We start from the raw sequence: 43,873 nt of genomic DNA, 5'->3' as shown, positions 1-43,873 counted from the left end.
TAGCAAGAAGTGGACGATGCCAATACGGGACTGGAAAGCGGCACTGAACCGCTTCGCCATCCAGTTTGAAGACCGGGTACCGCAGACTTAAACGAAAAACCGTTTACACAGAATTCAGTACACCCCCCGTATCGGCCGTCAACATCATTGAATTGTCGGCACGGCGCCTGCTTGTGTCGGGCATGGTGGACTTATGCGGCAAGCGGCTGCCATTTCATATCGATATGCCGCGCACATAGTGGCGGGGCCGCTCCCAAAGGGAGCGTCCGTTGCCGACTTACTCCAATCCCAACGCCTTCGCCACATCCCCCCACGCCACATATTTGAAGTTCTGCGGCCCGTCTGGCAGGCGCTTGTAGCCGTCCTGGATCACCAGCATGCCTTGCGCATACGCGCCGCCCAGGTTGGCGGAGGTGACGTCGAGGCCATCCGTTTCCGAGGTGCCGTCTATGCCGGCGGGCAAGTTGAAGCCCACCTTGAAGCGGCCGCGCACTTTATACGGCGCTTGCGCGTCGAGCACCACGTAGCTGCTGTCGCCCTGGCTGGAGACGATCAGGTAGCCAGAGTCAGCCTTGCCGCCTGGCTTGCGGTAGATGGCCATGCCTTCCACGTCGGCCGTCAGGTTCGCGCCCACGGGCAACACCATGGTGAGTGTATCCTGCTTGGCGGCGTCGGCCGAGGTGGTCCACACGCCGCGCGTTTCTTCGCCCAGGAAGAGGCGGGCGTTGGCGTCGTCCGCCACGCAGCCTTCCGGTTGGGTGGCGACCTTGAAGCTGCGCAACAGCGTCGCACTGAACTGCTTGCCGCTCAAACCGATGCTATATTGATGGAAAGTGCCATCCTTGTCATTGATGAACGCTTGCACGCCGCCGCTGGCCGGCTGGTACAAGCACATGCCGTAGATGCTTTTCAGTCCGGTCGGAAAACGGCCCGCTTCCGCCACCTCGCCGCTGGCATTGATCGTGAACAACATCATGCTGTTATCGTCGCGCTGGGTGGCCACGGCCAGGTCGACTTTGCTGCCGCCCAACTGGATGTGCTGGCGCACGTCGACGTTGTTCAAACGGCCCACTTCCAGCAACTGCGTCTGCTTGCCTTGCAAGTCGTAGACCAATAAACCCTGCTTCTTGTTGGTACCCAGGATGCGCGCATTGGCCGGATCGCTGGCCAGCCAGATGGCCGGATCGTCGGCCGCGTCGCCCTGGCGCGCCATCGGCGCCGTCTGCGCTTGCGGGGCGATGATGGCCACCTCAGGCACCGTTTCCGCTTTGCCGCTCCATTTCAAGGGGCGCGCTTGCCAGCCGTTTTTGCCGCGCAGCAGCACGGAACCCGCATCCATGGCAAGTTGGCTAGCGCCCTTGCGCACGTTCAAGGCGACAGCTTGGGCTGGCTGCGCCGTCCACTGCCCGCCCTGATGGGTGACCAGGTGCAGCTTTTCCGCCTTGCCGTCGAGCACGGCCACGCCACCGGGCAGCACGGCCAGCGCACCGGCGCCGCCATCGAGCTGGCCGTACGGCTTGCGCAGCGCCACCACTTCGCGCTTGCCCATGCCCTCCGAATCGGCGTCATACGCCCACACGCCCATGTTCGCTTCGCTCACCAGCAGGCGCCGAGCGCCATCGTCGACCCGGCAATGCTTGGCGTGCGGCGGCAAAACCAGTTTGCGCACCAGCTGACGTTGCTCGCCCTGCATCACCCACTGTTCCGCTTGCCCATCCTTGCCGATCAAGAAAAGATGAGCTAGCTGCTGCGCGTCGCGGTACAAACACGATGCTTCCACGGAAAACGTCGGCACTGGAAACGGCGTCAGCATGACCAGCTTGCCGACTTGCACATCGACGGTCACGGGCAGAGGGCGCTGCGTGTCCGCTTCCAGGAACACGGCCAGCACGCGATTGCCATCGATGCGCGTGTCGAGCTGCTTGGCGCGCACGGCGATGCGGTCCTGTTCCTGGCCCTGCGCGTCGAACAGGCGCAAGCCATGCTTGTCCAGGGTCAGCCAGCCGCCGCCGGGCAGGCGCGCCAGTTCCTCGGCTTCCTGCGTGAAGGAAGGTAAAGCGTTGGCGGGGGCGGCCTGCACGATGCCACTGAGGCAAGCCAGCAAAGCGCTGCAGAGTACGGTTTTTTTCATGTTAGTAGAAATCATCATCAGAAGGCGCTGGCTTTCAGGCTCAGTTTGAAAGTGCGGCCGTATTGTTCGTTCTGCACGTTGTATTGCTTCGTGCCCTGGTAGACATAGTATTTCTCATTGTTCAGGTTCGCCGCTTCAAAGACCACCTGGAACTGCTTGTTGATCTGGTACGACAGCGAGAAATCGAGCTGCTTCTGGCTGTCGACGATGTGGTCCTGGCTTTGAGCGAGGATATCGCCGCCCATTTTCAGCAGGTAGGGCGACTTGTAGTTGAGGGCCAGGCGGGCGCTGACCGGCCCTGTTTCATAGCCCAGCATCAAGTTCATCACCTGGTTCGACTGGCCCGGCAGGCGGATGTCGCGCTGGAGCTGCTTGTTGCTGGTCTTGTCGTAGCGGCCGATCTGCGCGCGCGAGGTGCTGAGGGTGCCATTTACGCCCACAAGAAACTTGTTGAACGGCGCCGGAAGCATGCGCAGCGGCTGCATGTAAGCCAGTTCGATGCCTTTCACTTTCGCCGCGTCGCCGTTCGCATACGAGGTGGCCGTCGTGTAGCCCGCCCACTGACCCGTGCCAGCCAGGTTCGTCGTGTAAGTAACATTCTTGATGTCCTTGTAGAAACCGTAGGCCGACATCACGCCGTCATTGCCCAGCACGCGCTCGATGCCCAGGTCCAGGTTGTTCGCCTTCAGCGGTTTCAAGTCCGGGTTGCCGATCACGGCTTCCGTGTTGCTGGCCAGGCTGATGCCCGGTGCCAGCTGGCTGAAGTTGGCGCGCACCACGGCTTGCGTCCAGGCGGCCCGCACGCTGGTCTTTTGATCCAGGTCATAACGGGCTTGCAGGTTAGGCAGCCAGTTGGTGTACGAGCGTTCGCGCGACAATGGCGTGGCAAACCCGGCGCTGTCCACCTGCGAGCCGGCCGCTTCAAAGCTGGTACGCTCGGCGCGCACGCCGCCCAGGATGTGCCAGGCGTCGAAGTCGACGCTGTTCTGCACATACATGGCGCTGATGTCTTCATGCATGCGGTAATCATTGATGAGGGACTCGGGGGCCAGGCGCGCTTTGTCGCGGTCCAGGCCGGCGACTCTGGCGCGGATGAGAAACGGATCCAGCGCCATGCCAATGTTGCCCAGGTCGTAATCGAGCTTGTGGCCTTGCAAGAAGTTGCTCATCGAGGAGGAGCCGGCGCCCCAGTAATTGCCGCTCGACGCCTTGCTGCTGTTATAGGCCCATTGGTCCGTGTCATTGCTTTTTTCGCGGCGGCTGACTTTGGCGCCGAATTTCAGGGTGGCGACGTCGAACTTGCGCGCCAGGTCGATGCGCGCGTGGTGTTCATTGTCCTTGGAATAGCGCTTTTGCAGGGTGATGGCGTTCAGCGCGTAATTGGCCGGATCGTACAGTGCGGCGGGACCGTTCAATTTTGGCTCCTGCGTATCCGTGAAACTGATGCCGGCGAAATTGCTGGTGCCGCGGAAGCGGCCGTCGCTCAAGGAATCCGGCGTGTCTTCCGTGGCGCGGCTCATGCCGCCTTTTACGTCCAGCGTCCAGTCGCCCGATTTCTGCTGCGTGCCCAGCACCAGCGAGCGCACTTGCTGCGTATACTTGCGCTGGCGGATGCGGCGCTCGGCGCGCGCGCTGGCCGTGGCTCCTTCGGCCAGGTTGCCGCCCGCGATATTGCTGATGGTCAGGCGCTCGCGCACTTCATTGTCGGAAAATTCGCTGAGGAAAGAGCGCAAAAACCAGCTGTTGTCCGCTTCCGGGCGGTAATCGAGGTTGATGGCCAGCGCGCCGCGCTTGCGCACGGGCAGGTAGTCGCGCAATTCCAGGCCAGATAATTTGCCCTTGCTCCAGGCGCCGCCCGTTTCCACGTCATCGGAGCCGAACGAGCGCTTTTCCGCGCTCAGGCCGGCAGCCATGCCCAGCTTGCCATCGAGGAAGCGCTGGGCCCACAGGGCGCCGCCGCTGGGGCTGGTCTTGCCCGTTTTTCATCATGGCTGGCGCCCACGTTGGCCGACAGCAGCTTGCCCGGCAAGTCGAAGGCGGACAGCGATTTGACTTCGATGGTGGCGCCCAGCGAGTTGGCGTCCATTTCCGGGAGTAAAGTCTTCGACACTTCCAGCGTGCGGATCAGGCCGGCAGGCAGGATATCGAGCGCCACGGCGCGGCGGCCCGCTTCCGGCGACGGCACCAGGGCGCCGTTGATGGTGACGGCGTTCAGGTCCGGGCCCAGGCCGCGCACCGTGATGTAGCGGCCTTCGCCCTGGTCGCGTTGCACGGACACGCCCGGCAAGCGGGCCAGCGCCTCGGCCGCGTTCTTGTCCGGCAAGCCGCCGATATCGTCGCTGCTGATGACGCTGACGATGTTGTCGGCTTTCTCTTGCGCGGCGATGGCGTTGCGCAGGCTGGCGCGCTGGCCGCTGACGACCACGGTGGCGGCCGGCAAGCCATCGGCATCTTGCGCTTGCGCATGGCTTGGACCGCTGAAGACGGCCATGATGGCCAGGGCCAGGGCCGTCAGGCGCAGCGGGGAGGGGGGCGAAGTGTGCATGGTTTTCATGAAGAGCTCGGTTAGGAAGGAGGGAACCGGGCGGATTCTAGGCAGCAAATATGACGCTTGCGTGACAGGGTCGGGCGGGGCGCAGCGAAAACAAGGGCAGGCGAACGCTTTCCGGCCGGAAATGCACCGTGGTGAGCTGAAATGACCTGCCAGCGCAGGGCGCACGGGGCGCGGCATGCCGTATTTGCACGATGCTCACTAGTAATGCTGAGCCGTTTGCACCTGCCGCACGGGCGCGGGGCATGTCATCGTGCCGTCATGGGCGGGCGCTATCGTGGCGACAGCACCACTTTTAAAGGTTTCCCACATGCTGCCGTTGCACCGTAACAGCCTGATTGCCGCCGCGCTGGCCTTGCCCCTGTTCTTTTTCCTGTACGCCACACTGGGCCACCTTAAACCGTTCGCCATCTGGAAGTGGATGGATATCGTCTGCGAAGGCGGCACGGCGGTCATGGCCGGCATCTGGTTTTTGTTTACTCTCAGCAGCCGTCCGCGGGGAAGGGTGACGAGCCTGATCGCCGGCGGCCTGTGCGCCATCATGCTGGGTTCCTGGGGAGATTGCCTCGATGAATTCTTTGCCATCGACAAGAGCGCCGTGTGGGATAACTGGCTGGAAGCCTTGATTCCGTTTGGCATGCTGGTGCTGACGATCGGCATGTATTACTGGCGCCAGGAACAGTTCCGCCTGAACGAACACCTGCAAAAGCGCGAACGCCTGTTCCGCGACCACCGCGCCTTCGACCGCATCACGCAGCTGGCCGACGCCAGCTATCTGCGCACGCAGATGCGTCTGGAGCAGGAGCGCCGTCCCGGCCTCGATTGTGCGCTGGTCTTGCTCGACATCGACAGCTTTCACCTGATTAACCGCGAATACGGCCACCGCGAAGGCGACCGCGTGCTGCAAGCCGTGGGCCACATGCTGCTGTTGAACCTGCGTAATGACGATTTGCTGTGCCGCTATGCGGGCGACCGCTTCGCCGTGCTGATGCCGGGCGTGTCGCGCGAGGAGGCGGCCGTCAAGGCTCGCCACCTGTGCGCCATGGTGGGGCAGATGCGCCACCACGCCAACGACAACCGGGAAATCCGTTTGAGCCTGCGCCATGCCTGCTCGCTCACCGATGGCGTGCCGGAAGTGGTGCTGGCCGAGCTGAGCCGGGCCGTGGAAACGCCGCGCTCCGGTGCCGGGATCAGTTCCGCCGCACCTGCGTGATGCCGCTGAACCAGCAAGGCGACCCCGGCATCGCGGCCCATCACCAGCCGGCGCTGGTGCTCGATTACGCGCGCAGCCGCGAGCTGGCCACGGCGCCGCTGCTCAAGGGAACGGGCCTGGACGGTGGCGCGCTGCCATCGGCGGAAAGCCAGGTCAGCGCCGCGCAATACCTGCAATTGCTGGCCAACGTGGCACGCGGCCTCGACAGTGCCGACACCAGCTTCATGCTGGGCCAGCAAATGCTGCCCGGTCATTACGGCGCTGCCAGCCATGCCCTGCTGCAGGCGCAGAATCTGCGCCAGGCCTTGACCATCTTGTGCGATTTTCATACCTTGCTGTGTCCGCTGCTGCAGCCCCGCTTGCGCGAGGCGGGCGACATGCAGGTGCTGTACTGGACGGACGCGTTCGGCGCGCCGAGCCAACTGCCTTTTTTGGTGGAAATGCACATGACGGCGCTGGCCGCCATGTGCCGCTGGCTGGCCGGCGAGGCGCTGCCGTGGCGCTTTTGCTTCAACCGCGCGCGGCCCCGCCACGTGGAGCAGCATGAAGTGCACCTGGGCCAGGCGTTGCGCTTCGATTGCCAGGTCGACGCCATGCTCATCGATTCCGGCTGGCTCGACAAGCCCTGGCCGCGCGGCAATGCCACGGCGGCCGCGCTGGCCTTGCGGGCGGCGGCGCTGGCGCCCATGCCCGCCGCCAGCCTGCTGGGCGCGCTGTACGACTATTTGCTGGCCAATATCCGCTGCGCGACCACGCTGGAGCGCACGGCGCAAGAGTTCGGCGTCAGTCCCGCCACGTTCAAGCGCCACCTGGCGCGCCATGGCACGCATTTCCAGGCCGAGCTGGACCAGGTGCGCGCGCACAAGGCCATCTACCTGTTTCAGGCGCATGGCTATGACAACGATGCCGTGGCTGCCTACCTCGGCTTTCATGATGCCACCAACTTTCGCCGCTCGTTCAAGCGCTGGACGGGGCAAACGCCGCAGCTGTTGCGTCACGCCTTGGCACTGTTCGTGGCCGGTTGACTGGCGGCGTTGCGCGCCTGTGCCACAGACAGTCGTTCCAGAGGGAACAATTGCCCGTCCTGCTACATCCATAGTACACTCGTTCAGAGAGCGAACAGACGCGCTTTGAGGCGCACCGGCACGGCGGCAGATGACCGGTGTGCCGTGCCTTAACCCAGCCTGGAAACTGGCGTCACCATTATGGTGCGCCGGAAACCGGGCAACTTGATAATGTTCAATCGTGTATTCACAATCGCAGATCGATCCAGTCGTCAGTTTCCGTAACACCCAGGGTGAGGCGGTGCGCGGCACGATTTTCAACTTGCAGCGCAATTCGCTGGTCATGGAAATCTACAATCCCTACTCGATTGTGCAGGTCAGCGAGGTGCTCAATGACGTGACGGTGCGCATGGGGGCGAAGAACGCCTATGTGGGCAAAGCCGTCGTCATCAGCAGCGTCAACACGGGCCTGACCGCCATCGTTTCCGTGACCCTGATCGACGAGTGGCGCGAGCTCAGCGACGTGGTGGTGGTCAAGGGCGCCGTGGCAAAAGAGTCCAGCGCCTTTGTCGCCGGCTGGGGCGAACGCTTCCGCATCCGCCGCGATTACCAGATCGTCATCAACGAAATGCGCGCCTTTTTGTCGGAGGTGGCGCGCTGGGTCGAGCAGGTCGACTTGTCGGACTCGCTGCCCAAGGAAAACGGCCGCCTGCGCTCCGACATCTTCGATGAGCTGGCCTTGCCGCTGATGGAGCAAACCCAGCTGTACCTGCGCCAGCTCGAGGTGGAAGCCTCCCTCGTCGAGGAAGAGCGGGCGCCGGCCCACCGCGCGTTCGCCCAGGCGGCGCTGCACCCGCTGATCCTGCGCGCGCCATTCGTCTTCCGCACGTTTACCAAGCCGCTCGGTTATGCGGGCGATTACCAGATGGTCAACCAGTTGCTGGACGATCCGCGCCAGGGTCCCAGCACCTATTTTCAAATCGTCAATGCGGCCTTCTTGCAGGCGGCCGTGGCGACGGCGCACCGCAACCGCATCGATATGCTGACCGAATTTCTGGCGCAAAAGGCGGCTGCGGCGCGCGTTGCCGGGCGCGTCTTCAAGGTGCTCAACGTGGGTTGCGGCCCGGCCATCGAGGTGCAGCGTTTCCTCGAGACCTGCCCCGATGCGCAATGGCTGGCCTTCGAACTGGTCGACTTCAGCAGCGAGACCTTGGACTGGACGCGCGCGCGCCTGACCACCATCATGCAGCGCACGGGGCGCGTGGTCGAAATCGATTACGTGCACGATTCCGTGCATAACCTGCTCAAGCGCCGCCACGGCTCGGGCGCCGTGGGCTTGCCCGGCAGTTTTGACGCCGTGTATTGCGCCGGCCTGTTCGATTACCTGTCCGACAAGGTGTGCGCGCGCCTGCTACTGCACTTCGCTTCGCGCCTGGGGCCGGGCGGACGTTTGCTCGTCACCAATGTGCACGCCGACAATCCGGGCAAGTTCGGCATGGAGCATTTGCTGGAGTGGCATTTGATCTATCGCAATGAAGCGGGCTTGTCGGCCTTGCTGCCCGAGCATGCGATGGCGCCAAAAATCTATGTCGATGCCACGGGCGTGAATGTGTTTGCGGAAGTGAGCATTCCTTGATGGATACTCCAGGCCTGCACGCCGGCTACACGGCCATTTTGCGCGACTTCCGCCTGGAATTCAGCCGCGGCGGGGCCTACACGGGCATCGTGCTGATCCTGCTGGGCATGGGCCTCGATTCGGCCCTGTATCCGGACAAGCAGTCGGCCTTCACCGGTGCGCGCATCCTCGTGTCGGCGCTGATCTTTTGCGTCGTGCTGGCCATGCGCACGCGCTGGGCGCAAGACCGCATCCAGGGACTGACTTTTGTATGGCTGATCCTGCCGCAAATCATGATCGCCTGGATGATCGCCGTCACGGAAGGGGCCGCCTCTATCTATTACGTGGGCATGACCCTGGCCATCTACTCGTCAGGCATCGTGCTGGCCTTCGGCTTGTGGCAAAACATGGTCTTCGGCGCCATCTCCTGCCTGCTGTACGTGGCTGCCTGCGCCTGGCAAGCGGGCGGCTTCGACTTGCCGGGCACCTTTGTCGTCAACTGTCTGTTCCTCATCATGTCGGCCAGCATCAGCGCCGTGTTTACCTATTTCAACGAACGCGCCCGCTTCATGCTGTTCCAGCTGAAGGCGGAAGTGGCGCAAAAGAACACGCAACTGGAAGAAACCAACAAAAGACTGGCCGATATCAAGGGGCAGATGCTGCAGCAAGAGAAAATGGCCGCCATCGGCACGCTGGCCGCCGGCATGCTGCATGAAGTGAACAATCCCGTGAATTTCTGCATGATGGCCATCGAGGTGGCCATCGAAGACCCGGCCGCCCAGCAAAGCGCCCTCATCAGCGAATGCCTGGCCGATGCCAAGCAGGGCATGCTGCGCGTGCAGCACATCGTTTCCGACTTGAAGACCTTTGCCTACCGCAAGAGCGGCAACCAGCTGGAAACGGGGCACTTCCAGTTCCGCAGCGCACTCGACGCGGCCATCCGCCTGGTGGGGCATGAAACGAAGAATGTCAGCATCAGCCACGACTTGCCGGTCGACACCCTGGTGCGCGGCGACGAGGCGGCCATCGTGGGCGTGCTGATCAACTTGCTGGGCAATGCCGTGTTGTCCATGCGCAAGGGCAATGCGCCGCCGTTCGAGATCCGCATCACGGCCCGCTGGGATGACAAGCGCCTGCGCATCAGCGTGCGCGACAACGGCCCCGGCATCGCCCCGGAAAACCTGGCGCGCGTGTTCGAACCGTTCTTTACCACGCGTGAAGTGGGGCAGGGGCTGGGCCTGGGCCTGAGCATCAGCTATGGCGTGATCGAGCGCCACGGCGGCACCCTCAGCGCTGAAAGCGAGCTGGGCGTTTGGGCCAGCATGAATTTCGACTTGCAGCGCTCCGACTGGGAGGGCCGTTAGCATGGATAACGATAGCCGCGCCAGCGTGCTGTATGTGGATGACGAAGCGCTGGCCTGCAAGTATTTCGAGCGCGCCATCGGCCAGCGCTACCGCGTGCTGACGGCGCAGAGCGTCGATGCGGCGCTCGCTTTGCTGGCAGACAATGGCGCCCAGGTCGACGTGCTCGTTACCGACTACCGCATGCCGGACCGCCTGGGCAGCGAGCTGCTGCAGGAAGTGGCGCAGCACTATCCGCACATCGTCTGCATGCTGGTGACGGCGTATGCGGACAAGGACGTGCTGCTGGAACTGATCAACGGCGGTTCGCTGTTCCGCCTGCTGGAAAAGCCGCTCGACTTGGCCGCCATGCAAACGGCGCTGCAACTGGCCGTGCAGACGGGACGCGAGCGCGCCGCGCGCCGCCAGGGGCTGGTGGCGATGGAAGAGTCGCTGGCTTTCCTCGCGCATGAATTGAACACGCCGCTGGCGGCCATCGCCAATTTTGCGCGCGGCATCGCGCGGCGCGCGCAGGCAGATTCCGCACCGCAGGCGGAGATCGGCGAAGCGGCCACCTTGATGCACGACAATGCGCGCTATTGTTTGTCCGTGCTGGCCAGCTTTGTCGATACGGTGCGCCTGGCCAGTGCCGGGCCGGGCATGCAGGGCGGACGCCGCGCCGGCAGCGCGCGCCAGTTGCTGGCCGCCTTGCTCGACAGCTACCCCTTGAGCACGGCACAGCGCGCGGCCATCACGCTTGAGCAGGGCGAAGATTTCGCCATTGCCGAGTCGCCCAATTGCGTCGCGCTGATTCTGTCGTCCGTGCTGGCGAATGCCTTGCGCTCGGCCGGTGAGCAAGCTCATCCTGCGATCGGCATCCGTATCGATGCCGGCCGCATCACGGTGCACGACAATGGCGCCGGCATCGCCCCCGAGATTGTTGCGCAGCTGTTGCTTGACCCCGTCAGTGCCAGCGGCGACGAAGGCAAGGGCTGGGGCATGGTGTTTTGCCATCGCATGATGCAGTCGTTCGGCGGCAACCTCGATATCGCCACCGAGTTTGGCAGTTCCACCACGGTAACCCTGAATTTTCCAGTACATATAAGGAACGAGCATGATTGACGCCAATCTGCGTTTACCGGCTCAGCGTGAGCCGGCGCAAGGCTTGCCGACGATACTCTATGTCGATGACGAGGTCAACGCCCTCAAATATTTCCAGCGCGCCATCGCGCCGCTGGCCGACGTGCTGACGGCCACCTCGGTCGAGGAGGGCAAGCGCATCCTCGACGAGCAGGCCGACCGCATTGCCGTGCTGGTGTCGGACCAGCGCATGCCCGGTGCCTACGGCAATGAGCTGCTGTCATACGCCTGGGACCGCTATCCGCACATTGTGCGCATCCTGACCACCGCGTATTCCGAACTGGAGCACACGGTGGAAGCCGTCAACCAGGGGCAGATCCACCGCTACATCCAGAAGCCGTGGGATATCGCGGCCCTGCGCATGGAATTGAAGCAGGCGCTGGAGCTGGCGCGGCTGCGCAATGAACACGCCCAGTTGCTGCGCGAAAAGCTGATGGTGCGCCAGCGGCAAGCCGTCGCCAACCGCATCGGCACCCTGTACACCCTGTGCGCCAGCCTGGCCGGTCCGGAACAGCAACTGCCCGTGGAAGCGTATCTGTCGGCGGCCCTGACGGCCGGCGTCACGCCGCCCGAGCCGGACTGGCTGCTGATGGATTATGCCGACCTAGTCAGTTCGGAAGCCTTCCGCGGCACCGCCTTCGCGGCCGCCGTGCGCCAGCAGCTCGACAAGCTCGAGCGCGAGCATCCGGGGCGTGGCGTGGAGCAAGCGATCGACATGCTGCTGCCCGTGTTTGGCGCGGCACTGCAAAACCAGGGCGGCACGGCGCTGTTCCTCGATGGCCGGCTGCTGACGGAATTCCTGGAAACGCCCACCACCACGCCCGTCTCGTCCATCCACGCATTCTGGCTGGCCAGCTTGCTGTGGCTGGCGCGGCGCGGCTGGTCTTTGCAGCTGAGCAAGACGGAACTGGGCTTGCAGGGCAAGGTGGTGCAGGCTGAGCCGGCGCTCACGCCAGACCACCTGGCCGCCTGGATCGAGCAGTTCTGATCGGGCGCCAACAGAAACAGGGCCGCGCGGGCCCTGTTTCTGTTGGCGGCGGGCGTGCTTAGCGCTCTGCCGCTGCCTTCAGCTTGTTCAAGCCCTTTTCAAAATCCTTGCCTATCATCCTGTCCATGCTGACAAACACCGTCATGACCTTGGTGACGTAAGGGCTGGGGCCCGTCATGGTCCAGTTCACCTTGGTGCTGTCGCCCTCGGGTGTCATGCTGAAGGTGGTGGTGTTATGGCTTTCGAACGGTTTCAGGAAGTCCAGCTTGATGACGGTACGCTCGGGCTGGGCCGCTTCCATGATTTCCATGCTGCCGGCTCCCACCTTGTCGTTGCCTTGCCACGCATATTGCGCGCCCTGGCCGCTGGCCGGTCCCGCAAAGGTGCGGCGCATGGCCGGATCGAGCTTTTCCCATGGCGACCAGGCGGCCCAGTAATGGAAGTCCGTGATCAGGGCGGCGATTTTCTCGGGTGGGGCTTTGATGATGATGTCGCGCTCGACACTGAAGGTGTCGGGCTTGGTGGTGGCATAGCCGAGGATGGCGGCGACGACGACAACAATCAGCAGCAGGGTTTTTTTGATCATATGCTCTCCAAATCTTGAATGGTCGATGCGAACAAATCAAGGCAATCTTAGCAGATATGAATGGCTGTGCGCAGCCTGTTGGCCTTTATTTGCACCAGCTCTGCGCAGGGCCGCCTGCCGCCTGGCACAGACGCACACGCCAGGTTTGTGCCGGTTTGTGGTGAGGGCTCGCGTCCGCTAGAATGCTGGCCTGCAAAGATTTCAGAGGGAAATATGATTCAACGATCGATCGCCAGGCTGACCCTGGCGTGTGGCTTGCTTGCTTGCGCCTTTGCCGCGAACCTGGCGCATGCCGATGCCTGTCCTGCCCATTACGTCGATGGCCGCAAGCCGGAAATCACCAATGCCAAGCTGGACGTGGCGACCACGGAGCTGTGCTACCAGGTGTTTGGCGTGATGCACTCGGGTATTACGCGCACGCCGCTGTGGTCGGCTGAACACTTGACGGCGAACAAGCTGGAAGCGGCGCAGGACTTGTCGCGCCAAAATTCCTTCCATGCCGAACGCAAGTTGCCCGCCGCCCAGCGCGCGGAGCTGGCCGATTATGCGCGCAGCGGCTTCGACCGTGGTCACATGGCGCCGAACGGCGACATGCCGGACCGCCAGAGCCAACGCGACAGCTTTACCCTGGCCAATATGGTGCCGCAGGATGCGCGCAACAACCGCTATGTGTGGGCCGGCATCGAAGGCGCCGTGCGCAAGATGGCGAAGAAGGAGGGCGATTTGTACGTGATCACGGGACCGGCTTTCATTGGCGGCAACTTGCGCAAGGTGGGCAGGGTGATCGTGCCCAGCCACCTGTACAAGGCCGTGTACAGCCCGCGCCAGCGCGCCGGCGCCGCCTACTTCATAGCAAACATCGATACCAAACAATATGAAATACTGAGCATTGCGCAACTGGAAGACAGGATAGGCATCGATCTGTTACCGTCGCTGACGCGGCAGCAAAAGCTGCGCATGCTGAGTTTGCCGAAGATCAATAGCAAGTCCAAAAAAACATCTCCTTGAGAGGAAGTCCCATGTGTGCAAAGAAATTCGTCCCATATGCCAATGAAAGCGATGTGCTGGAGATCGGCGGCCTGAGCATCGAAAACCGCATCGACCGCATCAGCATCAGCGGCGATATCGACCTGACCCTGGACAAGCCGGGCCTGGCACTGGCGAAACAGCTGCAAAAACTGCTGGGCGACGTGGTGGCGCAGCTGGAAAAGCAGGCGCTGCCCGACCAGCTGCCGCCACCCGAAGTGACGTCGGTGGCCAATCCCTTCGAGTGACCCAGGCGTCAGCTCTACTGTGCAGGAGGGGCTACGCGATAGTAGCCCTTCCGGCTGATCTCTTCGGGTGCATTCGCGACTTCATACGCGGTCAGGGCGATGGCGATGGCCGAATATTGCTGCGCTGAACGAAATGGCAGCACATTTTCGTAGGTGTCGAGTACCGTGTGATGCACGCGCGCATAGTCGAAATCGCCGAGCACGGTAAATTTCGGCGTCGGCACGCCATGCAGGCTAAACACGGCGTCATCGCTGCCGGCCCGCGCGTGCATCGCCTTGCTGGCATCGCGCGGCACGTCATTGATAGTCGTGGCGAAGCCGAACACGGGATGGATGTCTTGCAGGGCCTGTTCGACCCGGCCAAACACGCTCTTCCACGCCGTGGGAACCGCGATGCCGTCGATGGCGCCAGGTCGGCCATCGCGGTTGAGCATCATGACGATATTGTTCAACTCACCCGCATGCCGCTCGGCAAAGGCGAACGCACCCTTGCGGCCGATTTCTTCCGCGCCAAAGACCACCAGCATGATGCTGCGGCGCGGCCTGGCATTGGACTTGGCCAGCAGACGCATCGCTTCGAGCATGGTGGATACGCCGCCGCCATTGTCGGCGGCGCCCGTGCCGCCATCGTAGCTGTCGAGGTGGGCGCCGATCAGCACGACTTCTTCCGGCTTTTCCGTGCCGGGAATGCGGGCGACGACGTTGTGATAGGTCACCGGGCCCGGATAGAACCAGTTGCGGATGTCAAATTCCAGGGTGACCGCTTCGGCGCGCGCCAGGCGCTGGCGGATGTCGGCGTATTGTGGCGCGGCCAGCTTGATGTCGGGCAGGGTGGGCAGGGTCGCCCAGGTGGCGGGCGCCGCGCTGGCGGCATACAGCGGTTCTTCGCCAGACTGGATGGTGCCCAGCGCCCCGGCCTCCATCAACACCCGGGTGATGGCCCTGGGCTTGTGGAGGGACGTCCCGTCGCGCCCGCCGCCGCTGTTTTCGCCGCCGATCAGCACCCATTTTCCCTTGAATTGCGCAGCGCGCTCCTGCGCCTCTTCCAGGGTGGCCGGTCCCACGGTGGCCAGCCCCTGCTGCACGCCACGCGTGCCGGCCGAATAGGCGGGCGTCGCCATGCGCAGCGGCTGTTCCCGGGGCGCCAGCATCTTGCCCGACCAGGGCCCGCGATTGAAGCCGACGGGCATGGCACCGGCTTCTTCCAACTCGGCCTGCACCCCCCATTGCTGCAGTTGCATGCGCGCCCATTGCGCCGCATGCGTGTAGGCATCGCTGCCGGCCATGCGGCCGCCGAAGCGGTTGCTCAGGATGTCGAGCCAGTCCATGGCGCGCGGGTCGCTGGTGCCCAGCGCCACAATTCGGCGCGCCGTGGCGTCGCCAGATGGCGATGGCGCGCCGGCGATGCGCGCATCCCTGCCGGACAGCGTGGCCAGGAAGGCGGGCAGCCTGTCCTGCCGGCGCGCCGCCAGCGCTGCGTCCAGCTTTGCGGAGCGGTAACGGCTATCCTGGCGCAGCAGTGTGTCGTAGGCGTGCAGCACGCCCTGCATGCCCGCCAGGTCGCAATCGCCTTGCTGCCGGGCCTGGTCCGGATGGTCGATCTGGAAGGCCATCACGCTGGCCAGGTACTGGAAGCGCAGCGCCTCGCGGGTGGCGGGCGTGGGGGCGGTGTTCAGCCAGTCATCGGTCAGGCTGGCGCCAAACGTGAGGTCGGGAATGGCCTCGATCCATGCGCTGAGCCAGGCGCCATCGCGCTCTTGCAGCGCCAGCGGATCGTGCTGCGCCGCAACGGCCATCTGCACCACGCGCGCGCGTTCGGCCGGCGTCGAGGGGCCGCGCGCGGAGGTGCTTGCAGCAGTTTCCGGCAACGCGGCCGGCAGCGCCGGCGGCACATAGCGCTCCTGGAGCCGCCTGCCGGTCACGGGCTTGGGTTCGCTCTCATCGGTTTCGACCAGGCGTACGCCGCTCAGTACCTTGCCTTTGGCCTGCAAGGTCCAGCGTATTGTCACCTCAGTGCTGATGTCCTTGCCGTTCCTCCCCGTGCTGACGCGCTTGCCGCCATGCCTGAAGACGGTGCCGGCGGGGCCGGGCGTGCCGTTGACCGTGCGCGGCGAGGTAAGCTGGCCCTGCTCATCGAGCCAGGATATCGTCGCGCGCAAGCTGCCTCGCTCTTCGGTGATGTCGAGTATGCCTGTGTCGATCAGGTCGATGTCGACGCCGTTCGTCGTCGTCGTGCCCGTTGCCGTCTGGAATTGCCAGTGTCCCGCAAGGGCCGGTGTCTGGGCGTACAGGGTGGCGGGTAGTGCGGCAGCGGCGAGGACGCAACTGGCGTAAAGGTGGGGAGGGAACAGCTGCATGGTTATCCTTGTCATGGTTTTCACTGGGGAAGAGTCGAAAAACAGTATGCAGATAACCAGATTGCCAAGATGCTACTTTCCGACCAAGACCGGGATTTGCTGCCTGAAGGCGGGTTTGGCCGCGCCGAAGAACAGACCAACCTCGTCCGGCAAGCTGCATCGGACGAGCTTGATCTGGCACAAACTTACTTCGCGAACGCCTGCGCCGCCGGCGTCACGGTGACGGCTTCCCGCTTGATGTGCAGCTGCATCGCGCCGATGACCTTGTCTTCATCGAGCAGCGCCTGCGGCTTGTTGCCGTCGTACTTGATGGGCGAAAACGCGTCGCTGACGAGCTTTTCTTTCAAGCCGGCCGCATCCTTGGCGACGATCACCACGGACAGGTTCTGCGCCGACAAATGCTGTTTGATGGCCCGGTTGACGTCCGCCAGCGTCAGTTTCGATAGGCCATCACGCATCAGCTTGGTAAATTCCGGCGTGCCATACCATTGTGAATCGAGCGCATAACCGAGTTGCTGGTCTTGCGTCGAGGTCATGACGAACACGTTTTTCATCAGGTAGTCGCGCGTGGTGGCGAAATCGTCCTGCGTCAAGCCGTTGTCGATGAGCTTGCCCAATTCCGTCAGGGCCACGCGCAGCGCGAAGTGGGCATTGTCCGGCGCTACGGGGCGTATCCAGATTTCGAACAGCTGCGCCTTGCGGCCCAGGTTCGGGTTCGGGAAGAACTGATACATGCCGCGCGGGAAGGCTTCGATGTACGCGTAATCGCCATAGTTCATGCCGCGCAGCTCGCGGATGCGCTGGTACAAGTAGGAATTCGAGGCGCGGTGTTCGCCCAGCCACGTTTTCGCCAGCCACAGGGCGGGGAAGTCCGGGTGCGTGCGCGTCACCTCCAAAGGCAGGCCGAAGGAAATGGCCGTGGCGCGCGTGTTCTTTTCGATGATTTCCACTTCCAGTCCCTGTGCCTTGCGGCCCGCAGGTTTCACGCTGGCCGGCAAGCCGGGGCCGGCCGGCAAGCTTGCCAGCGCCTGCGTCAGCGAGGCCGTCATGGCGTCGGACACGTCGCCGGAAATGCCCACCTTGACGGCGCCTTGCGCATACGCGCTCTTCCAGAACTGTTTTACGTCGTCGAGGGTGATGGCGTCGATGCCGGCGAGCGTGCCCAGCACCGGGTGGCCATACGGCGTGCCTGCATACACATTGGTTTGCAAGCGTTCCTTGGCGAATTCCTCTTCGTTATTGTCCTTCAGGTCCAGCAGCAGCGCGTTCTTTTGCGCATCCTTCAGGCGGCGAAAATCGTCTTCACGGAAGCCGGGCGACAGCAGCAGCGGCAGGGCGATGGCGTTGAACTGCGTCCAGTTATCCTTGTGGATGGAGCCCGTAAACGTCGTCATTTCCTTGTCCGTCTGCTGGCTGAAACTGCCGGCCAGCGGGAACAGGGCCTGGTTGACTTCATCGATCTTGCGTTCGGACGAGCCACCGGACGCCACCATGGCGGCTGTCAGCGCGGCCAGGCCTTCCTTGCCTTGCGGGTCTTGCGCGGAACCGGCCGTAAACAGCAGCTTGTAGCGGATTTGCGGCAGCGCCGATTTTTGCACCAGCACGTCGAACTTCGCGTTCGAGGCGGCCGGCAGCAGGCTGGCCAGTGTCGGCGTTGTGGCGATGGCGGCCGCCATCGGCTGGTGCGACAGGGTGGTCACCACCAGGCCGTCGTCCGTCAGGTATTTGCGCGCGGCCGCCTGCAGGTCGGCCGGCGTGAGCGTATCGATCAGGCGGTAGTACTGGTTGATGGTGGCATACGAGCGGTCGAAATGCACGAAGGACGCCAGGGTGCCGGCGATCTGCTCGGTGTTGTCGAGCGAGCGGATCAAACCATATTTTTCCGCCGACTTGGCGTCCGCCAGGTCTTTTTCGCTCACTGGCGTGTCGCGCAGCTGCGCCACGGTGGCCAGGATGGCGTCGCGCACGTAGACGGCGTCATCGATGTCTTTCACGCGCGCGCCCAGCACGGCCAGCGTCGGGTCGACCCGGTCCGGCGTCATGTCGAACAACTGGTCGACCTTTTGCTCATTTTGCACCAGGCGCTTGTACAGCGGCGAAGTGCGGCCGAACGACAGCGACAGCAACGTCGCCAGCGCCGCCTGGTCCTTGTCCTTCACGGAAAACGCGGGTGCGTGGAAGCCCACGGCCACCCATGGCAGGGTCGGCGTGGGCCAGGCCACGTGCTTGTAGACGGGACCATGCGGCTTTGGCTCCACGGGTACGGCGGCCTGCTGCTTGCCGCGCTGCCAGGCGCTCCAGTATTTTTCCACCAGCGCGATGGCTTGCTGCGGCTCGACGTCGCCGGCGATGATGATGGTGGTGCGCTCGGGACGGTACCAGCGGTCGAAGAAGAGCTTCGAATACGCGTACTGGTTCGGCATGTCTTCGATGTCCTGGATGAAACCCATCGTCGTGTGCTTGTAGGTATGCGTGGTGTAGGCGCTGTCGCGCATCACTTCGAACAGTTTCGAGACGGGATTGGCGCTGTTCTTGTTGTATTCGCCCAGCACGGCCCGCGATTCCGTCTTGAACGCGTCTTCCGCGTAATCGAGGTGCTGGAAGCGGTCCGCTTCCACCTTCAGCACGGTTTCCAGGTCTTGCTTGGCAAACGTGGTGTGGTAATTGGTCAAATCGTCGCTGGTATAGGCATTCTGGCGCGCGCCGGCGCGGGTGATGACTTCCTGGTATTTCTCGGGCGGATAAGCCTTGGTGCCACGGAACATCATGTGCTCGAAGAAATGCGCGAAACCGGACTTGCCCGGCTCGACTTCATTGCGCGAACCCGTCTGCACGGGAATCTGCAGCGAGACCAGGTTGGGGAAGCCGGTCGGTACGATGATGATTTTCAAGCCGTTGGGCAAGGTCTTTTCCGTGGCCTTGAATGGCAGCAAATCGGCCTTGCTGGCAGTGGCGCTGTGGGGGGCAGCCGGTTTGACGGGTGCGGCGCCCAGGTTCGACGAGGCCATGGCCGACAGGGCCAAGGCGAAAGCAGGTAATAAAGCGGGCATGATTCTTGACACGAAGCCTCCTTCTTTTTTGGATGTGATGAAAGTGCAACGCCGCAGCATAGAATATTCATGCCGCCGTGCATAGGGGCGTGACTAAAAGTCGGGCCGCAGGATGCGCGTGGTGAGATGGCTGAGGAAGTCGCGCCGGGTGGGCAGGAACATGCGGATATACACGATGTCATGTGCACGGTCATGCTGGTAGACAATGCGAATCTCTTCACACAGGCGTTGCCGCACATCCATGCCGACTTCACGGGCGGCCTCGATGGGGGTGCCGCTGTCGGGAAAAGTCTTGAGGTCAGCGAATAATTGCCGGAAAGCGCAGCTGAAGTGTGCGTACGCCGCTGCTGTGTGGCGTGTCCTGAAGTCGCTGCGCAATTCTCTGAAATCGGCCTCGGCGCTTTTCAGCACGACGATGCGCGCCATGTCAGTCCTGGTCGAGGCTGGCCAGGAAGTCTTCTTCGGACACCACGTCGCCGCGCGCGATGTCCTGGTTGCCCATGGCGATCAGCTTCATGAACGCATGCTGTTCCTGCATCTGCCGCGCTTGCCGCTTGCCTTCCTGATACGCGTGCATGGACAGCACGACCATCTTCGCTTCGCCATTTTGCGTGATGATGATGGGCTCGTCCTGGCCCGCGTCAAAGCTGTTGACGATTTCCTTGGTATTGGCCTTGAGGTAGGAAATCGGCTTGATGCGTTCCTTGAGGTCCATGGCGGCTCCGAATAAGAAAGAAAACTGTGGCAGGACTAAATATACACCAAATTTGGTCGTGTTTCCCGATGCTTACGTGAGCGTCGTTTCCGGCAGGCTGATGCGGTTGCGGCCCAGGTGCTTGGCGCGGTACAGGGCGCAGTCGGCCGTGTGGATCAATTGCCCCGGTTGCGTGCCGGGGCCGGGCAGGGCCGTGGCGGCGCCGATGCTGACGGTGACGCAGGCGCCGTCGGGGCGCTTGCGCGGCAGTTGCAGCCGTTCCACGCGCTGGCGGATGCGTTCGGCCACGATGGCCGCGCCCTTCAGCGACTGGTTCGGCAGGATGACGGCAAATTCTTCGCCGCCATAGCGGGCCACCATGTCGTTCGCGCGCATTTCGCTGGCCACGGCGCCGGCCACCTTGCGCAGGCACAGGTCGCCGCCCTGGTGTCCGTGGCAGTCGTTGTACTCCTTGAAATTGTCGACATCGACCATCAGCAGCGACAGGGGCTGGCCCTGCCGCTGGGCGCGCTGCCACTCGGCCAGGATGGTATCGTCGAAGCAGCGCCGGTTCGCCAGGCCAGTCAGGCCATCGCGCGTGGCCAGGCGTTGCAGTTCCACCTGCGCGCGCTTTTCTTCGGTCATGTCGCGCAGGGTTTCGACCACGGCGATCAGTTCGTCGCCATTGCCGTAGATGGGACTGGCATCGACGGCCAGGTAGCGCCGCCGCCCCGTGCGCGGCATGTCGCACCAGTTTTCCGCGCACAGATTGCTACCCGTGCTGCTGCGGTATCGCTGCTGTGCATGCAGCGCCCGCAGGTCGCCGCCGCGACCGGCAAGCAGCAGGTCGGCCAGGGTGGGGCGCTCGTCGTTGTAAAAGCAGCGGCCCGGCTCGTGCGTGCCCAGTACTTCGCTGGCCGGCACGCCCGTCAGGTGCGCGCAGGCGCGGTTCCAGATCATGACACGGCCATGCACATCGAGGACAAAGGTGGGCACCACCAGCAACTCCATCATCTTGACGGCAAAACCCTGGGCTTCATCGCAGGGCGATGCGCTGGCATGTGCATGGCTATCCGGCATGGATGCATCCTTCTTGGGCGTGAATGGGGACTGGCTCGTTGGCCATGATGCAGCGTGGAGTAGAGATGGTGTTGATATTGAGCAATATTTTCAGCGTTGGAGCATCGCTTCGGCGTAGCAGCGTGGCAGGGGCAGAGAAAGGTGCAAGGTAGTGCCGGCGCCGCTGAGACCATCGATGTGCAGCTTGCCGCCGGCGGCCGCCACGCGCTCGTGCATGCCGGACAGGCCGCAACCGAGGCGCGGCGGCGAGCCCGCCAGCCCGACGCCGTCGTCGCTGATGCGGCATGCCAGGGTGTCGCCCGCTTGCTGCAGGCACAGCGGGACATGCGAGGCGCGCGCATGGCGGGCGATATTGGCCAGCGCTTCCTGCAGCGCGTGGTACAGCAGGGGGCCGTGCGCGCGGCCGGCGGCGGCGTCGAGCCGGTAATCGCTGCTGCAGTCGATGCCCGTGCTGCGCTGGAAGTCCGCCAGCAAGGCGTCGCACGCCGCTTGCAGGCCTGCATCGAGGGCGGGCGGGCGCAGGTCGTGGATGACGCGGCGCAGGGCCGCGATGCCGAGATCGACATTGCGCATCATCACGGCCAGTTGCCGCGTCAGCTGCGGCGTGGCGCCAGACGTGCTGGCCTGCAGCATGGACAGGTCGATTTTCAGGGTCAGCAAATGCTGGCCCAGGTCGTCGTGGATGTCGCGCCCGATGCGCCGGCGTTCCTGCTCGCGCGCCTTGCGCTGCCCGCTGGCCAGGCGCGTTTGCTCGGCGTCCGCGCGCAGTTGTTCCAGCGCCTGCCGGCGCAGCGCAAGCCGGTGCTGGCGCCACAGCAACAGGGTCAGCGCGGCCAGCAGGATGTCACATGCCGCCATCAAGGTGCCGGGTGTGTCTGCCGGCAGCATCGGCACGGTGTGCAGGATAGTGATTGCGCCGGCCGCCAGGCAGGCCAGGATGCTCAGGCGGTAGGGTGGGCGTAGCCAGCGTTGCAGCATATCCTTGCTCCCTAAATGTTTTCCAGCAGGCAATGTTCTTACAGAAAATATATTAACTTTGGCTTGTTTATATTGTCTAAACGCAAAAGCTACGCAGTTATGCCTGCCGCTGTGGCTTTCTTGTCCGTTGATGCTGCGGCGCCAGTTGGCGGCCACGGCATTTGCACGGGAAGTGTCGCACCGGCATATAATAGAGGGTTGTCAATCGGCTTTTGCGGTGATGGCGCTGTGCGCCGGCATCGCTGCGGACGTCCTGCGCGAGGACGCCAGCCAGCTCTTAGGAAATACAGTGACTTATAGCATCAAAGAGATTTTTTACACCCTGCAGGGCGAAGGTGCGCACGCGGGCCGTCCGGCCGTGTTTTGCCGCTTTTCCGGCTGCAACCTGTGGACGGGCCGCGAAAGCGACCGCGCCACCGCCGTGTGCCAGTTCTGCGACACGGACTTCGTCGGCACGGACGGCGAACTGGGCGGCAAGTTCAAGACGCCGCAGGAACTGGCCGCCTTGATCGACAGCCTGTGGCCGGCCAGCTACGCGCCCAGTAAATACGTGGTGTTTACGGGCGGCGAGCCGTTGCTGCAACTGGACACGGCCCTGATCGACGCCATGCACGCGGTGGGCTTTACCATCGCCATTGAAACCAACGGTACCTTGCCCGTGCCGGCCGGCGTGGACTGGATCTGCGTCAGCCCGAAGATGGGTGCCACGCTGGTCGTGCACAAAGGCAATGAAATCAAGGTCGTCATCCCCCAGTTCCAGCAAGACCTGGCCGACTACGAAGGACTCGACTTCGAGAACTTCTTCGTGCAGGCGATGGATGGCCCCCTGGCCGCGCACAACATGAAACTGGCTATCGAAACGTGCAAAAGCAACCCGAAGTGGAAGCTGAGCCTGCAAACCCATAAACTCCTGCAAATTCCTTAATTAGGTAGTATTCACAACAATATGCTGACGATCACACGCAAGCTCGAATTCGACGCGGGCCACCGCATTCCCGACCATAAAAGCCAGTGCCGCAACTTGCACGGCCACCGCTACACGGTGGAAATCACCCTGGTCGGCAAGGTCATCGAAGCGGAAGGCAATTCCGACAATGGCATGATCATGGACTTTTCCGACGTGAAAACCCTGGCCAAGCAGCATTTGGTCGATGTGTGGGACCACGCCTTCCTCGTTTATGAAAAGGATGTGGCCGTGCGCGACTTCCTGGCCAGCCTGCCCGACCATAAAACCGTCGTCATCGACCGCATCCCGACGGTGGAAAACCTGGCGCGCATCGCCTTCGAGATCCTGAAAGCGGCGTTTACCGACCATTTCGGCACGGGTTTGCACCTGCATAAGCTGGTATTGCATGAAACGCCGAATTGCTGGGCAGAAGTGACCGATGACTGAAATGCACGCTGGCGCGCAGGACGCACGCTACATGCAACTGGCCCTGGAGCAGGCCCAGCACGCGTGGGACCTGGGCGAAGTGCCCGTCGGCGCCGTCGTCGTCAAGGATGGGGAAGTCATCGCCGTGGGCTACAACCAGCCCATCGGCCGCCACGACCCTACGGCGCACGCGGAAGTGATGGCCTTGCGCGCGGCCGCCGAAAAGCTGGGCAACTACCGGCTGCCCGGCTGCGAACTGTACGTGACCCTGGAACCGTGCGTGATGTGCTCGGGCGCCATGCTGCATGCGCGCCTGGCGCGCGTGGTGTACGGCGCGGGCGACCCGAAGACGGGCGCCTGCGGTTCCGTGCTGAACCTGTTTGAGCAACCGGCCTTGAACCACCAGACGGCCTTCAAAGGGGGCGTGCTGGCCGACGAGTGCGGCGCCTTCCTCAAGCGTTTCTTTGCCGAGCGCCGCCGCGCGCAGGCGGAAGCGCGCAAGCTGGCCAATCCGCAAGGTTGAGGCCAGTCCTGCCAGCCCAACCCGGCTGGCACTTTTACAACTGTTGCGAAATAACATCTGTCTAGACCAATTGTCATTCTCAAATGAGAATGATTCGTGTTACAGTATTGTTTTCGCCAGCAAACTTCCCTCACGCCTTGGCGTTGATTCGGGTGCAAGAGCCAGCCTTTACTCTTCCACCGGATCATCATGACTACAGTGCTTCTGCAGCGCTCCGCTGCACCCGTTGTATCCCCCGCGCCACTTCCCGCTCGCCGCCACAATCTGGTGCTGCGCGCCGCCTTGCTGGGCCTGTTTGCCGCGCCGCTGTTGCCGCTGCATGCGCAAACCACCGCCATCAACGCGGGCACGGCCGCCCAGGAACCGGCCAAGTTGCCCGTGTTTCCGGAAATCGTCGTCAATGCCAAGCAGGACTATGAACGCCGCGCCGGCACCAGGACGGTGATCCGCAGCGATGCGCTGGAGCGCCGCAACGTGACGGACATGGGCGGCATCGTGCGCTACCAGAGCCTGATCAGCGCGCCGATGGCGGCCTCGGGCGGCGGCGGCATCTGGGATGGCGCGGGTAACACCGGTTACAACATCCGTGGCCTGGAAGGCAACCGGGTCAGCCTGGATGTCGACGGCATTTCCCTGCCGGATGCGGCGCCCAAGCCGGATGGCACGACCCTCAATGCCTTCGGCACGGGCCGCGATTATTTCGATCCTGAAACTTTCCGCGAAGTGCGTATCGATTCGGGCACGACGGCCGCCAGCGGCGCCAATCCCGGCCTGGGTGGCGGCGTGGCCTTCATCACCAAGTCGCCGGAAGACTATCTGGGCGAAGGGCAAGACCATTACGTGGCCTATAAATACGGCCGCGCCACGGCCGACCGCAGCAATGCGCACACCGTGACGGGCGCGGCCAAGATAGGCGCCACCTTGCAAGGTCTGGCCGTGTACGTGCGCCGCGATGGCGAGCAGATGGATAGTCGCGGCACCACGCCGCCCAATCCCGATGACTGGCACTCGAACGCCTTGCTGTCCAAGCTGGTATGGGCCTTGCCGGGCGAACAAACGCTGGATTTGACGCTCGACATGTTCGAGCGCAAGAACAAGCGCGATCTGCGCAACAAGGTCAGCGCCATGTATCCGGAGGGCGTGCAGCAGGACTCCAGCACCAAGCGCACGCGCGTCAGCCTGGGCCACGATGTGGTGCTGAAGGATTTCGCCCTGTTCGACCGCCTGACCTCGAAAGTCTATCTGCAGAATGCGAAAACCGGGGACCAGACGCGGGGGCGCTATGTGTATCGAGGCACCTTCTTGCGCGCCATCGACACCAGCTTCAAGAACGACAGCATCGGGCTGACGTCGCAAGCGTTCAAGCAAGTCAATGCCGATAACGCGCTGCTGTATGGCGTGCAGCTGGAGCAGGGAAAATCGCGCCGTCCCTGGGTGGAGGACCGCACGGTGGTCGCCACGGGCGCGCACCAGATCACGCGCAAGAACCGCATGGCCGACATGGACAGTACCAAGCTGGCGCTGTATGTGCGCGACGACTACAGTTTCAATGTGGGCGGCAAGAAGGCGGTCCTGACGCCGGGCTTGCGTGCCGACTACCGCAAGAATGCGCCGAAAAACCTGCAAAACTACGTGCTCGCCGTGCCGAACGCGGCCAAGGAAGTGCGCAAGGAAAGCGATAGCTATGTCACGCCCAGCCTGAGCCTGTCCGTGGAAGTGCTGCCGCAAATCAATGCTTACGCCACCTTTACCCGCGGCACGCGCCTGCCGACGCCCGCCGAGCGCACAGGCACCTACGATTCCTTCAGCTATACGGGCACGGGTACCGGCTATGCCATCCTGGGCAATGCCAATTTGCGCAAGGAAACCAGCAAGGCCTACGAGCTGGGCTTGAAGGGTGATGTCGCCAAGGGCTTGAGCATGCAGGCGTCCGTCTACCAGACGCAATACAAGGACATGATCGAGTATGTGATGCAAGAGGACGATCCCGTGAACTATCCCACTATCGTGCAAGGCTTGTTCCGTCCGGAAAATATCGGCAATGCCCGCACCTGGGGCGCCGAGCTGACCCTGCGCGCGGAACTGGGCGCCTGGGTGCCGGTCATGCAGGGCTATCACGTGGACCTGGCCACGGGCGTGGCCAAAGGGCGCTCCTTCAATACCCTGACGGGTGACAGCGGCGGCCTGAACTCGGTGGCGCCGGCCAAGACGGCGCTGACCTTGGGCTACGATCACGCTAATCAACTGTTCGGCCTGGCGCTGACGGCCGTGCACGCCGGTGAAAAACAGGCGCCGAACGACTTGCTCATGGGCACGACCGCGCCGCGCTTCACCGTGCCGTCCTACACCATCTTCGACTTGTCGAGCTACTGGAACGTGCACAAGAACGCCAAGATCATCGTCGGCGTGTACAACCTGACGGATCGCAAGTACTGGGATTACGCCGCCTCGCGCAGCCTGGCGGCCGGCACCACGGTGGCCAGCCGCGCCGAGATCGAACGCTACGCCAAGCCTGGCCGCAACGTCGCTGCCAGCCTCAGCATCAACTATTGATGTTTACCGGGGAGGGGTGCTTGCCCCTCTTTTTTTCCATGTTTGATTGAATGGTCTCTCTATGAAGTTATCCAAACTCGTTCTATCCCTGCTAGGCAGCCTGCTGATTGCAAACGCAACGGCGGCCCCAGCCACCCTGGCGGAACGCTGGTCCACCTTGCGCACGGAACAGCCGAAACTGCAGATCCGCGACGCGGCGCGCGCGCTGGGTGTATCCGAAGCGCAATTGCTGGCAAGCAATATCGGCAAGGGCGTCACGCGCCTGCAGGCGGACGGCAACGTGCCGCGCGAAATCATGCGCGCCGCGCTGGACCTGGGCCTGGTGCAAGCGATCACGCGCAATGAAAACGGTGTCATCGAAACGACGGGCGTTGCCAGCAAGTTCAAGCAGGCGGGCGACAAGTCCGAGCAAGCCGATGCCAAGCAAGACCCGGAAGCGCAAGCGCGCCAGCGCAATATTGCGGGCGGCTATCTGGGTGGAGCGATCGACCTGCGTTTCCACTTTGAACACTGGAAATACGCCTTTGCCGTGGAGCAAGCAGGCCGCGATGGCAAGCCGACGCGCAGCCTGCAGTTTTTTGACGCCAACGGCACGGCCGTGCACAAGATTTATCTTCGCAACGAAGCGGGCGTGGCCGTCTACGACAAGCTGCTGGCAAACTTCCGCATGCCTCAGCAAAGCGGGGAATTGAACGTGCTGGCCGTGGCGCAGAAAGCGGCCGAGAAGCCGGATGCCGAGATCGACGTCAAGGAATTCCAGTTGGCCTGGAAAGACATGACGGACGTGCACCAGTTTGCGCAAATCATGCGCGAATTCCATTTGACGCGCGAACAGGCGCTGCGCCTGGCGCCGGCCGGCGTGGTCGAGCGCGTGACGCCCGCAGCGCTGCGTACCCTGCTGGAAAACGCGGCAAAGGACAAGGTCGCCATCATGGTGTTCCTGGGCAATGAAGGCTTGACGCAGATCTACAGCGGCAAGATCGAGAAAACCATGGCCGCCGGCGGCTTCTTCAACGTGCTGGACCCGGACTTCAACCTGCACATCCGCGACACGGCGCTGCGCAGCGGCTGGGTCGTCAGGCGGGGCGGTGTCACTTCGGTCGAATTTTTCGATAACGACGGCACGCAAGTGGTCTCCTTCTTCGGCGTGCGCGAGCGGGGCAAACCGCAGCCGCAAAGCTGGGTGGAGCTGGCCGACTCCTTGCCAAAAGCCAAGTAAGCAGCAGCGTTGGGACTGCAGCGTTGCCGCCCGGCGTACCGGCGCGGCAACACTTGAGTTCGACTTCCACATGAGTTGAGATGGCACTATCGCAATAGTGGTATGCTGATTCCAAGGCCGCAGCGATCGTGCCTGCGTGCTGGTTCCTGGAAGAGAGGCTATCATGGCAACCATCATGGCGAACGGCCTCAACATAGCTTATGAAAGCCACGGCAACCCGGATAACCCGTGTGTGCTGCTGATCATGGGCCTGGGCATGCAACTGATCGCCTGGCCGGCGGACTTCGTCGAAGGCATCGTCGAGCAAGGTTTTCGCGTTGTGCGTTTCGACAACCGCGACAGCGGCCTGTCGAGCAAGATGGCGCAGGCGGGCAAGCCGTATTTGCCGCTGGCCTTCGTGAAAAACCTCATCGGCTGGCCCCTGAAAACCTCCTACACCCTGAATGACATGGCGGACGATGCGCTGGGCTTGCTGGCGGCCCTGCGCATTGCCCAGGCGCACGTGATCGGCGTGTCGATGGGCGGCATGATCGCGCAAGTGATGGCGGCGCGCGCGCAGCAGCAGGTGCTCAGTCTGACTTCCATCATGTCGAGCAGCGGTCGGCGCGGCTTGCCCGGCCCCACGCGGGCGGCGCGCAGTGCTTTATTGCAACGTCCGAAACGCAATGCCAGCCGCGCCGAACTGATGGCGCACATGGCTGCCACCGTGCGCGTCATCGGTAGCCCCGCCTATCCCGTCTCGGAAAAACTGCTGTACCAGCGCATCGAGGCGGCGTTGCAGCGGGGCAGCTGCCCCGAAGGCGTGGCGCGGCAAATGGTGGCGATTGCCGCCTCGGGCGAGCGCACGGCCTTGCTGCCGAGCATCAGCTGCCCGGCATTGGTGATCCATGGCGCCGCCGATCCCCTGATTCCCGTCGCCTGCGGCATCGATACGGCGGCGCTGATCCCGGGCGCCCGACTGGAGGTGATCGAAGGCATGGGGCACGATATGCCGCCCCAGCTGATCGAGCGTCTGCTCGCCTTGATCGATGTGCATCTGCAAGGTAAGATGGCACCCCAGATGCGCTCCCAGCCAGCTTGAAAGTAACTAGGCGCGCCCACCATTTGACTAGCCAGGCATATTTTGAAGACACCTGAGATTGGCATCGCCATCGTGGCACCGGGCGGTTGCGCGCCCGATGAAGCGGCCGTGGCGCGCGGCATCGCTCGCTTGCAGGCGCAAGGCGCCACCGTCCACAATTACTACGCTCCCGAGCACACATTTCAGCGCTTCGGCGGCACGGATGCGGGCCGCCTGGCGCAGCTTGACGCGGCGGCAAGCGACCCGGATGTGCAGGTAGTGATCGCCCTGCGCGGCAGTTACGGCATCAGCCGCATCCTGCCCGACATCGATTTCGACCTCATGGCCGCCAGCCGCAAGCTGTTTGTCGGCTACAGCGACTTCACGGCCTTCCACATGGGCATGATGGCGAAAACGGGCCGCGCCAGCTTTGCCGGCCCCATGCTCTGCGACGATTTCACGCGCGACGAAGCCGAGCAATTTACGCTAGCGCAACTGTGGTCGTGCCTGGCCGGCCCCACGCATACGGTGACGGGCACGTCCGTTGGCAATCCGCAGGTCGACGTGACGGGGAAATTATGGGGCGGCAACCTGGCCATGCTCGTGCATCTGCTGGGTACGCCGTATTTCCCCGAGATTCAGAATGGCATCCTGTTCCTGGAAGACGTCAACGAACACCCTTACCGGGTCGAGCGCATGTTGCTGCAATTGCTGCACGCGGGCGTCATTGGCCGCCAGCAAGCGGTGCTGCTTGGTGACTTTTCCGGCTACAAACTGAGTCCCATGGACAAGGGCTACGATGCTGACGCCATGCTGACCTACGTGCGCCAGCGCTTGCCGGTGCCCGTGCTGACGGGGCTGGAGTTCGGCCACATCCGCCGCCGCGTCACCTTGCCGTTTGGCGGCCAGGCGCGGCTGCAATCGGATGCGTCCGGCTTCAGCCTGCAGGTGAGCGACTACCCGACCTTGTCGCGCCCCTGAACGCCCGTCCTGAACGCCATGTCCGCCAAACCCGGCCGTTTGCTGCAGCTCGATGTGCTGCGCGGCATCGCCGTGTTGGGCATCTTGCTGGTGAATATCTGGGGCTTTGCCTGGGGCACGATTTCCTTGTGTTACGGCACCTTGCCCGCGCCGCCGCCCGTGCTGGACCAGCTCGTCATTTTCGGCGTGGCGGCGCTGGCGCAGTTCAAGTTTTATCCCATCTTCGCCTTTCTGTTTGGCGCCGGCTTTGCCTTGCAGACACGTTCCCTGCAGCGTCAACTGGGCAGCTGGGAGGCCGCGCAAGCCGCCTACCGGCGCCGCCTGCGCTGGCTGCTGGTATTTGGCTTGCTGCACGGTTTCCTCATCTGGAGCGGCGACGTACTGACCTCGTATGCCGTCGCCGGCATGCTGATTCTGCCGCTGGCAGCCGCTAGGCTCAGCCGCGTGCGCAACCGCGCCTGGCTGGTGGCGGGCGGCTTTTTGTTGTTCATGTGTTTGCTCATTCCCGTGGGTCAGCAGGGCGGCGCGCCGGACATCGCGCGCGATCTGCACAGTTTTGCGGAGCGTTACGCCATCTACACGCAAGGCGGCGCGTGGGCAGTCGCCAGGCTGCGCGCCAACGATTTCCTCGTGTCCTTGCTGTATGCCATCGTCATGTTGCCGCATATCATAGTGCTGTTCCTGCTGGGCATCTTGTCCGTGCGCTGTGGCTGGCTGACGCAGCCGCAGCGCCACCAGCGTCTGTGGCGCCGCGTGCGTGCCGTGGGACTGGGCGTGGGCTTGCCATTCAGCCTGCTGGCGGCGGGCGCCATCGCGTGGCAGGTGGCTGATCCCTATCAAACCGTGTTCGATACGGCCCTGTTCGAAGTGGGCCTGTTCGCCGGCGGCCCCGTGCTGGCGGCCGGCTATGTAGCCGCCCTGATGCTGGCCAGTCCCTTCATGCTGGGCTGGCTGGGCGCTTGGCTGGCGCCCGTGGGACGCATGGCGCTGAGCAATTATCTGCTGCAATCGCTGATCGGCACCTGGCTGCTGCAGGGGCCGGGCCTGGGCTGGGGCGCCAGGCTGCGACCGGCCGAGATGCTGGGGCTTGCCGTAGCGATCATGGCGGGGCAGGTGATACTCAGCCGCTACTGGCTGCGCCATTTCCGCCAGGGCCCGCTGGAAGCGCTGTGGCGCCGGCTGGCGCGGCTGGCTTAATCGGCACCCCAGTCAAACGCGCCTTGCGGCGATGCCGGCGGCGGCGCCTTGGGCCTGGCCGTGGGCACGAGGGGATTGTCTACGGCATGCCATTCGAACAGTGCCACGTCGAGCATGCAGGCACGCGCCCCGCGCGCAGCAGCGGCTTCCAGTAGGCACCGGCGAGTTTTTCCAGCCGCGCATTGATGGCGATGGGGGTTTTTTTCTTGCCGGGCGCGGGCACGGCCTGCGCGGCCCAGGCGGGCCGGTAGCCCCAGAAGACGTCGTCGACGCGGTGCATGCCGTCCTCGATATGCAGCACGGGCCGGTAGGTGCCGGGCGAGACGTTCCGGTGCGGCTCGGCCTCGCTGTCGAACACCGCGTCTGTCCAGCCGAAGGATGACGCCAGAGCGCGCGCCGTGTCATGTTGATCGAATCGTCCATACATGGCGAAATCATACCCGATCGCCCGGCGCCGCGAGGACAGGCGCGTGTGTACTTTCTGTGTGTGGTCAAACGTACAGACTGCGAGCGGCATATGGCGCACAGTGGAGGCCAGTCAGTTGGCTGACGTTTCTTGCACCGGAGGAAATATGTCTTTTGAAAATCCCACCATCCACAAAGGTTTTACCATCAGCGCCACGGCCAGCCAGCGCCGCGATGGCCGTTGGGTCGGTTCGTATGTCAGCCAGAACCAGGCGCACGGCGCCTATGCCGATACCTGCGATTACGATGATTGCAGCAATGAAAAAGAGGCGCAGCAACTGGCGCTGTCCGTCGGCTGGAGCCTGGCCGATGGCATGCAGGCACGTTAAGCTGGGCGCTGTATCAGCTGTTGCGCCGCAAGGCCACCAGCAAACCTGCCACAGGGAAGAGCAGGGCGGCGGCCAGGCGTACGGCGGTCAGCGAAGCCGTCTCCACTCCCAGCACGTGCGGCAGGGCCAGCAGTAAGAGTGGAGCGGGCACGGCGATGGCAAAGAAAAACAGGTACCACGAGTAGCCATTCTTTTTGGCCAGCAAGGCAATCAGGGCGCAGCCAATCAGGAAGACCAGCGGTAAATTCACATATTCCATGGTGACGCACTCTAGGCAAGGGGTACGTGATTATACGCGCCGTCCGCCCACCCGGGTGGCGCTGCTCCTGGCTTTGCTAGTCTTAATTGCCGACCAGGTCAGGCTGTTGTGGCGCCTGCTTGCCGCCGGCTGGCGCATCGGCGGCCAGCAGCGCCGTGATGGCGTTGCTATAGATGAGTTCCTGGGCGTAGGCCGATGCCTCGATCAAGGCCGCATGCACGGACTTGAAGCTGCTGAGTGTTTCAATCAGCACGGGCTTGGCGTACACCTGCTGCGTATCGCCGCGCTTGCTGATCAAAATCATCCCCCTGTAGCGCCCATCCTTCTCCAGCGCCCCCGCCACATGAAATGCATAGCCTCTGATCTGGTGTCTTTGTTGCTGATCCATGTCTCCGGCCTCCAGACCTGATTGTCGTGGCCCAGACCTTTTTACGCGTATCGAACGGTCGAGTCGTTGATCTGTATCAATACTGTCAGCCATGGTTCAACTAGCGTCATCACCCAGCGCGAATGGCGCGGATCTGCTGGGCTGTTTCCTCGATCTCACGATACGCTTCCTGGACATAACCATTGATCGGGTGGCCATCCATCCACTCGAAATAGGCGCGCTCATCGTGCTTGATGGCAAAAGGCACATGGTGGTCGCGTATCGATACGGCCGTATCGCGCACCAGCGAGGCAAAAAGCAGCTCCAGAGTTTCCATGATGGTCACCTTGCGAGACATGAATGCAGAGTCATGACTGTAGCACAAAGCGCGCGTTTGCCCACGCCGATGGCCGTGGCGTGCGCGCCTGCCAGGTCTGCGTTGCGGCTATCATGACCCCCGACGGCACGCTGTGTGTCCGTACATCAACCTGGATTGTAAAGTCATGCATGGAAATTATTCTTGCTCCTTCCAAGCTGGGCTTGCGGCCCTTGCATCCCGACCATGAACCGGGCACCTGGCGCGCCCCGGCCGTGCTGATGGCGAATGGGCTGGCGGCTGCCGTGGGCGCCAGCGCCAGCGTGTCGCTGCCGCGTCCGGCCTAGACGCCCCTGGCCCAGCCCGGCACGCGCCTGTACAACGGCGTGACGATGCGCGCGTTCAACCTGGAATTGGCCGCGCGCGTGGCCGACAGCCATGCGCGCGACGTGTTTCCGCTGCTTATAGGTGGCGACTGTTCCGTGCTGCTGGGAGCGTTGGCGGGGGGCCGGCGCGCTGGCGGCATTGCGCTGCTACATGGGGATGGACATAGCGATTTCCGGCATCCGGGCAACGATGCTGCTGCGCAAAGCCTGGGCGCCGTGGCCGGCATGGACCTGGCCCTGGCCACGGGCCGGGGCGAAGCGCTGATGACGCAATGGCCGGACGTGAATGACACGGCCATCATGCGCATCGATGTGTTTGACGCCAACGCGGCCGGGCCCGCCGCCGTGGCCCGCCGCATCAATGCCGTGCCGGACAGGGCCGAGCCGAGGCGCTTCTGGCTGCACCTCGATGTCGATGTGCTCGATCAAGCGTCGATGCCAGCCGTCGATTCCCCAGGCAGTCCCGGCATTGCGCCCGAGGCCTTGCTGTCTATCCTGCGTGCCGTGCGCAACGGTGGCCGCTGCTGCGGCATGACCGTGACAGTGTTCGATCCCGACAAGGACCCGGATGGCCGTTGCGCCGCCTTGCTGGTGACATTGCTGGGCCAGCTTTTCGCACCGGCCCAGGCCTCAGGCAGGATGGCCGATATGCTCGTATAAAATCACGCAGCCGATGACGATCAGCACCAGGCCGCCCACCAGCTCGGCGCGCCGGCCCGCCACCGTGCCCAGCACGCGGCCCAGCATCACGCCCAGGGTCACCATGACGAAGGTGGAAAAGCCGATGGCGGCGGCCGTCACGACGATGTTGGCGCCCAGTAAGGCCAGGCCAGCGCCCACCACCATGGCATCGATGCTGGTGGCCAGGCCGGTAACGGCCAGCACCCAGAACGAGTGCGACTGCGCGGGCGCTTCGTCCTCGTCGGCGTCGGCAAGGGCGTTGCGTATCATCAATAGGCCGATGCTGCCCAGCAGGCTGAAGGCGATCCAGTGGTCCCACGCTTCCACGTAGGGCGCGGCCACGCTGCCCAGGGCCCAGCCGATGATGGGCGTGATGGCTTCGATGACGCCAAAAATCAGGCCCGTGCGCAGCGCCTCGCGCCATTGCGGCTTGTGCAGGGCGGCGCCCTTGCCCACGGCGGCCGCGAAGGCATCGGTGGACATGGCAAGGGAGAGGGCGGCGGTGGCGGCGAAATTCATCGTTGGCTTTCTGTAAAACCTGGCTGGGATGTGTGTATAAACCAGAAACCCGGCGATTTTACCCTACGTACAGCACTACCAAGGAGGCCAGCAGGCAATACGCGCCAAAGAAATGCCAGCGGCCCTGTTCCAGCCAGCGCGACAGCCAGCGCAGGGCCAGCAAGCCGGCCAGGAAGGATAGCAGCATGCCCAGCAGACTGGGTCCCAGCAGGTGCAGCAGGCTGTTGCCGTGTTGCAGATGGTCCAGGCTGCCCTTTGCCACGGCCTGGTAGAAACGCCAGCCTTCCTTGACCAGCACGGCGGGCGTCAGCACCACGGCCAGGGCAAAGCTGAATTCCTCGGCCCGGCGCTGCGGCACGCCCATGGCGATGCCGGCGGAAATGGTGGCGCCGGAGCGGGAAAAGCCCCGGAAGGGCAGGCACAGGCCTTGCACTGCGCCGATCACCATGGCCTTGCCGATGGACAGGCTGCCGCCGTCGCGCGCCTTTAGCCGCGAGGAAACGATGATCAGCACGCCGGCGGCGGCCAGCGCGGCGGCCATCAGTCTGGCGTTGCCGAACAGGTGCTCGATTTCAAAGTCGGGCGCATCCTTGCTCATGACGTGGGTAATGCCCTTCAGCAAGCCGAAGCCGACGATGCCCGTCAGGGCCGTGGCGGCCACGAGCAGCAGCACATTGCTGCGAAAGGCGGTGGCCGAGCTGAAATAGGTGGCGCGCCAGGATTTCCAGAAATACACGATGACGGCAAACATGGTGCCCGTGTGCAGCATCACCAGCAGCATGGTCAGTTCCGGTGACGTGGGGTCCAGGCCCATCCATTTTTCCGCCATGATGACGTGGGCGGAGCTGGACACGGGCAACAGTTCGGCAAAGCCCTGGACGATGGAAAGTATAAATAATTGCAAAAAGCTCATTGGTATCTGGACTCAGGCGGGGGAAGATGGGCCGCCGATTTTACCCGCCAGTGACGGCGGGCACGTCCCGTACCAGATTACAGTTTGTCCATGTTTTACGGCTTGGCCGCTTCTTGCGCCTTGAACAGGGCGCGGAATGCCTTCAAGGCGGCCGGGTGATAGATCGTGCCATGGCTTTCTTCCGGCATCTTTTCCTGGTGCCATTGCAATCCGGGCGGCGCCTGTTTTTCCAGCACCTGGGACAAGCGCTGCACTTCGACGGCGATGCCCGCTTCGCTGCTGGACGCCAGGTACAGGCTGTGTTTGCCTGGCTTGCCCTTGGCCAGCAGGGCCGCCGCCTGGCGCGGCAGGGCGCCATGGTTCCACCACAGGCTGGGGTCGAATGCCAGGTAATGGTCGAACAGCTGCGGTTCCAGCAAATACGTTTCCACCACGAACAGGCCCGCCAGCGATTCGCCGATAATGGCCGTTTCGCCTGTCGTGCGGTAGCGCCGTTTGACTTCCGGCATCAGTTCATCGCGGATGAAAGCCCGGTAAGCGGATGCGCCGCCCACCACGGGGGCGATCTTGCGGTCTTCGCTACTGTCCGTCGGCCCCGTCAGATCGCGCCGGCGCTGCGTGTTTTGCATGCCGACCAGCATGAAGGGACGCATCGTGCCATTCGCTACCGACACTTGCAGCAAGCCGGCCACGTGCAGGAAATCCTCCGCCACGCCGCCGTCCGGCATGTACAGCACGGGCAAGGGCGCATCGGGCGGCGTATCCCAGGCGCGCGCCATGTACACATTCATGTGGCGCTTTTCCTTCAGCGCCTGCGAATCGATGACAAAGCTTTCGCCGATGACCAGCGGGGTGGCAGCGCTGGCGGCCGCGGCCGGTACGGCATGGGCAAGGTGGAAGGGGCTGGACAGCAGCAGGGCGGCGGTGAGGTGCAGTGCAAGGCAAGGGCGGCGCATGTTTTCCTGTGATAAGTAATGGATCGATGGCAATGACTGGTATCGACATGCCATTGGGCAATTTTATCTTATCTTTGACGCAGTATTACTTGATCGTCAAGAGTTCCCGTTCGAGCACGACGCCCGCCTTGTCCACCAGATAGGCGACCAGCAGTGCGCCATCGTCGGCGCAAGCATGGCAGCGCTTCAGGGGCGTGGAAAACAGCAGGCGCTGGCCGCCACCGTCGGTGGCCGTGCTGCCGACGAAATCGGCGGGTCCAAACGGCACGGCGTCCGGGTGGGCGGCGGCAAACGCGCGCCAGCCGGGTGTGGCGCGGTCTTCCTCGCGCACGGAATCCTCGTCGACGTCGATGGCTGCGCCATCGCTGCCGATCAGCAAGCTGCCTTCATTCGTGTTGGCGCGGAAAGGATAGGTGACGGTGGCCAGGGCCACCGTGCCCAGCGGGCGCCAGGCCGAGATGAAGCCCGCCTTGTTTGCCTTGACCAGCATCCTGGCGGCGGCGATGGCTTGCGGGCGGGCGCCGGCGCGCTGCATGGTGCGCAGCAGGCAGACGTCGGGCGCGGAGTGCGATTGCCCGCTACGGCAGGCCGACAGCGAGCGTTCCGTCCACACGGCGCGCGCGTCGATGGGGCCAGTGTCCTGGGCGTGAGCCGCCTGCGTGGCGGCCAGAGCGGAGCAAGCAAGGAGGGCACAGCCGGCTACATGAACGGCAAAACGTGTGGGCATGGGGAATCCTTTCAGTGCGGGAAACAATGTCTCGTCACCGATTATAGAAGGAGGGCCGTGCCCGCCCGCGCACCGCAGACCCGTTCAGCGCTTCTTTGCCGCCGCCTGGCGCAGGGCCTTCGCTTCCTGCTTGTTGAGTATGTGCGGGCGCGTGGCCAGCTCCGCCTTGACGGCGGCGATGGCGGCGCCGAACTGCTGCTCGGCCTGCGCCGGACTGGCGCCTGCATAATCGTGCTGGTTGGATTGGGCGGCGCGCAGCCGGCGCAGCAGCGCCAGCAATTGCTTGCCGTGCAGGCTGGCGAGGTCCTGCGCCAATACCTGCTTACTCAGCGCGCCTTCCACGTGGTCGGGGTCGAGCAGGCGCAGCAAGGTCAGGCCTGCGGGCTGTGCTGCCGGAGTGAATTTGTTCATCGGGCCATTCTAAGCGACGCCAGGATTACAGGTAATCCCAGATTTCATCGAAAGTTTCGCGCGCGAAATCGTTGCGCCAGGCTTCCGTATTCTTTTCGCGGCTGACGGCAAACACGGCGCGCCAGGTCTGCTTCGGTGCGCTGGTGTAGGTCGCGGCGATCTTTTGCAGGCCGGCCGTGCATTGCTCGACCTTGCAGCCGCTCTTCGCCAGTTGCTGGGCGGCAGCGGCCCATGCCACTGGTACCTTGACGACCTGGCATTCGAAGCTGACGGCGGCCGTTTGCATGCCGTTTTCCACCGTCACCGGGTCCGCCTTGGTGGCCTGGCACGCGGCGCCGTTCTTGGCGGCGATGACATTCGCGGCCAGCAGTTCGGCCGCCGGTGTCACGGCTGCGTGCATGGCGGCCGGGAACAGGTCGGCGATCAGCTTGCCAGTTTCCGTCGGGAACTTGGCATCCGCTTCTTTCAAGGCGCTGTACGACGCGTATTGCACGCTCTGCTTGCCCGCCAGGCGGGTGGGACGCAGGTAGGCGTTGAGCTTGGCGACGCTGGCTTCATCCTGGTTGATGATGGTCTTGATGTACAGATTGGCCACGGCTAGTGGCGCCAGTTCGACGGCTGTTTCGGCGGCAATGGCGGGCTGGGCCAGCGCCACGGCAGCGGCAAAGGTGGCTGCCAGCAGGGCAGCGCACGATGTTTTTTGTGTTTGATGCATGCATTTTCTCCACGATTCGATGTCAGGCGCCAAAAAATGCCTTGCGGCAATTCTGGCGCGCGCATTATATAGGGTGAAAGTCATAACGTTGCGCACATTAAGCGTCCGCCTGGCTCGCCGCTGCCAGCAAGGCCAGCAGCAGCTCCTTGCGCCGGCCCTGCGCCTTGCGCGCCAGGGCCGCCAGTTTTTCCAGCTTGCCCCAGACCGGATACAGCATGTGCTCGATCAGATAGCCTTCCAGTCCCAGCAGTTGCTGGCAGAACAGCTCCAGTTTCTCCACCTCCTCCAGTTCCGCCTGTATCCTGACTTTTGCGTTATCCGTGCACGCGCGCAGACACGCAGCCAGCACGGCAATGGAGTCCGTCGTGACGCCATGTTTTTCGGCAAAGGCGGCCGTGAACTGATCCTGCACGCACTGGTGTTCCGCGTCGATGTTGGCCATATAGTGCTGCACCAGGGGGAAATAGCGCGCATCGAGCAAGCCCAGGCCGAACGTGGCGTAAGTGCCGGGCATGCAATTCTTTTCCCCTTCCGTGTCGGCATAGAATTCGAATTGCTCGATGGCCGCGCGCGCATACGCTTCCAGCTGCGGCTGCAGGGCAGCATGGGCGAGGGCATTGGCAAAGAAGCGGTGCGTATCGGATCTGGCCAGGCCTTTCAAGGGAAGATATTGCTTCACCTTCGATTTGAACTTGATCTGGTAGCTTTTCGGAAAACCATTTTGCAGCAAATGCGTGATGAATACCAGCGCCTGCGCATACGCGTCCTGCTCTTCCCGGGCGATGCTGATGCTGATGGTGGCAAACACATCGTTGGCGCGGCATTCCAGCAGCGCATTTTTCAGGTGGATGTCGGCATCGGGGAAGCTGCCGCTGCCTTCCTTGAGCATGCGCACGGCACGTTCGCTGCCCAGTTCGCGCGCGCTTTCCAGGAATTTGAGGCCTTTCGGCTTGGCGTAGCTCGGTTCGTGGCGCAAGATCATGACGGCGCCATACAGCAGCAGGTCGATCGGCTGCAGCGCTTGCGCATCGGGCGCGGCATCCTGCTTCAGGGTGTATTCCGTGCCGCCGTAGGCTGATTGCTGCACATCATAGAACTGCGGCAGAAACTGCTTTTCCGCCCAGGCCGACACGGCCTGGATGATATCACTGCGATGTTCTGCCAACGCTTGCGGGCGTGACTTGTTCAACTGCTCGATGCGCTCGAATTGCGCAATCGTCCAGGCGATATCAGGCTGCGGAAACAGGTGGGGATCGAGCAGGTGGCGTGTCAGGAAGAAGGTTTCCAGTTTTTTCGTCGGCCGGTTGCCGCGCTCGAGTTTTTGCGTGACGTAGTTGTGTATGCGCTCGAGCAAGGTTAGGCGCTTGCCTTCGTTAACATGGTCGAGCAGGTTCAGGTGCAGCGTGCCCTGTGCCGTCCGGAATTTGCCGCGAAAGCGGAAGTGGTAGTCGATCAGGGGCGTGTCGGCCAGTGTTTCCAGCTTCGCTTGCACCATGGCAATCAGCTGGGGCGCGATGCTGTTACGCACCACGGCTTCATCGAGGCGCGATGGCGTTCTCGGTGCGAACTCATCGGTATCAGTCAGATGGAAATCGTCGGCCGTCGTGCGCCCGGGTTTGTAGTCGAGCAATAAATCACTGAATATACCCATCTGCAAGGTAGTCCGATTTACGGCGTCTTCCAGGTCTGTGCGCTGCAGGCGCTCATCGAACCAGGCGTGGATGGCAGCCGTCATTTCTTGTGTTGCTTGTTCTAACAGTGAGCTCATGGACTTCCTTGCATTGCGCGTGACAGTGCCTCCGGCTGGCGTCACAGTCATGTTTAATATAAAGCACTATGTTAGGTGTTCTGGCCTGGCCGCAACAAGGGCGCACGGCTGTCAGGACGGAGCGGTGAGGAAGCGCGCGTCGATGTCATCGGACAGCGGTCCCACGGTGATCGTGGTGTGCCAGCCGGAAGGCTTGTCTTTGCCATCAAACAAGGCGATGCGCGTATGGACAAACAGCACCGAATACACGCCGGATTTCATGTCGCGGTTCAAGTCCCAGTGCATCAGTTCGATGGCTTCGCCTATGCGCGGCAAATGGGCGCCCGGCGGTAGCAGAATGTTCTGGTTGATGAATTCCCTGCTCGGGCCCGGTTCCTTATGGCGCGGATCGATGTAGCGGAACGAGACGCTGGTAACGATGTTTTGCATGCGTGGCACCTGCTTGGTTATGTAGTTGATGACAATAGCACACGGAGATGGCCGGCGCGTGCCAACTATGTTCGGTAGCAGACGGTACTTGGCAGATCACCAGGCTAGGCTAGCTTATTCTTAATCCTTGAGATTGCTGGAAACGCCATGATGCATAAATTCCTAGCCGAAAATCGCGCCGAGCTGGAGCGCCGTTGCCGAGATAAAGTGGCCAAGCGGCCCCTGCGTTTTTCAACCGAAATACAGTTAAAGGAAGGCATACCCATCTTCCTGGATCAGTTGATCCGCACCCTGAAGGCGGAAGAGGCGGGCAAGCTGGCGCAAAGCCTGGCCATTTCCGGCCCCGCCGATGGCAGTGCGCTGGCGACATCGGAACTGGCCGACAGCGCCATCACGCACGGCGGGCAATTGCTGGCGCTCGGCTATTCCGTCAGCCAGGTGGTGCACGATTATGGCGACCTGTGCCAGGCCGTCAGCGATCTTGCCGTCGCGCTGGACGAGCAGTTCGCCGTCGAGGAATTCAGGACGCTGAACCGTTGCCTCGACAACGGCATTGCCGAAGCCGTTTCCGCATTTACCCAGCGGCGCGACGTGCTGATTGCAAATGAGCAGGCACTGGCCTTGAGCCAGCGCATCGGCTTTTTCGCCCATGAATTGCGCAATCATCTGGGCACGGCCGGCCTGGCCGTCGCCGCGCTCAAGCAGGGCGGCATGGGCGTGGCGGGCGCGACTGGTGCCGTGCTCGACCGCAGCCTCGTGGGTCTGCGTGCCCTGATCGACCGTTCGCTGGCGGAAGTGCGGGTGGAGGCGGGTCTGACCGCGCAGCGTTCGGTGTTCTTCCTGAGCAACTTCATCAGTGAATTGGGCTATTCGGCCAAAATGGAAGCGGACTTGCTGCGCTGCACCTTGGTTGTGGAGGAGGTCGCTCCCTTGCTGCAACTCGATGCGGATCAGGATTTGCTGCTCTCCGCCGTAGGCAGCCTCCTGCAAAACGCCTTCAAGTTTGGCGCGCCGAATGGCACGGTGGTGCTGCGCGCGCATGCGCACGGCGAGCGTATCAAGATCGAAGTGGAAGACAACGGCGCTGGCCTGTCGCCGCAGCTCGCATATGACTTGTTTTTGCCCTTTACACAAGGCGGCGCCAACAAGACGGGCCTGGGCATGGGCCTGTCGATTGTCCGGCGCAGCGTGGAAGCAAATGGCGGCACCTTGAGCGTGGAAAGCGTGCCTGGCCATGGCTGCGTCTTCATCATCGACCTGCCCCGGCATGCCGCTGCTGTCGCCCCGTGTGCCTCATGAACGGGCGGCTAGACCATGCCCTATAGGATCCTGCGCAACAGCATCGCGCTCGAACCTGCGGGCGACGCCATCCGCTTCCATCTGAGCGTTTTCGGCGTGGAAAAGTCTTGCCGCATCACCGTGATGGCATTGCGCAGCCTGGACCAGAATCAGGGCGGCGACTTGCTGACGATCTTCGACGCCCACCGGCTGCGCATTGGCCAGCGCGCCTTCGCTTATCTGAGCCGCGATCTGCTGGTCAGCAGCGTGGTCTTGCGGGCACTTGATTTTTAGTTACTATTTCCTGTACCGGCGCCCGTGCCAAGGCCAGATATGGTATTTCCGCACAGATCGTCAAGTAAATGCAGGTATGGCTGGACGGAAATGTTACATCTGGGTATTCTGCGGATCTGATACTTATTTCTATACAGAAAAAAGTAAGAGGGCGGTTCGTGCCAGCGGCAACGCGGCTCGCACGGCCAGGCAAGGTCAGGCATGCAAAGGTGAAGTCGTCCGCTTGCTGAGCGAAACTGTCGTGTTTCGGCGCGCGGCGGGCAGGGAACAGTGCTGTCATCTTTAAAAATAGTAGGAGAGGTTGCTCATGGATGCAGAAAAGGATGTTGTGTACGGTACAGAAGATTTGTTGATGAGTTTGTGCAACTCGGTGGTTCGGGTGCTCAACGTTGCAACGCAAAGCAGAGTCAATTATTCAGGCATGGTGCAGCGCATCACCAAGACCGGCCTGAAGCCGGACATCGGTTGTTTCGTGATGTTCGATGGCGGTTTCACGGGCCTGGTGGTGCTCAATTTTGCCGCCGATACGGCGATGGAAATCTACGAGCGCTACATGTTGCACATGGGTATGCCGAAGTCGGAGCTGGCCAATTTCTACACGTCGGACGAAGTGTCGAACATCATGGGCGAGCTGATGAACCAGATCGTGGGCGACTTCACGGGCAAGGTGCGGCGCGAACTGCAAACGAATATCACCCAGAGCCAGCCGAAGATGCTGGTGCTGAACAAGCAGGTGATGCTCAGCGTCGACACGCCGCTGGACCGCCCGGAAATGCGCCGCGTCACCTTCTACACGGAAAAGAACAACATTTTCTATCTGGAACTGGCGATCGACCGTACCGAGTTCATCAAGTTACACGATTTCGATTCGCGTGAAGTCGATGCCGACTCGCTGATGGATACGGAATACGCGAACCGCGAACGCGGTGCCGCCCCTGCGCCGGCAGTGGAAGCGGAAGACGATGACAACGCCGACTTGCTCAAATCGCTGGGCATGTAAGCGGGCTTTGCCACGAGCGGCGGCATGCTTGCCGCCGCTCGTCGGTGATGTTTGCCTTGCGCAAGCTGTCTGGCAAAAATAGACCTGCCAGAATACCAAACACAACACATAGCGGGCCAGCGATCCAAGCAAGGGCCGTGCCTGACGTCATGTCACAGAACATGCGGCACAGGGACGCGACCAAAAAAGCATACACGCCCGCCGTCGCCGGCAGGCTGCAAGTGATGTCGACGGCATTCCTTGCTGTCCGGATGATCTGGCTGAAATTCATTGCTTATCTCATTGCCGGCCATGCCGGCACATCGTGCGCGCCGCCGCCAGGCTGGGCCGGGGGCAACGACGATACTTTTTCCAGCCGTCGTACGCCCGCGATGCCGGGCTGCTTGCCATCATCGAGCGACCAGTATTCGAACGCATACACATAGCTGCCGTCGACGATGGTCAGCGATTCCTTCTGGCGTCCGTTGGGCGCCTTGTAATACAGGCGCCGCGCGGGCCTGCCATCCAGCGTCTGCTTGAACGCTTGTGGCGAAATCGTGACGCGCTTGCCCGTCTTGCCTGCCATCGACATCGCCGTGATCGTCACATAGGCCCTGTCCGGACACCGGGCCAGCAGGTGCGCGCCGCTGAGGACGGTGGCTTGCGCTTGTTCCAGCGGAAAACCGAACGGTTGCACGCCGACAATATCGTCGCACTCCATCTGCTGCGCCAGGGCCGTCAGTGTGGCCGGGTCGAGCGCGCTGCTGAAGTGTTTTTCTTCGGCCTGCGCCAGGCCCAGCGCCCAGCGGCGCTCCAGCTCGGCCAGCGAAATGTCACTCGCCACGGGCAGCGGCGCAGGGGTATCCGGATCGGCGGCGCTGGAGGTTTCCGCCTGCATGCGCGCGGCGACAGAGTGGCTGCGTTCGGCTTGATTCAGCGGGCCGGCAGCAAGGGCCGTGTTGGTGAGGCAGGCGGCGATGGCCAGCGTAAAAACATGTTTTGTCAGCATAAGGGAGGGTGTAAATAATTTTGTGTAAACGGTCATTTGGCAGGACACTGCCGCCACCAAGGAGAAACAATGACCGTTGTAAAGCGTAACAAGCGGGCCAAGCCCGACCCGGAACTGCTCAAACTGGCCGACAGCTTGCTGGCCAACTACCAGAAGCCCGAGGAT

46 protein-coding genes are annotated in these 43,873 nt (G+C 62.8%); 22 read left to right on the top strand and 24 right to left on the bottom strand.

The window, feature by feature from the left end; genetic code table 11:
• Nucleotides 1–277 precede the first annotated feature (277 nt).
• From CSZ94_RS18980 to CSZ94_RS28805, 3 genes are read right to left on the bottom strand one after another with little or no spacing between them, the layout of a single operon-like run.
• Nucleotides 278–2,131, bottom strand: a complete 1,854-nt coding sequence (locus CSZ94_RS18980) for a phytase (RefSeq protein WP_102122944.1) — start codon at nucleotides 2,129–2,131, stop codon at nucleotides 278–280.
• Between the two features lie 17 nt (nucleotides 2,132–2,148).
• On the bottom strand, nucleotides 2,149–4,044 hold the full coding sequence (locus tag CSZ94_RS18975) for a TonB-dependent receptor (RefSeq protein ID WP_258001085.1): 1,896 nt from the start codon (nucleotides 4,042–4,044) through the stop codon (nucleotides 2,149–2,151).
• Entirely contained in the window at nucleotides 4,029–4,676 is a 648-nt protein-coding gene (locus tag CSZ94_RS28805; protein WP_258001084.1) for a TonB-dependent receptor plug domain-containing protein, read from the bottom strand. Before CSZ94_RS28805 ends, CSZ94_RS18975 begins: the two co-directional genes overlap by 16 nt.
• A 316-nt stretch (nucleotides 4,677–4,992) precedes the next feature.
• Here CSZ94_RS28805 and CSZ94_RS18970 point away from each other — a divergent pair, with 316 nt between their 5' ends.
• The 6 genes from CSZ94_RS18970 (at nucleotide 4,993) to CSZ94_RS18945 (ending at nucleotide 11,983) form a co-directional block, all read left to right on the top strand.
• On the top strand, nucleotides 4,993–5,895 hold the full coding sequence (locus CSZ94_RS18970; protein ID WP_102122943.1) for a GGDEF domain-containing protein: 903 nt from the start codon (nucleotides 4,993–4,995) through the stop codon (nucleotides 5,893–5,895).
• Nucleotides 5,895–6,920, top strand: coding sequence for an AraC family transcriptional regulator (locus tag CSZ94_RS18965; protein WP_102122942.1), 1,026 nt, complete (start codon nucleotides 5,895–5,897; stop codon nucleotides 6,918–6,920). Before CSZ94_RS18970 ends, CSZ94_RS18965 begins: the two co-directional genes overlap by 1 nt.
• Nucleotides 6,921–7,140: 220 nt before the next feature.
• Complete coding sequence (locus CSZ94_RS18960) at nucleotides 7,141–8,535, top strand: class I SAM-dependent methyltransferase (protein ID WP_102122941.1); 1,395 nt, start codon at nucleotides 7,141–7,143, stop codon at nucleotides 8,533–8,535.
• Nucleotides 8,535–9,878 carry a sensor histidine kinase gene (locus CSZ94_RS18955; protein WP_102122940.1) on the top strand — a complete coding sequence of 448 codons (1,344 nt, stop codon included), beginning with the start codon at nucleotides 8,535–8,537 and terminating at the stop codon, nucleotides 9,876–9,878. Before CSZ94_RS18960 ends, CSZ94_RS18955 begins: the two co-directional genes overlap by 1 nt.
• 1 nt (nucleotide 9,879) lies before the next feature.
• Nucleotides 9,880–10,977 (top strand): hybrid sensor histidine kinase/response regulator, encoded by a 1,098-nt coding sequence (locus tag CSZ94_RS18950; RefSeq protein ID WP_102122939.1) that lies wholly within the window; start codon nucleotides 9,880–9,882, stop codon nucleotides 10,975–10,977.
• On the top strand, nucleotides 10,970–11,983 hold the full coding sequence (locus CSZ94_RS18945) for a response regulator (protein ID WP_102122938.1): 1,014 nt from the start codon (nucleotides 10,970–10,972) through the stop codon (nucleotides 11,981–11,983). Before CSZ94_RS18950 ends, CSZ94_RS18945 begins: the two co-directional genes overlap by 8 nt.
• Before the next feature lie 58 nt (nucleotides 11,984–12,041).
• On the opposite strand, the gene CSZ94_RS18940 is transcribed toward CSZ94_RS18945, so the two are convergent.
• A complete protein-coding gene (locus tag CSZ94_RS18940; RefSeq protein WP_102122937.1) occupies nucleotides 12,042–12,569 on the bottom strand; it encodes an SRPBCC family protein in 528 nt (175 codons plus the stop codon).
• A gap of 213 nt (nucleotides 12,570–12,782) precedes the next feature.
• Between CSZ94_RS18940 and CSZ94_RS18935 the strand changes: the two genes are divergently transcribed.
• Nucleotides 12,783–13,577 carry a DNA/RNA non-specific endonuclease gene (locus CSZ94_RS18935; protein WP_102122936.1) on the top strand — a complete coding sequence of 265 codons (795 nt, stop codon included), beginning with the start codon at nucleotides 12,783–12,785 and terminating at the stop codon, nucleotides 13,575–13,577.
• Between the two features lie 11 nt (nucleotides 13,578–13,588).
• The gene (locus tag CSZ94_RS18930) at nucleotides 13,589–13,843 is read left to right on the top strand and encodes a hypothetical protein (RefSeq protein ID WP_102122935.1); all 255 of its coding nucleotides are present in this window, start codon (nucleotides 13,589–13,591) and stop codon (nucleotides 13,841–13,843) included.
• A gap of 14 nt (nucleotides 13,844–13,857) precedes the next feature.
• Here CSZ94_RS18930 and CSZ94_RS18925 read toward each other — a convergent pair whose 3' ends face one another.
• The 6 genes from CSZ94_RS18925 to CSZ94_RS18900 all read right to left on the bottom strand — a co-directional run bounded on the left by CSZ94_RS18925 (nucleotide 13,858) and on the right by CSZ94_RS18900 (nucleotide 22,002).
• Complete coding sequence (locus tag CSZ94_RS18925) at nucleotides 13,858–16,200, bottom strand: M20/M25/M40 family metallo-hydrolase (protein ID WP_102122934.1); 2,343 nt, start codon at nucleotides 16,198–16,200, stop codon at nucleotides 13,858–13,860.
• Nucleotides 16,201–16,385: 185 nt separating this feature from the next.
• Entirely contained in the window at nucleotides 16,386–19,262 is a 2,877-nt protein-coding gene (locus CSZ94_RS18920) for a M16 family metallopeptidase (RefSeq protein ID WP_102122948.1), read from the bottom strand.
• A gap of 81 nt (nucleotides 19,263–19,343) precedes the next feature.
• A complete protein-coding gene (locus CSZ94_RS18915; RefSeq protein WP_102122933.1) occupies nucleotides 19,344–19,676 on the bottom strand; it encodes a type II toxin-antitoxin system RelE/ParE family toxin in 333 nt (110 codons plus the stop codon).
• A gap of 1 nt (nucleotide 19,677) precedes the next feature.
• Nucleotides 19,678–19,965 (bottom strand): type II toxin-antitoxin system Phd/YefM family antitoxin, encoded by a 288-nt coding sequence (locus CSZ94_RS18910; RefSeq protein ID WP_102122932.1) that lies wholly within the window; start codon nucleotides 19,963–19,965, stop codon nucleotides 19,678–19,680.
• A gap of 72 nt (nucleotides 19,966–20,037) precedes the next feature.
• Complete coding sequence (locus tag CSZ94_RS18905) at nucleotides 20,038–21,024, bottom strand: sensor domain-containing diguanylate cyclase (protein ID WP_258001083.1); 987 nt, start codon at nucleotides 21,022–21,024, stop codon at nucleotides 20,038–20,040.
• 90 nt (nucleotides 21,025–21,114) lie between these two features.
• On the bottom strand, nucleotides 21,115–22,002 hold the full coding sequence (locus tag CSZ94_RS18900) for a sensor histidine kinase (protein WP_102122931.1): 888 nt from the start codon (nucleotides 22,000–22,002) through the stop codon (nucleotides 21,115–21,117).
• Nucleotides 22,003–22,291: 289 nt separating this feature from the next.
• On the opposite strand from CSZ94_RS18900, the gene queE reads away from it, so the two are divergent.
• The 8 genes from queE (at nucleotide 22,292) to CSZ94_RS18860 (ending at nucleotide 30,907) form a co-directional block, all read left to right on the top strand.
• Nucleotides 22,292–22,927 carry a 7-carboxy-7-deazaguanine synthase gene (queE, locus tag CSZ94_RS18895; RefSeq protein WP_102122946.1) on the top strand — a complete coding sequence of 212 codons (636 nt, stop codon included), beginning with the start codon at nucleotides 22,292–22,294 and terminating at the stop codon, nucleotides 22,925–22,927.
• Nucleotides 22,928–22,948: 21 nt separating this feature from the next.
• A complete protein-coding gene (queD, locus tag CSZ94_RS18890) occupies nucleotides 22,949–23,395 on the top strand; it encodes a 6-carboxytetrahydropterin synthase QueD (protein WP_071077189.1) in 447 nt (148 codons plus the stop codon).
• Nucleotides 23,388–23,897: a tRNA adenosine(34) deaminase TadA gene (gene tadA / locus CSZ94_RS18885; protein WP_102122930.1), complete on the top strand. Its 510-nt coding sequence runs from the start codon at nucleotides 23,388–23,390 to the stop codon at nucleotides 23,895–23,897. Before queD ends, tadA begins: the two co-directional genes overlap by 8 nt.
• Before the next feature lie 189 nt (nucleotides 23,898–24,086).
• Complete coding sequence (locus CSZ94_RS18880) at nucleotides 24,087–26,450, top strand: TonB-dependent hemoglobin/transferrin/lactoferrin family receptor (RefSeq protein WP_102122929.1); 2,364 nt, start codon at nucleotides 24,087–24,089, stop codon at nucleotides 26,448–26,450.
• 61 nt (nucleotides 26,451–26,511) lie between these two features.
• Nucleotides 26,512–27,669, top strand: coding sequence for a hemin-degrading factor (locus CSZ94_RS18875; RefSeq protein ID WP_102122928.1), 1,158 nt, complete (start codon nucleotides 26,512–26,514; stop codon nucleotides 27,667–27,669).
• Between the two features lie 163 nt (nucleotides 27,670–27,832).
• Nucleotides 27,833–28,750 (top strand): alpha/beta fold hydrolase, encoded by a 918-nt coding sequence (locus CSZ94_RS18870; RefSeq protein WP_102122927.1) that lies wholly within the window; start codon nucleotides 27,833–27,835, stop codon nucleotides 28,748–28,750.
• A gap of 42 nt (nucleotides 28,751–28,792) precedes the next feature.
• Nucleotides 28,793–29,710 carry a muramoyltetrapeptide carboxypeptidase gene (gene ldcA / locus CSZ94_RS18865; RefSeq protein WP_102122926.1) on the top strand — a complete coding sequence of 306 codons (918 nt, stop codon included), beginning with the start codon at nucleotides 28,793–28,795 and terminating at the stop codon, nucleotides 29,708–29,710.
• Between the two features lie 18 nt (nucleotides 29,711–29,728).
• On the top strand, nucleotides 29,729–30,907 hold the full coding sequence (locus tag CSZ94_RS18860) for a DUF418 domain-containing protein (RefSeq protein WP_102122925.1): 1,179 nt from the start codon (nucleotides 29,729–29,731) through the stop codon (nucleotides 30,905–30,907).
• Between the two features lie 79 nt (nucleotides 30,908–30,986).
• Here CSZ94_RS18860 and CSZ94_RS18855 read toward each other — a convergent pair whose 3' ends face one another.
• Nucleotides 30,987–31,334: an SOS response-associated peptidase family protein gene (locus CSZ94_RS18855; protein ID WP_102122924.1), complete on the bottom strand. Its 348-nt coding sequence runs from the start codon at nucleotides 31,332–31,334 to the stop codon at nucleotides 30,987–30,989.
• A 145-nt stretch (nucleotides 31,335–31,479) separates the two neighbouring features.
• Here CSZ94_RS18855 and CSZ94_RS18850 point away from each other — a divergent pair, with 145 nt between their 5' ends.
• Nucleotides 31,480–31,701, top strand: a complete 222-nt coding sequence (locus CSZ94_RS18850; RefSeq protein ID WP_102122923.1) for a hypothetical protein — start codon at nucleotides 31,480–31,482, stop codon at nucleotides 31,699–31,701.
• 13 nt (nucleotides 31,702–31,714) lie between these two features.
• On the opposite strand, the gene CSZ94_RS18845 is transcribed toward CSZ94_RS18850, so the two are convergent.
• From CSZ94_RS18845 to CSZ94_RS18835, 3 genes are all read right to left on the bottom strand, one after another.
• Nucleotides 31,715–31,960 (bottom strand): hypothetical protein, encoded by a 246-nt coding sequence (locus tag CSZ94_RS18845; RefSeq protein ID WP_102122922.1) that lies wholly within the window; start codon nucleotides 31,958–31,960, stop codon nucleotides 31,715–31,717.
• Between the two features lie 82 nt (nucleotides 31,961–32,042).
• A complete protein-coding gene (locus CSZ94_RS18840; RefSeq protein WP_146009851.1) occupies nucleotides 32,043–32,348 on the bottom strand; it encodes a hypothetical protein in 306 nt (101 codons plus the stop codon).
• A gap of 109 nt (nucleotides 32,349–32,457) precedes the next feature.
• Nucleotides 32,458–32,664, bottom strand: coding sequence for a hypothetical protein (locus tag CSZ94_RS18835; RefSeq protein WP_146009850.1), 207 nt, complete (start codon nucleotides 32,662–32,664; stop codon nucleotides 32,458–32,460).
• A gap of 170 nt (nucleotides 32,665–32,834) precedes the next feature.
• On the opposite strand from CSZ94_RS18835, the gene CSZ94_RS28325 reads away from it, so the two are divergent.
• Together CSZ94_RS28325 and CSZ94_RS18830 are read left to right on the top strand one after the other, a co-directional pair.
• Complete coding sequence (locus CSZ94_RS28325) at nucleotides 32,835–32,990, top strand: hypothetical protein (RefSeq protein WP_219726020.1); 156 nt, start codon at nucleotides 32,835–32,837, stop codon at nucleotides 32,988–32,990.
• A 45-nt stretch (nucleotides 32,991–33,035) separates the two neighbouring features.
• Nucleotides 33,036–33,689, top strand: coding sequence for an arginase family protein (locus tag CSZ94_RS18830; protein ID WP_219726019.1), 654 nt, complete (start codon nucleotides 33,036–33,038; stop codon nucleotides 33,687–33,689).
• On the opposite strand, the gene mntP is transcribed toward CSZ94_RS18830, so the two are convergent.
• The 8 genes from mntP to CSZ94_RS18790 all read right to left on the bottom strand — a co-directional run bounded on the left by mntP (nucleotide 33,660) and on the right by CSZ94_RS18790 (nucleotide 40,148).
• On the bottom strand, nucleotides 33,660–34,229 hold the full coding sequence (gene mntP / locus CSZ94_RS18825) for a manganese efflux pump MntP (protein WP_102122919.1): 570 nt from the start codon (nucleotides 34,227–34,229) through the stop codon (nucleotides 33,660–33,662). The two genes, CSZ94_RS18830 and mntP, sit on opposite strands and share 30 nt — an antisense overlap.
• Nucleotides 34,230–34,287: 58 nt before the next feature.
• Entirely contained in the window at nucleotides 34,288–35,142 is an 855-nt protein-coding gene (locus tag CSZ94_RS18820) for an undecaprenyl-diphosphate phosphatase (protein WP_102122918.1), read from the bottom strand.
• A gap of 95 nt (nucleotides 35,143–35,237) precedes the next feature.
• Nucleotides 35,238–36,098, bottom strand: a complete 861-nt coding sequence (locus tag CSZ94_RS18815; protein ID WP_102122917.1) for an alpha/beta hydrolase — start codon at nucleotides 36,096–36,098, stop codon at nucleotides 35,238–35,240.
• Between the two features lie 85 nt (nucleotides 36,099–36,183).
• The gene (locus CSZ94_RS18810; RefSeq protein ID WP_102122916.1) at nucleotides 36,184–36,825 is read right to left on the bottom strand and encodes a hypothetical protein; all 642 of its coding nucleotides are present in this window, start codon (nucleotides 36,823–36,825) and stop codon (nucleotides 36,184–36,186) included.
• 84 nt (nucleotides 36,826–36,909) lie between these two features.
• Nucleotides 36,910–37,236, bottom strand: coding sequence for a hypothetical protein (locus CSZ94_RS18805; RefSeq protein WP_102122915.1), 327 nt, complete (start codon nucleotides 37,234–37,236; stop codon nucleotides 36,910–36,912).
• Nucleotides 37,237–37,261: 25 nt separating this feature from the next.
• Nucleotides 37,262–37,951, bottom strand: coding sequence for a hypothetical protein (locus CSZ94_RS18800; protein WP_102122914.1), 690 nt, complete (start codon nucleotides 37,949–37,951; stop codon nucleotides 37,262–37,264).
• A gap of 97 nt (nucleotides 37,952–38,048) precedes the next feature.
• Nucleotides 38,049–39,719, bottom strand: coding sequence for a DUF6138 family protein (locus CSZ94_RS18795; RefSeq protein ID WP_102122913.1), 1,671 nt, complete (start codon nucleotides 39,717–39,719; stop codon nucleotides 38,049–38,051).
• A 111-nt stretch (nucleotides 39,720–39,830) separates the two neighbouring features.
• Nucleotides 39,831–40,148 carry a hypothetical protein gene (locus CSZ94_RS18790; protein WP_102122912.1) on the bottom strand — a complete coding sequence of 106 codons (318 nt, stop codon included), beginning with the start codon at nucleotides 40,146–40,148 and terminating at the stop codon, nucleotides 39,831–39,833.
• 147 nt (nucleotides 40,149–40,295) lie between these two features.
• Between CSZ94_RS18790 and CSZ94_RS18785 the strand changes: the two genes are divergently transcribed.
• From CSZ94_RS18785 to CSZ94_RS18775, 3 genes are all read left to right on the top strand, one after another.
• On the top strand, nucleotides 40,296–41,447 hold the full coding sequence (locus CSZ94_RS18785; RefSeq protein ID WP_180977537.1) for a sensor histidine kinase: 1,152 nt from the start codon (nucleotides 40,296–40,298) through the stop codon (nucleotides 41,445–41,447).
• 15 nt (nucleotides 41,448–41,462) lie between these two features.
• Nucleotides 41,463–41,720, top strand: a complete 258-nt coding sequence (locus CSZ94_RS18780; RefSeq protein WP_102122911.1) for a DUF1488 family protein — start codon at nucleotides 41,463–41,465, stop codon at nucleotides 41,718–41,720.
• Nucleotides 41,721–42,027: 307 nt separating this feature from the next.
• Entirely contained in the window at nucleotides 42,028–42,720 is a 693-nt protein-coding gene (locus CSZ94_RS18775; protein WP_102122910.1) for a DUF3334 family protein, read from the top strand.
• Here CSZ94_RS18775 and CSZ94_RS27705 read toward each other — a convergent pair.
• On the bottom strand, nucleotides 42,701–42,991 hold the full coding sequence (locus tag CSZ94_RS27705; protein ID WP_146009849.1) for a hypothetical protein: 291 nt from the start codon (nucleotides 42,989–42,991) through the stop codon (nucleotides 42,701–42,703). The two genes, CSZ94_RS18775 and CSZ94_RS27705, sit on opposite strands and share 20 nt — an antisense overlap.
• A gap of 3 nt (nucleotides 42,992–42,994) precedes the next feature.
• Nucleotides 42,995–43,708, bottom strand: a complete 714-nt coding sequence (locus tag CSZ94_RS18770; RefSeq protein WP_102122909.1) for a hypothetical protein — start codon at nucleotides 43,706–43,708, stop codon at nucleotides 42,995–42,997.
• Nucleotides 43,709–43,873 lie beyond the last annotated feature (165 nt).

It is taken from the genome of Janthinobacterium sp. ROICE36 (assembly GCF_002869965.1).
Taxonomy (GTDB): domain Bacteria; phylum Pseudomonadota; class Gammaproteobacteria; order Burkholderiales; family Burkholderiaceae_D; genus Janthinobacterium.
The sequence above is the reverse complement of the archived record's forward strand: the minus strand, read 5'-3'. Positions and strand labels throughout refer to the sequence as shown.

Bases quoted from the DNA above. Each gene is read 5' to 3' on its own strand.
- CSZ94_RS28325 (WP_219726020.1), top strand. From the start codon at position 32,835: ATGGAAATTATTCTTGCTCCTTCCAAGCTGGGCTTGCGGCCCTTGCAT.
- CSZ94_RS18810 (WP_102122916.1), bottom strand. From the start codon at position 36,825: ATGCCCACACGTTTTGCCGTTCATGTAGCCGGCTGTGCCCTCCTTGCT.
- CSZ94_RS18870 (WP_102122927.1), top strand. From the start codon at position 27,833: ATGGCAACCATCATGGCGAACGGCCTCAACATAGCTTATGAAAGCCAC.
- CSZ94_RS18835 (WP_146009850.1), bottom strand. From the start codon at position 32,664: ATGGAAACTCTGGAGCTGCTTTTTGCCTCGCTGGTGCGCGATACGGCC.
- CSZ94_RS18930 (WP_102122935.1), top strand. From the start codon at position 13,589: ATGTGTGCAAAGAAATTCGTCCCATATGCCAATGAAAGCGATGTGCTG.
- CSZ94_RS18880 (WP_102122929.1), top strand. From the start codon at position 24,087: ATGACTACAGTGCTTCTGCAGCGCTCCGCTGCACCCGTTGTATCCCCC.
- CSZ94_RS18875 (WP_102122928.1), top strand. From the start codon at position 26,512: ATGAAGTTATCCAAACTCGTTCTATCCCTGCTAGGCAGCCTGCTGATT.
- mntP (WP_102122919.1), bottom strand. From the start codon at position 34,229: ATGAATTTCGCCGCCACCGCCGCCCTCTCCCTTGCCATGTCCACCGAT.
- CSZ94_RS18800 (WP_102122914.1), bottom strand. From the start codon at position 37,951: ATGCATCAAACACAAAAAACATCGTGCGCTGCCCTGCTGGCAGCCACC.
- CSZ94_RS18980 (WP_102122944.1), bottom strand. From the start codon at position 2,131: ATGAAAAAAACCGTACTCTGCAGCGCTTTGCTGGCTTGCCTCAGTGGC.
- CSZ94_RS27705 (WP_146009849.1), bottom strand. From the start codon at position 42,991: ATGAATTTCAGCCAGATCATCCGGACAGCAAGGAATGCCGTCGACATC.
- CSZ94_RS18840 (WP_146009851.1), bottom strand. From the start codon at position 32,348: ATGGATCAGCAACAAAGACACCAGATCAGAGGCTATGCATTTCATGTG.
- CSZ94_RS18965 (WP_102122942.1), top strand. From the start codon at position 5,895: ATGCCGCTGAACCAGCAAGGCGACCCCGGCATCGCGGCCCATCACCAG.
- CSZ94_RS18770 (WP_102122909.1), bottom strand. From the start codon at position 43,708: ATGCTGACAAAACATGTTTTTACGCTGGCCATCGCCGCCTGCCTCACC.
- CSZ94_RS18950 (WP_102122939.1), top strand. From the start codon at position 9,880: ATGGATAACGATAGCCGCGCCAGCGTGCTGTATGTGGATGACGAAGCG.
- CSZ94_RS18905 (WP_258001083.1), bottom strand. From the start codon at position 21,024: ATGCCGGATAGCCATGCACATGCCAGCGCATCGCCCTGCGATGAAGCC.
- CSZ94_RS18850 (WP_102122923.1), top strand. From the start codon at position 31,480: ATGTCTTTTGAAAATCCCACCATCCACAAAGGTTTTACCATCAGCGCC.
- CSZ94_RS18975 (WP_258001085.1), bottom strand. From the start codon at position 4,044: ATGGCTGCCGGCCTGAGCGCGGAAAAGCGCTCGTTCGGCTCCGATGAC.
- CSZ94_RS18925 (WP_102122934.1), bottom strand. From the start codon at position 16,200: ATGCAGCTGTTCCCTCCCCACCTTTACGCCAGTTGCGTCCTCGCCGCT.
- CSZ94_RS18940 (WP_102122937.1), bottom strand. From the start codon at position 12,569: ATGATCAAAAAAACCCTGCTGCTGATTGTTGTCGTCGTCGCCGCCATC.
- CSZ94_RS18955 (WP_102122940.1), top strand. From the start codon at position 8,535: ATGGATACTCCAGGCCTGCACGCCGGCTACACGGCCATTTTGCGCGAC.
- CSZ94_RS18845 (WP_102122922.1), bottom strand. From the start codon at position 31,960: ATGGAATATGTGAATTTACCGCTGGTCTTCCTGATTGGCTGCGCCCTG.
- CSZ94_RS18945 (WP_102122938.1), top strand. From the start codon at position 10,970: ATGATTGACGCCAATCTGCGTTTACCGGCTCAGCGTGAGCCGGCGCAA.
- CSZ94_RS18775 (WP_102122910.1), top strand. From the start codon at position 42,028: ATGGATGCAGAAAAGGATGTTGTGTACGGTACAGAAGATTTGTTGATG.
- CSZ94_RS18900 (WP_102122931.1), bottom strand. From the start codon at position 22,002: ATGCTGCAACGCTGGCTACGCCCACCCTACCGCCTGAGCATCCTGGCC.
- CSZ94_RS18915 (WP_102122933.1), bottom strand. From the start codon at position 19,676: ATGGCGCGCATCGTCGTGCTGAAAAGCGCCGAGGCCGATTTCAGAGAA.
- CSZ94_RS18805 (WP_102122915.1), bottom strand. From the start codon at position 37,236: ATGAACAAATTCACTCCGGCAGCACAGCCCGCAGGCCTGACCTTGCTG.
- CSZ94_RS18830 (WP_219726019.1), top strand. From the start codon at position 33,036: ATGCGCGCGTTCAACCTGGAATTGGCCGCGCGCGTGGCCGACAGCCAT.
- CSZ94_RS18860 (WP_102122925.1), top strand. From the start codon at position 29,729: ATGTCCGCCAAACCCGGCCGTTTGCTGCAGCTCGATGTGCTGCGCGGC.
- CSZ94_RS28805 (WP_258001084.1), bottom strand. From the start codon at position 4,676: ATGCACACTTCGCCCCCCTCCCCGCTGCGCCTGACGGCCCTGGCCCTG.
- CSZ94_RS18785 (WP_180977537.1), top strand. From the start codon at position 40,296: ATGATGCATAAATTCCTAGCCGAAAATCGCGCCGAGCTGGAGCGCCGT.
- CSZ94_RS18855 (WP_102122924.1), bottom strand. From the start codon at position 31,334: ATGTATGGACGATTCGATCAACATGACACGGCGCGCGCTCTGGCGTCA.
- CSZ94_RS18820 (WP_102122918.1), bottom strand. From the start codon at position 35,142: ATGAGCTTTTTGCAATTATTTATACTTTCCATCGTCCAGGGCTTTGCC.
- CSZ94_RS18910 (WP_102122932.1), bottom strand. From the start codon at position 19,965: ATGGACCTCAAGGAACGCATCAAGCCGATTTCCTACCTCAAGGCCAAT.
- CSZ94_RS18970 (WP_102122943.1), top strand. From the start codon at position 4,993: ATGCTGCCGTTGCACCGTAACAGCCTGATTGCCGCCGCGCTGGCCTTG.
- CSZ94_RS18780 (WP_102122911.1), top strand. From the start codon at position 41,463: ATGCCCTATAGGATCCTGCGCAACAGCATCGCGCTCGAACCTGCGGGC.
- CSZ94_RS18815 (WP_102122917.1), bottom strand. From the start codon at position 36,098: ATGCGCCGCCCTTGCCTTGCACTGCACCTCACCGCCGCCCTGCTGCTG.
- CSZ94_RS18795 (WP_102122913.1), bottom strand. From the start codon at position 39,719: ATGAGCTCACTGTTAGAACAAGCAACACAAGAAATGACGGCTGCCATC.
- tadA (WP_102122930.1), top strand. From the start codon at position 23,388: ATGACTGAAATGCACGCTGGCGCGCAGGACGCACGCTACATGCAACTG.
- queD (WP_071077189.1), top strand. From the start codon at position 22,949: ATGCTGACGATCACACGCAAGCTCGAATTCGACGCGGGCCACCGCATT.
- CSZ94_RS18790 (WP_102122912.1), bottom strand. From the start codon at position 40,148: ATGCAAAACATCGTTACCAGCGTCTCGTTCCGCTACATCGATCCGCGC.
- CSZ94_RS18935 (WP_102122936.1), top strand. From the start codon at position 12,783: ATGATTCAACGATCGATCGCCAGGCTGACCCTGGCGTGTGGCTTGCTT.